The sequence below is a fragment of the Cupriavidus sp. SIMBA_020 genome (assembly GCF_046535395.1).
Taxonomy (GTDB): domain Bacteria; phylum Pseudomonadota; class Gammaproteobacteria; order Burkholderiales; family Burkholderiaceae; genus Cupriavidus; species Cupriavidus campinensis.
On sequence record NZ_JAWRWU010000017.1, the window covers coordinates 56,437 to 114,107 of the forward strand.

General features: G+C 66.3%; 43 protein-coding genes and 3 pseudogenes (1 of these 46 running past the window's edge). 40 read left to right on the forward strand and 6 right to left on the reverse strand.

Annotated elements, in window-relative coordinates; translation table 11 throughout:
* The first annotated feature begins 454 nt into the window (after positions 1-454).
* From SB751_RS25060 to rfbA, 10 genes and pseudogenes are all read left to right on the forward strand, one after another.
* Entirely contained in the window at positions 455-1,963 is a 1,509-nt protein-coding gene (locus tag SB751_RS25060) for a mannose-1-phosphate guanylyltransferase/mannose-6-phosphate isomerase (RefSeq protein WP_409558920.1), read from the forward strand.
* Between the two features lie 301 nt (positions 1,964-2,264).
* Positions 2,265-2,861 (forward strand): annotated as a pseudogene (locus tag SB751_RS25065) (sugar transferase); the annotation flags it as partial.
* A 54-nt stretch (positions 2,862-2,915) separates the two neighbouring features.
* Complete coding sequence (locus tag SB751_RS25070) at positions 2,916-5,171, forward strand: GNVR domain-containing protein (RefSeq protein WP_410748662.1); 2,256 nt, start codon at positions 2,916-2,918, stop codon at positions 5,169-5,171.
* Positions 5,168-6,178 (forward strand): glycosyltransferase, encoded by a 1,011-nt coding sequence (locus tag SB751_RS25075; RefSeq protein ID WP_144197586.1) that lies wholly within the window; start codon positions 5,168-5,170, stop codon positions 6,176-6,178. Before SB751_RS25070 ends, SB751_RS25075 begins: the two co-directional genes overlap by 4 nt.
* 34 nt (positions 6,179-6,212) lie before the next feature.
* A pseudogene (locus SB751_RS25080) lies at positions 6,213-7,220 on the forward strand (glycosyltransferase family A protein); the annotation flags it as partial.
* A gap of 615 nt (positions 7,221-7,835) precedes the next feature.
* Positions 7,836-8,357 (forward strand): annotated as a pseudogene (locus tag SB751_RS25085) (glycosyltransferase family 4 protein); the annotation flags it as partial.
* The gene (locus SB751_RS25090; RefSeq protein ID WP_144197587.1) at positions 8,339-9,622 is read left to right on the forward strand and encodes a glycosyltransferase family 4 protein; all 1,284 of its coding nucleotides are present in this window, start codon (positions 8,339-8,341) and stop codon (positions 9,620-9,622) included. The pseudogene SB751_RS25085 and the gene SB751_RS25090, both read left to right, overlap by 19 nt.
* A 6-nt stretch (positions 9,623-9,628) precedes the next feature.
* Complete coding sequence (locus SB751_RS25095; RefSeq protein WP_410748663.1) at positions 9,629-10,903, forward strand: oligosaccharide repeat unit polymerase; 1,275 nt, start codon at positions 9,629-9,631, stop codon at positions 10,901-10,903.
* A gap of 10 nt (positions 10,904-10,913) precedes the next feature.
* Entirely contained in the window at positions 10,914-12,209 is a 1,296-nt protein-coding gene (locus SB751_RS25100) for an oligosaccharide flippase family protein (protein WP_410748664.1), read from the forward strand.
* Positions 12,210-12,260: 51 nt separating this feature from the next.
* Positions 12,261-13,148, forward strand: a complete 888-nt coding sequence (rfbA, locus tag SB751_RS25105; protein ID WP_211942720.1) for a glucose-1-phosphate thymidylyltransferase RfbA — start codon at positions 12,261-12,263, stop codon at positions 13,146-13,148.
* A 13-nt stretch (positions 13,149-13,161) separates the two neighbouring features.
* Here rfbA and SB751_RS25110 read toward each other — a convergent pair whose 3' ends face one another.
* The 3 genes from SB751_RS25110 to SB751_RS25120 all read right to left on the reverse strand — a co-directional run bounded on the left by SB751_RS25110 (position 13,162) and on the right by SB751_RS25120 (position 18,452).
* The gene (locus SB751_RS25110; RefSeq protein WP_410748665.1) at positions 13,162-14,412 is read right to left on the reverse strand and encodes a right-handed parallel beta-helix repeat-containing protein; all 1,251 of its coding nucleotides are present in this window, start codon (positions 14,410-14,412) and stop codon (positions 13,162-13,164) included.
* 203 nt (positions 14,413-14,615) lie between these two features.
* The gene (locus SB751_RS25115; RefSeq protein ID WP_410748666.1) at positions 14,616-17,660 is read right to left on the reverse strand and encodes an FAD-binding and (Fe-S)-binding domain-containing protein; all 3,045 of its coding nucleotides are present in this window, start codon (positions 17,658-17,660) and stop codon (positions 14,616-14,618) included.
* A 99-nt stretch (positions 17,661-17,759) separates the two neighbouring features.
* A complete protein-coding gene (locus tag SB751_RS25120; RefSeq protein ID WP_149138446.1) occupies positions 17,760-18,452 on the reverse strand; it encodes a GntR family transcriptional regulator in 693 nt (230 codons plus the stop codon).
* Between the two features lie 250 nt (positions 18,453-18,702).
* Here SB751_RS25120 and SB751_RS25125 point away from each other — a divergent pair, with 250 nt between their 5' ends.
* The 4 genes from SB751_RS25125 to SB751_RS25140 all read left to right on the forward strand — a co-directional run bounded on the left by SB751_RS25125 (position 18,703) and on the right by SB751_RS25140 (position 23,112).
* Positions 18,703-19,908: a pyridoxal-phosphate-dependent aminotransferase family protein gene (locus SB751_RS25125; protein WP_410748667.1), complete on the forward strand. Its 1,206-nt coding sequence runs from the start codon at positions 18,703-18,705 to the stop codon at positions 19,906-19,908.
* A 127-nt stretch (positions 19,909-20,035) separates the two neighbouring features.
* Positions 20,036-21,049, forward strand: coding sequence for a Bug family tripartite tricarboxylate transporter substrate binding protein (locus SB751_RS25130; protein ID WP_144197595.1), 1,014 nt, complete (start codon positions 20,036-20,038; stop codon positions 21,047-21,049).
* 37 nt (positions 21,050-21,086) lie between these two features.
* The gene (locus SB751_RS25135) at positions 21,087-21,593 is read left to right on the forward strand and encodes a tripartite tricarboxylate transporter TctB family protein (RefSeq protein WP_144197596.1); all 507 of its coding nucleotides are present in this window, start codon (positions 21,087-21,089) and stop codon (positions 21,591-21,593) included.
* Positions 21,594-21,603: 10 nt separating this feature from the next.
* Complete coding sequence (locus SB751_RS25140) at positions 21,604-23,112, forward strand: tripartite tricarboxylate transporter permease (RefSeq protein WP_144197597.1); 1,509 nt, start codon at positions 21,604-21,606, stop codon at positions 23,110-23,112.
* A 13-nt stretch (positions 23,113-23,125) separates the two neighbouring features.
* Here SB751_RS25140 and trhA read toward each other — a convergent pair whose 3' ends face one another.
* Positions 23,126-23,743, reverse strand: coding sequence for a PAQR family membrane homeostasis protein TrhA (trhA, locus tag SB751_RS25145; protein WP_144197598.1), 618 nt, complete (start codon positions 23,741-23,743; stop codon positions 23,126-23,128).
* A 148-nt stretch (positions 23,744-23,891) separates the two neighbouring features.
* Positions 23,892-24,590, reverse strand: a complete 699-nt coding sequence (locus SB751_RS25150; RefSeq protein ID WP_410748668.1) for a dienelactone hydrolase family protein — start codon at positions 24,588-24,590, stop codon at positions 23,892-23,894.
* Between the two features lie 188 nt (positions 24,591-24,778).
* Here SB751_RS25150 and SB751_RS25155 point away from each other — a divergent pair, with 188 nt between their 5' ends.
* The 3 genes from SB751_RS25155 to SB751_RS25165 all read left to right on the forward strand — a co-directional run bounded on the left by SB751_RS25155 (position 24,779) and on the right by SB751_RS25165 (position 28,656).
* On the forward strand, positions 24,779-25,606 hold the full coding sequence (locus SB751_RS25155) for an alpha/beta fold hydrolase (protein WP_410748669.1): 828 nt from the start codon (positions 24,779-24,781) through the stop codon (positions 25,604-25,606).
* Positions 25,607-25,790: 184 nt separating this feature from the next.
* The gene (locus SB751_RS25160; protein WP_144197601.1) at positions 25,791-26,789 is read left to right on the forward strand and encodes a Bug family tripartite tricarboxylate transporter substrate binding protein; all 999 of its coding nucleotides are present in this window, start codon (positions 25,791-25,793) and stop codon (positions 26,787-26,789) included.
* Between the two features lie 55 nt (positions 26,790-26,844).
* Complete coding sequence (locus SB751_RS25165; RefSeq protein WP_244844474.1) at positions 26,845-28,656, forward strand: IlvD/Edd family dehydratase; 1,812 nt, start codon at positions 26,845-26,847, stop codon at positions 28,654-28,656.
* A gap of 29 nt (positions 28,657-28,685) precedes the next feature.
* Here the strand turns inward: SB751_RS25165 and SB751_RS25170 are convergent, their stop codons facing one another.
* Positions 28,686-29,567 carry a LysR family transcriptional regulator gene (locus tag SB751_RS25170; RefSeq protein WP_144197602.1) on the reverse strand — a complete coding sequence of 294 codons (882 nt, stop codon included), beginning with the start codon at positions 29,565-29,567 and terminating at the stop codon, positions 28,686-28,688.
* 94 nt (positions 29,568-29,661) lie between these two features.
* On the opposite strand from SB751_RS25170, the gene SB751_RS25175 reads away from it, so the two are divergent.
* The 23 genes from SB751_RS25175 to SB751_RS25285 form a co-directional block, all read left to right on the forward strand.
* Positions 29,662-30,618, forward strand: coding sequence for a dihydrodipicolinate synthase family protein (locus SB751_RS25175; RefSeq protein ID WP_144197603.1), 957 nt, complete (start codon positions 29,662-29,664; stop codon positions 30,616-30,618).
* Positions 30,619-30,793: 175 nt separating this feature from the next.
* Positions 30,794-30,988, forward strand: coding sequence for a hypothetical protein (locus SB751_RS25180; protein ID WP_144197604.1), 195 nt, complete (start codon positions 30,794-30,796; stop codon positions 30,986-30,988).
* Positions 30,985-31,662 (forward strand): LuxR C-terminal-related transcriptional regulator, encoded by a 678-nt coding sequence (locus tag SB751_RS25185; RefSeq protein WP_144197605.1) that lies wholly within the window; start codon positions 30,985-30,987, stop codon positions 31,660-31,662. Before SB751_RS25180 ends, SB751_RS25185 begins: the two co-directional genes overlap by 4 nt.
* Before the next feature lie 135 nt (positions 31,663-31,797).
* Positions 31,798-32,397: a TagK domain-containing protein gene (locus SB751_RS25190; RefSeq protein WP_144197606.1), complete on the forward strand. Its 600-nt coding sequence runs from the start codon at positions 31,798-31,800 to the stop codon at positions 32,395-32,397.
* Complete coding sequence (gene tssE, locus SB751_RS25195) at positions 32,384-32,908, forward strand: type VI secretion system baseplate subunit TssE (protein ID WP_144197607.1); 525 nt, start codon at positions 32,384-32,386, stop codon at positions 32,906-32,908. The genes SB751_RS25190 and tssE overlap by 14 nt, the downstream gene beginning before the upstream one ends.
* Before the next feature lies 1 nt (position 32,909).
* Entirely contained in the window at positions 32,910-34,790 is a 1,881-nt protein-coding gene (tssF, locus tag SB751_RS25200; RefSeq protein ID WP_144197608.1) for a type VI secretion system baseplate subunit TssF, read from the forward strand.
* 43 nt (positions 34,791-34,833) lie between these two features.
* The gene (gene tssG / locus SB751_RS25205; RefSeq protein ID WP_211942744.1) at positions 34,834-35,820 is read left to right on the forward strand and encodes a type VI secretion system baseplate subunit TssG; all 987 of its coding nucleotides are present in this window, start codon (positions 34,834-34,836) and stop codon (positions 35,818-35,820) included.
* A 20-nt stretch (positions 35,821-35,840) separates the two neighbouring features.
* Positions 35,841-36,917 (forward strand): ImpA family type VI secretion system protein, encoded by a 1,077-nt coding sequence (locus SB751_RS25210; RefSeq protein ID WP_211942745.1) that lies wholly within the window; start codon positions 35,841-35,843, stop codon positions 36,915-36,917.
* Between the two features lie 86 nt (positions 36,918-37,003).
* Complete coding sequence (locus SB751_RS25215) at positions 37,004-38,041, forward strand: fimbrial protein (RefSeq protein WP_144197609.1); 1,038 nt, start codon at positions 37,004-37,006, stop codon at positions 38,039-38,041.
* 23 nt (positions 38,042-38,064) lie between these two features.
* Positions 38,065-39,441, forward strand: coding sequence for a GlcNAc-transferase family protein (locus SB751_RS25220; protein WP_410748670.1), 1,377 nt, complete (start codon positions 38,065-38,067; stop codon positions 39,439-39,441).
* Positions 39,442-39,490: 49 nt separating this feature from the next.
* Complete coding sequence (tssH, locus tag SB751_RS25225; protein ID WP_410748671.1) at positions 39,491-42,199, forward strand: type VI secretion system ATPase TssH; 2,709 nt, start codon at positions 39,491-39,493, stop codon at positions 42,197-42,199.
* Positions 42,200-42,350: 151 nt separating this feature from the next.
* Positions 42,351-42,902, forward strand: a complete 552-nt coding sequence (locus SB751_RS25230; RefSeq protein ID WP_144197612.1) for a fimbrial protein — start codon at positions 42,351-42,353, stop codon at positions 42,900-42,902.
* A gap of 63 nt (positions 42,903-42,965) precedes the next feature.
* Positions 42,966-43,706 carry a fimbria/pilus periplasmic chaperone gene (locus SB751_RS25235; protein ID WP_144197613.1) on the forward strand — a complete coding sequence of 247 codons (741 nt, stop codon included), beginning with the start codon at positions 42,966-42,968 and terminating at the stop codon, positions 43,704-43,706.
* Positions 43,707-43,945: 239 nt separating this feature from the next.
* Positions 43,946-46,483, forward strand: a complete 2,538-nt coding sequence (locus tag SB751_RS25240) for a fimbria/pilus outer membrane usher protein (RefSeq protein WP_410748672.1) — start codon at positions 43,946-43,948, stop codon at positions 46,481-46,483.
* Positions 46,484-46,515: 32 nt separating this feature from the next.
* Complete coding sequence (locus SB751_RS25245) at positions 46,516-47,076, forward strand: fimbrial protein (RefSeq protein WP_186296823.1); 561 nt, start codon at positions 46,516-46,518, stop codon at positions 47,074-47,076.
* 164 nt (positions 47,077-47,240) lie between these two features.
* Positions 47,241-47,777 carry a type VI secretion system contractile sheath small subunit gene (gene tssB, locus SB751_RS25250; protein ID WP_144197616.1) on the forward strand — a complete coding sequence of 179 codons (537 nt, stop codon included), beginning with the start codon at positions 47,241-47,243 and terminating at the stop codon, positions 47,775-47,777.
* A 37-nt stretch (positions 47,778-47,814) separates the two neighbouring features.
* Positions 47,815-49,317 carry a type VI secretion system contractile sheath large subunit gene (gene tssC / locus SB751_RS25255; protein WP_410748673.1) on the forward strand — a complete coding sequence of 501 codons (1,503 nt, stop codon included), beginning with the start codon at positions 47,815-47,817 and terminating at the stop codon, positions 49,315-49,317.
* A gap of 115 nt (positions 49,318-49,432) precedes the next feature.
* Positions 49,433-49,915, forward strand: a complete 483-nt coding sequence (locus SB751_RS25260) for an Hcp family type VI secretion system effector (protein WP_144197618.1) — start codon at positions 49,433-49,435, stop codon at positions 49,913-49,915.
* A gap of 81 nt (positions 49,916-49,996) precedes the next feature.
* Positions 49,997-50,548: a type VI secretion system lipoprotein TssJ gene (gene tssJ / locus SB751_RS25265; protein ID WP_244844476.1), complete on the forward strand. Its 552-nt coding sequence runs from the start codon at positions 49,997-49,999 to the stop codon at positions 50,546-50,548.
* Between the two features lie 5 nt (positions 50,549-50,553).
* Entirely contained in the window at positions 50,554-51,903 is a 1,350-nt protein-coding gene (gene tssK / locus SB751_RS25270; protein ID WP_144197619.1) for a type VI secretion system baseplate subunit TssK, read from the forward strand.
* On the forward strand, positions 51,900-53,213 hold the full coding sequence (gene tssL, locus SB751_RS25275) for a type VI secretion system protein TssL, long form (RefSeq protein WP_144197620.1): 1,314 nt from the start codon (positions 51,900-51,902) through the stop codon (positions 53,211-53,213). The genes tssK and tssL overlap by 4 nt, the downstream gene beginning before the upstream one ends.
* A 12-nt stretch (positions 53,214-53,225) precedes the next feature.
* Positions 53,226-57,155 (forward strand): type VI secretion system membrane subunit TssM, encoded by a 3,930-nt coding sequence (tssM, locus tag SB751_RS25280; protein ID WP_410748674.1) that lies wholly within the window; start codon positions 53,226-53,228, stop codon positions 57,153-57,155.
* Positions 57,156-57,207: 52 nt separating this feature from the next.
* Positions 57,208-57,671: part of a type VI secretion system Vgr family protein coding region (locus tag SB751_RS25285; protein WP_410748675.1), annotated on the forward strand (this coding region is incomplete at its 3' end). Its footprint extends 1,788 nt past the window's final position; the window shows 464 of its 2,252 annotated nt.

Sequence of the window (57,671 nt, forward strand, 5' to 3'; positions counted from 1 at the left end):
ATCCGGCTGGCCGATAAAGACGCGATATTGGCGGAACATGACTTGTACGCCGTCGCATAAAGGAGAATAAGCGACGCCACCGCCATCCGATGTTTCCGAAGTGAATCATTATTTTCATTCAAATGCGCGGAAACGCACAGAGACTTGTCGCTGATCCGCCGCAATCCCTTGTGCGCACAGGCTTTGGGCATTGCGATGAACTAAATACATGCGCCGCCGCATATTGGTGCGGGATTTTGTAAATATGCCGTGCTGATTCATCCTTTCGATATTCAGCCGGCGTTTCGCCTGATCAAAGTGGAGGCTTAATTACTTTCAAAAGCGTTACACCTTGATTATTCGGACAAAGATTCTGCATTTTCCGCCGTGCGGTCAGATCTGCTTTTTCGGGCATCTATGCTTCGCTGCAACAAAAGGCATTTCGCCCGTTGCAGCGACCCGGACAGGAGCAGACATGCGTACCACGGACACGATGGAATCCACGACGGACCTCGCGGTAGCAGCGCCCGCCGTGCGCTTGCGGCTGGCCGCAGTGGTGCTCGCCGGCGGCTCGGGCACGCGGCTCTGGCCCCTCTCGCGCAAGCACTTCCCCAAGCAACTGATCGACGTGATTGGCGGTGACACGCTGCTCCAGACCACCGCGCGCCGGCTGGCCGGGCTGGTGGAAGGGGGCGGTGCGATGGGTGAGGTGGCCCCGATCATCGTCTGTGGCGAGGCGCACCGCTTCATGACCGCCCAGCAGCTGGCCGAAGCCGGCGTGGCAGCGCGCATCGTGGTGGAGCCGGCCGGGCGCAACACCGCCCCGGCCCTGACCCTGGCCGCGCTGCTTGCCTGCGCCGAGGGCGAGGACTGCATCCTCGTGGCCATGCCGGCCGACCATGTAATTGCCGACAACGGCGCCTTCCAGCAGGCCGTGCTGCGCGCGGCCGGGTTTGCCGAGCAGGGCGCGATGGTCACGCTTGGCGTGCCGCCGACGCGCGCCGATACCGGGTTTGGCTACATCCGGCTGGGCGCCTCGCTCGACGATGCCGCGCGCCGGATCGACGCCTTCGTGGAAAAGCCTGCCGCCGAACTGGCGGCCAAGTACGTGGCCTCGGGCGAGTACTGGTGGAACAGCGGCATCTTCGTGGTGCGCGCCAGCACCTGGCTGCGCACGCTGCAACAGCTGCAGCCGGCCATGCACGCGGCCTGCGCGGATGCCTTTGCCACCGGCCGCAGCGACGGCGCGGTGTTCCATCCGCACGCGGAGGCGTTCGCGGCAGTGCCCTCGGACTCGATCGACTACGCGGTGATGGAGCAACTCGCGCGCGCCGATGGCGTGCCGGGCGTGGTGGTGCCGCTGGATGCCGGCTGGTCCGACCTCGGCTCCTGGGACGCCGTGTGGGACGCCATCGACAAGGATGGCGAAGGCAACGCCGCGCGGGGCCGCGTGCTGTTCGAGGGCGCCACCTCCTGCTACGCCCATTCCGAGGGCCGGCTGGTGGCCTGCGTGGGCACCACCAACGTGATCGTGGTGGAGACCGCCGACGCCGTGCTCGTGGTGGATCGCTCCCATGTGCAGGGCGTGAAGGGGCTGGTCGAGCGGATCGCGCGCCAGCAGGGCACCGAGGCGGACTCCCACCGCAAGGTGCAGCGTCCCTGGGGCTGCTACGACTCGCTCGACACCGGCGAGCGCTTCCAGGTGAAGCACATCGTGGTCCGGCCGGGCGCCAAGCTCTCGCTGCAACGGCACCACCATCGCGCCGAACACTGGACCGTGGTGCGCGGCACCGCGCTCGTCACCCGTGGCGAAGAGCAGTTCCTGCTCAGCGAAAACGAATCCACCTACATCCCGATTGGCACCACGCACCGGCTCGAGAACCCCGGAAAGCTGCCGCTCGAGATCATCGAAGTGCAGTCCGGCGCCTATCTCGGCGAAGACGACATCGTGCGGATCGAGGACACCTACGGGCGCTGCGCCTAGACCCCCTGACCACCTGAAAACAGTCGCCGCGCGGCCGCCCAGCCGGCCGACGCGCGCCTCCTGGAGACATCGATCGCAAGTTAACCCTGGCCACGGGAGAGTCGCCATGTTCCAAGCTTTCAAATCGCTGTTCACCGAGTCCGGCATCGCCACCCGCCGCCTGACGCCCCCCGTGCCCGGCGGCGCGGGCAGTGCCGGGAGGACGGGCGAGTTGCCCGGCGCCATGGCGACCTTTGTGCCGCCTGCGCTCGATGGCCCGGCGGACATGTCGATGCGGCTGCCGCCCGCGCTGGGGCTGGGCGTCAAGCGCGCCTTCGACGCGGCGGCCGCGCTCACCCTGTTGCTGCTGCTCTCGCCACTGATGCTCACCGTGGCGCTGCTGGTGATGAGGGATGGCGGCCCGTGCGTGTTCGGCCATACCCGCATCGGCGCCAACGGCCGCAAGTTCAAGTGCCTGAAGTTCCGTTCGATGGTGATGAACGCCGACGCGGTGCTGCAGGAGCTGCTGGCCACGGACCCCGTGGCGCGGGCCGAGTGGGAGCGCGATTTCAAGCTGCGAGACGACGTGCGTATCACCCGGCTGGGCCGCTTTATCCGCCGCACCAGCATCGACGAACTGCCGCAGCTGTGGAACGTGGTGCGCGGGGACATGAGCCTGGTCGGCCCGCGCCCCGTGGTGGAGAAGGAGCTGGAGCGCTACGGCGACGCGGCGGCCTACTACCTGCGCGTGCTGCCCGGCATCACCGGCCCGTGGCAGGTCAGCGGCCGCAACGAGACCGACTACGGCACGCGCATTTCGCTCGACGTGGCCTACGTGCGTAACTGGTCGTTCGTGGGGGACATCGTGATCCTGTTCAAGACCGTAGGCGTCGTCCTGCATGGCCGTGGCGCGTATTGACACACACAACAACGACCCTCGCCCGCGCGGGCGGGGGCGATACGGGAGAACGGCATGAATTCGCCTCAGATCATCCACGCAGGCCATGACATGCCGGGGCGGCCCTTCGCCCGCTCGATGAACATCCGCACGACGATCCTGGCTTCGCGCTGGCTGATCGCCGGCACCACCGCGCTGTGCCTGCTCGGGGGCGTGGCCTACGCGCTGTTTACCCGGCCGGTTTACCGCTCGGACCTGTTGATCCAGGTGGAGCCGAGTGCCTCCGAGTCTCGGTCCCCCGCCGGCGACGTGCGGCCGATGCAGGAGCTGAAGCCGGACACCACCTCGGAAATCCAGGTGCTGAACTCGCGCATGGTCGTGTCGCGGGCGGTGGAGACGCTCAAGCTGTATATCGATGCCGCGCCGCGCTACGTGCCGGTGATCGGCTGGTGGCTGGCCGCGCGCACGGACGGGCTGTCCCAGCCGCTGCCGGGCGGCTACGTGCATGGTGCGGAGCGCATCGACGTGGCCCGCTTCGACGTGCCGGCCGGCTGGCAGGGCAAGACCTTCGTGATGACGCTGGGGAGGAACGGGTCCTACGTGCTCACGCTGTCCCGGATGTGGGGCGAGCCGCTGCTGACGCTGCGCGGCAAGGTCGGCGTGCCGCTGCACGCGGACACCGCGCGCGGGCCGGTGGACCTGCTGGTGAAGACCGCCGACGGGGAGCCCGGCGCCACCTTCACGATCAAGCGCTATTCGGAAATCGCCACCACGGAGTGGCTGCAACGGTCGCTGTCGATCTCGGAGCGCGGCAAGCAGTCGAGCATCATCGGCGTGGCGCTCGACAGCGTGGACCCGGTGCGCGCCAGCCAGATCCTGAACGTGGTGGGCACCGAGTATGTCGAGCAGAACGTGCGGCGGCGCTCCGAGGAGGCGGACAAGTCGATCCGCTTCCTGGACGAGCAGCTGCCGCAGCTCAAGCAGCAGGTGGAGGAATCGGAGAGCGCCTACAACGCCTATCGGGCCAAGGAAGGCGCCGTCGATACCAGCGAGGAGGCGCGCACGCTGCTGGAGCAGGCCGTGACCATGGAGACCCGCCAGCTCGACCTGAAGGAGAAGCGCCGGGAGCTGATCACGCGCTACACGGACGAGCACCGCTACGTGCGAGCGCTGGACGCCCAGCTACAGGAGGGCGCCGCCGCGCTGGCGCTCAACCAGGCGCGCACGCGCAACCTGCCGCTGATCGAGCAGACGCTGTTGCAGCGCCAGCGCAAGATGAAGGTGGACACCGAGCTGTACACCAACCGCCTGAACGCGCGCCAGCAACTGGCGCTGGTGCGCGCCGGCAAGGTGGCGAACGTACGGCTGATCGACCCCGCCACGCCGCCCGAGACACCGTTCATGCCGCGCCGGGGCGTGGCCGTGGGCGGCTCGCTGCTGGCCGGCCTGTTCGCCGGGCTGGTGCTGGCCACGTTCCGGCGCCGCATGGCCGGCGCCGTGCAGGACCGCGAGGAAATCGAGATTGCCACGGGCCTGCCCGTGTACGCCACGGTGCCGCGCAGCCGGCTGACCAGCGAGGCCAAGCCCGGCCGGCCAAACTGGCCGCTCCGGCTGGCCAGTCCGGCGGAGCGCGCCGTGCTGCCCGATGCCGCCATCGAAAGCCTGCGCACCATCCGCACCACGCTGCACTTCGCCCTGAGCGAGGCGCCCAACCGCGTGGTGCTGATCACCGGGCCCACCGCCGGCATCGGCAAGTCGTTCGTCGCCGCGAACCTGGCGACGCTGGCGGGGGCATCCAAGCGCCGCGTGCTGCTGATCGACGCGGACCTGCGCAACGGCGCGCTGCACCGGCGCTTTCACGTCGACCGGGGGCCCGGCTTGTCCGAGGTGGTTGCCGGCACGCACCGGCTGGAGGATGTGGTCCGCCGCGATGTCTCGTACGGGCTGGACCTGCTGTCCACCGGCCTGCACATGGCGGGGCCGAGCGAACTGCTGCTCCAGCCGGAGCTGGCCGCGCTGATCCAGCGCGTGTCGGCCCAGTACGACATGGTGGTGCTGGACGGCCCGCCGCTGCTGCCCGTGGCGGACGCGCTGGTGCTGGGCCGCATGGCCGGCACCGTGCTGATGGTGGCGCGCCACCGCGTGACCACGGTCGACCAGATCGACGAGAGCACGCGCCGGCTGGCCCAGGCCAACGTCGCCGTGCAGGGCGTGATCTTCAACGACTTCACCGGCACCCTGCATCGCTACAGCTATGCCTACGGCGTCAATGCAGAGCCCCAGGCGCCCCGCCCGGCCACGCCGGGCTCCTCCCCAAGCGAGCCGTCATGACGTTCTCCCACAACAAGCGCATCACGCTGGTCACCGTTACCTACGGAGACCGGCTCCACTACTGCGCGGAACTGCTGCGGCGCGCGTTCGACGACGAAGGCGTGCGGCACGCCGTGGTGGTCAGCAACAACTCGGCATCGGACCTGAGCTTGCTCGAAGCCCGCTGGGGGCGCCGCATCACCGTGGTGCACCTGCCGACCAACACTGGCTCGGCCAACGGCTACGCGGTCGGCATCGAGACCGCGCTGCGTGGCGATACCGACTACCTCTGGCTGATGGATGACGACAACGCCCCGTGCCCGGGCGCGCTGGGCGTGCTCTGCCATCAGCTCGATGTGCTGACCCGCGAGACCGGCCGGGCGCGCGCGGCGGTGCTCGGCTTCCGGCCCGACCATCAGGGCGACATCGCCATGGGCGTGCCGGGTGCGCTGGCCTCGCCGCCGCGTTCGAGCTACTTCGGCTTCCACGTCGCCCGCATCCCCTACAAGATCTGGCGCCGCACGCCGTGGGGCCGGCCGCGCCCGCACGCGCTGCCCGCCGTGGTGTCGATGCCGTTCGCGCCGTACGGCGGCTTTCTGGCCCACCGGGACGTCTATGCCGACCTCGGCCTGCCGGACCCGAATCTGGTGCTCTACGCGGACGACACCGAATACACCTGGCGCCTGACCGCCCGGGGCGGCCGCATCGCGCTGGTGACCGGCGCGCAGCTCGAGGATCTGGAGGGCTCCTGGAACGTCAAGCGCAACTGGAAGAACCATTTCGAATGCCTGCTGCTGAGCGGCTCGGACTTCCGCGCCTACTACAGCAGCCGCAACCAGGCGTGGTTCGACAAGCACTACTGGTCCACGTCCGGGTTCACCTATCGGCTGAACCGGCTGGTGTTCCTGATCCTGCTGCGCTTCTACGGCAAGCGCCGCAGCGCGGCGGCGCGCCTGAGCCTGCTGGAGCGTGCCATTGCCGATGGCGAGGCGAACCGCCTTGGCTTTCATGCCGATTACTCCCTGTAGCAGCGCCCCCCGTTCCCCCACCACCGAGACCCCCATGCCGTCGCACCCGGAACCCGCGAGCCTGACCATCGTCATCTGCAACTACAACTACGCGCGGTTTCTGGGCGGGGCGATTGACTCGGCGCTGGCCCAGACCGCGCCGGCGGTGAAGGTCATGGTGATCGACGATGGCTCGACGGACGGCTCGCGCGAGATCCTGGACGGCTACGGCGACCGCATCGAGGCGATCTGCCAGGCCAACGGCGGGCAGGTCTCGGCCTACAACCACGCGCTGCGCCGCGTGACCACGCCCTACGTGATCTTCCTCGACGCCGACGACCTGCTGGAGCCGGACGCCGCCGCGGCGGTGCTGGCCGCCTTTGCCGCCGGCGACTACGGCAAGGTGCAGTTCCGGCTGGAAGTGATGACCGGCGACGGCACGCTGACCGGCGTGCAGGTGCCGCAATCGAACGCCGTGGCCGACTGCGGCGCGCTGCTGCGGCAGGGCTGGCTCTATCCGTCGCCGCCGGGCTCTGGCAATGCCTATCGCGTGGACGCGCTGCGCCGCATCTTCCCCGTGCCGGTGACCGCCGACAACATCCACGGCGCCGATTTCTATGCGATCTATGGCACCGCGCTGGTCGGCGACGTGTTCGCCATCGACCGGCCGCTTGGCCGCTACCGGGTGCATCGGCAGGACAACGGCGGGCTGTCGCTGGCCAACGCGGAAGACGCGCTGGCGGGCGCGCGGCAGTCCACCCGGCGCTGGGTGCTGCTGCGCGAGATTGCGCGCCAGCGGCTCGGCATCACGCTGCCGGCGGCGCCGCTCGACTTCGCGCTGGAGAAGGCGCTGTTCGCCACCGCGCTGTATGGCGCGCCGCTTGGCCAGCGCTGGCGCTGGTTCCTGCGCGAGTCCGGCCGCTACTTCCACACCGTCACCGCGAACCCGTACTGGAGCCTGCGCAAGAAGGTGGCGGTGTCCGGCCTGACGGCGCTCGCGCTGGTGCCGGTGAGGGCGGTTGGCGACCGCGCGATCCGCTATATCGCCAACCCGCTCGCGCGCAGCGGGGCGCCGGTGCGGCCGGTGGCGCCAGCGGGCGGTGACCCGACCATCGTGTCGATCAATGGCCGCTATCTGGGCCGGCGCCCGACCGGCGTGGACCGCTTTGCGAACGAGGTGATCCGCAGCATCGACGAACTGGTCGCCACGCAGGCGCCCGCCGTGGCGGGGCTGTCGTTCGAGCTGCTGATCCCGCCGTCGGTGCAGGTCGAGCCGGAACGCTTTCCGAATCTGCGCATCCGCACCGTGCCGGGCGGGAACGGCCAGTACTGGGAGCAGGTCTGCCTGCCGCTGGCGGCGCGCGGCACCCTGCTGCTGAACCTGTGCAACGCCGGGCCGCTGCTCTACCGGAATCAGGTGACGGTGATGCACGACGCCGCCCCGATGCGCGTGCCGCAGGCATACACGCGCGCCTTCCGGGCCTGGTATCGGATGATGGCGCCGTGGATTGGCCGCATCGCCCGGCGCGTGCTGACGGTGTCCGAGTTCTCGCGCGGCGAGCTGATCCAGGCGTATCACATCCCGGGCCGCAAGATCGGCGTGCTGCCGATGAGCGGCGACCATATGCTGCGGCTGCCGGAGGAGGTGGACGTCCGCGAGAAGTTCCACTTGTCTGGACGGCCATACATCCTCGCCGTCAGCAGTGCCAGCCATCACAAGAACTTCCGGCTCGTGGTGGAGGCCATCGAGCTGCTCAAGGCCACGGACTACGACGTGGTCATCGTCGGCGGCGGCATGCCGATGCTCAAGGCGGTGCAGCAGGCGTCGCCCGATTTCGTGAAGCGGGTGGGCTATGTCGAGGATGGCGACCTCAAGGCGCTGTTCCGCCAGGCCGCCTGCTTCGTGTTTCCGTCGCTGTACGAGGGCTTCGGGCTGCCGCCGGTGGAGGCGATGACGCTGGGCTGCCCGGTCATCGCGTCCAACCTGCCCTCGGTGCGCGAGGCCTGCGGCGACGCGGCAATCTACTTCCGCCCCACCAGCGCGGCGGAGTGCGGCGAAGCCATGATGCATGTGATGCACGACAGCGCCCTGCGTGACCGCCTGCGCACCCAGGGCTTCGCCAACGTCCAGCGGCGTTCCTGGCGCCTGACCGCCGACCGGCTTCTTACCGAGATCTCCCCATGGCTGCCCCAGCGCTGACCCCCTCCCCGACGCTCACCCCGACGCTCACCCCGAGTCCCCTGCCCGGCGAGTTCGGCCGGGTGGCCGTGGTGCACGACTGGCTGACCACCTACGCCGGCTCCGAGCGCGTACTGGAGCAGATCCTCAAGATCTGGCCCGATGCCGACCTGTTCAGCGTGGTCGATTTCTTCCCGGACGCCCAGCGCCACGTGCTGCAAGGCAAGCACGCCAGGACATCGTTCATCCAGCGCCTGCCGCGCGCCCGCCAGTCGTTCCGCAACTACCTGCCGCTGATGCCGCTGGCGGTGGAACAGTTCGACCTCTCCGACTACGACCTCGTGATCTCGTCCAGCCATGCCGTGGCGAAGGGCGTCATCACCGGGCCGGAGCAGCTGCACGTCAGCTATATCCATTCGCCGATCCGCTACGCCTGGGACCTCCAGCACCAGTATCTCGACGAATCGCGCCTGACGCGCGGGCTCAAGAGCTGGGTGGCGCGGGCCATCCTCCATTACATGCGGATCTGGGACCAGCGCACCGCCCATGGCGTGGACCTGCTGGTGGCCAACTCGGCCTACGTGGCGCGGCGCATCCGCAAGGTCTACGGCTGCCCGGCCACGGTGGTATTCCCGCCGGTGGATGTGGAGCGCTTCGGCCCGGGCCAGTGCCGCGAGGACTTCTACCTGACCGCCTCCCGGCTGGTGCCGTACAAGAAGGTTGCGCTGATCGTGGAAGCCTTCGCGGCCATGCCGGACAAGCGGCTGGTGGTGATTGGCGATGGGCCGGACTTCGCGCGCATCCAGGCCATGTTGCCGCCCAACGTGCGGATGCTGGGCTACCAGTCGACCGAGATACTCATCGACCATATGCAGCGCGCCCGGGCCTTTGTGTTCGCCGCCGAGGAGGATTTCGGCATCGTGGCCGTGGAGGCGCAGGCGTGCGGCACGCCGGTAATCGCGCTGGGGCGGGGCGGCGCCAGCGAGACGGTGATCGACGCCGGCAATGCCGGCACCCGTACCGGCGTGTTCTTCCGGCGCCAGACCGTGGAGGACATCGTGCGTGCGGTTTGCCGCTTCGAGGACAGCGGCTGGTTCGACCCGGCAGTCTGCCGCGAGAACGCGCTGCGCTTCACGCCGGAGCGCTTCCGGCGCGAGTTCCTGGCCGTAGTGCGGCAGGCCATGGCCGGGCAGGCCGGCAGGCTGCGCCCCGCGCCGCCCGAGCCGGACCCCCCGGCGCCGGCGGAATCGCTTCACACCGACGACCTCGCGGTCGTCCCCCGATAGATGCCGATGCCCCATCCGATCCCGCCCCGCGACCTCCATGACGGCTACTGGTGGGAAGACCCCACCCGGCTGCTGCTGTACTTCATCCTGCCGCTCTATGTGCTGATCTCGGTGTCGCTGCTGGGCGACCAGAAGGCCATCGAGCGGGTCTACTTCACCAGCTTCTACGCGCTGGCCGGCGGGCTGTTCCTGGTGGTGTTGACAGTGGCGTCCTACGCGGGCGATTCGCTGGCCCCGCTGGCGCCCCGGCCGCGCGCCGAGATGCCCGTGCACATCCTCGACGCGCTGTTCTGGCTCGCCCTGATCGGCTATCTGGTGATGATGGGCGGCGTGATTGCCCGGCCCGCCGTGCTGATCTCGTTCCTGACCGGCTCCGCCAGCACCTACGACGTCCTCGAACTGAAGGGCCGCATCGCCGGCATCAGCACGCTCACCCAGGCCGGCGTGGCCTACGTGCCGCTCTACTTCTACATTTTCCGCCAGCCGCTGCGTGGCCTGAACCGCTTCAAGGTCTACCTGGCCGTGCTGCTGGTGCTGACGGTGCTGCGCAGCTTCATCTTCGCCGAGCGGCTGGCGCTGGTGGAGCTGGTGCTGCCGTGGGTGCTGATGGTGATGCGGTTCCGCAACGTGCCCCGGCGCAACTGGCTGCTGCGGCTGGGGCCGTTCGCGGCCATCGGCCCGCTGATCGGCTTCTTTATCGCCAACGAGTACAACCGGTCGTGGGAGACGCACTACGTCAATCTCTACGACAACATCTTCGAGTTCGCGCTGGAGCGGCTCGGCATGTACTACTCCACCTCGCTGAACAACGGCGCCGGGCTGCTGGCCATCATGGGCTGGGGCGCCGGCGACGCGGTGTTCACGTTCGACTGGCTGGTCAAGTTCCCGGTGGTGGGCGAGTTCATGCGCCCGCTGGTCGGCAATGGCGACAGCTACACGATGTTCCTGAGCGACTTCGGCGACCCGGAGTTCAACAATCCGTCCGGCATCTACGTGCACTTTCACGAGTGGGGATGGTTCGCGCTGCTGCTGGCGGCGGGCATGGGCTGGCTGCTGTCCCGCAGCTATGCGGGCTGGCGCGCGGGGGATGGCTTCTGGTGCTGCGCGCACGCGGTGCTGCTGGTGTCCCTGCTGGAGATCCTGCGCGTGCCCAACCTGTTCAGCGGCCGCAACTTCGTGCCGCTGGCGCTGCTGTGGCTGATCTTCCAGATGGTCGGCCAGCCGGTGCGACGACGGCTGCCGCCCGTGCCGCGTGGTGTGATCCGTCCCGGTCCCCGCTGACGCCGCCGCCATGCCGACCTCCATCCGCGCCACCGCCACCTATCTCCTGCTGATTCAGGCCGGCAACTACCTGTTCCCGCTGCTCCTGCTGCCGCTGCTCGGCCGGGTGCTCGGGGTGAAGGAGTTCGGCGTGCTGGCCTACTGCCAGGCGCTGGCGCAGTACCTGATCCTGCTGACTGACTACGGCCACAATCTCACCGCCACGCGGCTGGTGTCCCTGGGGCGGGACGATCCCAACGTCGTCGCCCGGGTGTTCTCGGCCACGATGGCCGCCAAGCTGACCCTGACGCTGGCCGCCGCGCTGCTGATGGCCGGCACGCTCGGGCTTGTGCCGAGCCTGCGCGAGCACTGGACCATCCTCGCGGCGGCCTTCGTCGGCGTGGTGGCCAATGCGTTCACGCCGATCTGGCTGTACCAGGGCCTGGAGCGCATGAAGGTGCTGGTGGTGCCGAATTTCATCGCCAAGGCAGTCAGCCTGGGGTGCGTGCTGGCATGGGTGCGCGGGCCGGGGGACGCCGCGCTGGCCGCGCTGGGCATCAGCGTGGGCACGGTGCTGCTGGCGGTGGCGGCGCTGTGGGGCATTTATCGGCAGCGGCTGGCGTTGCTGGTGGCGGTGTCGGTGCGCGAGGTGGCCACCTCGTTCCGCGAAGGTTTCCCGGTGTTCCTCTCGCTGGTGCTGGTGAGCTTCTACGTCACCTTCAACGCCATCCTGCTCAACTACTTCCACGGCCCGGTGGCGGTGGGGCAGTTCTCGATGGCGGACAAGATCCGCGTGGCGGCCCAGACCATCTTCACCGTGGTGGGCACCGCCTTCTTCCCGCGCATCAGCCAGTACAACGTCTCGGACCCGGACGCGGCGCGCGCGCTGATGCGCAAGGCGATGCTGGCGGTGTTTGCCTGCGCCGGCGCGCTGGCCATCGGCATCGAGCTGTTTGCCGATGTGGGCATCCGCATGTGGCTGGGCGAGCCGTTCCACGACGCCATCCTGCTGCTGCGGCTGGAAGGCGTGCTGCTGCCGGTGACCAGCGTGGCCTTTGTCTTCGGCAACCTCGGCCTGCTGGCGCTGGGGCGCCACCGGCTGGTGCAGAACATCTACGCCGCCGTGACCGTGCTCCACCTGCTCTACGTGGTGCCGCTGGTGATGCTGATGGGCGCCCGGGGCACGGTGATCTCGATCATCCTGACCGAGGTGTTCGGCGCGCTGGCCTTCTTCATCTGCTACCGGCGCGAGGCGGCTGCCCGCGCCACGGCCCGGAGCGTGGGCCCCGTGGCGCCCATCCCCGCCCCGTTTGAACGAGCGACCTGAACAAACTTGACCGACCGACTTGACCCGACCATCGACCTGGGAGATTCAACCATGAACCGCAAAGGCATCATCCTGGCCGGTGGGTCCGGCACCCGGCTGTACCCGATCACGCAGTGCGTCTCCAAGCAGCTGCTGCCGGTCTACGACAAGCCGATGATCTACTACCCGCTCTCCACGCTGATGACGGCGGGCATCCGCGAGATCCTGGTCATCTCCACGCCGCAGGACCTGCCGCGCTTCGCCACCATGCTGGGCGACGGCAGCCAGTGGGGGCTGGACATCCAGTACGCGGAGCAGCCCTCGCCGGACGGGCTGGCGCAGGCGTTCATCATCGGCCGGGACTTCGTGGGCAAGCACCCTTCGGCGCTGATCCTCGGGGACAACATCTTCCACGGCAACGACCTGGCCCGGCTGCTGGCCCGCACCAACCGGCGCGAGGAAGGCGCCACCGTGTTCGCCTATCACGTGGATGACCCGGAGCGCTACGGCGTGGTGGAGTTCGACGAGGACTTTCGCGCGCTGTCGATCGAGGAGAAGCCGGCCGCCCCGCGTTCCAGCTACGCGGTGACGGGGCTGTACTTCTATGACAACGCGGTGTGCGACATCGCGGCGGACATCCGGCCCTCGGCGCGCGGCGAGCTGGAGATCACCGATGTCAACTCGCGCTACCTGGAAGCCGGCAAGCTCAGCGTGGACATCATGGGGCGCGGCTACGCGTGGCTGGACACCGGCACGCACGACTCGCTGGTGGAGGCGGCGCTGCTGGTCTCGACGCTGCAGAAGCGGCAGGGCCTGATGGTGGCCTGCCCGGAGGAGATTGCCTACCGGCGCCGCTGGATCGATGCCGAGCAGCTGGGCCGGCTGGCCGGGCCGCTGGGCAAGAGCCACTACGGCAAGTACCTCCAGCGGCTGATCACCGAGACCCCGCGCGTGCGCTAGGTGCGATAAGGGGTCATTGCTGCCGCAGCGCCGTACGCACCTGCGGCATCCGGGTCCGGTCCGCGCCGGACACCTGTGGCGAGCCGGTCCCGTTGCAGCCGGTCAGGGCGATGCCAGTGCCGTCCAGCGTGTTGCCGTCGCAGGTCCAGGCGTCCGTCGGGCAGTTGCGCACCTGGAGCGACAGCGCCGCGCCGCCAATCGTCACGAACCGGTTGCGCGAGACCCGCACGTTGCACACATTGCCTACGGCCCGGAAGCCATCGTAGGTGGCCCGCGTCACCTGGTTGCCCGCCACCAGCACCCGCGCCACGCTGCCGGTGCCCGTATTGATGTCGATGGCCGCATGGCCCGCCGCCAGCCGGTTGTTGCCCGGCTGGGTGGCGTTCTCGATGTCCGCGATCATGTTGTCCGTCACCTGCACATTGGTCACGCCCGCCGTGCGGTAGCCGTCCTCCTGGGCGATGAGCACCGCCGCCGCCTTCTGCACCCCTTCGATCCAGTTGTTGGCCAGGGTCACATCGGTGCCGCCGACGATGGACGCACCGCGCCCCCAGGCGTTGCCGGCCAGGTAGTTGGCGCTGACGAGGATGTTCTGGTTGATCGTGCCGTCGCGCTGGTAGCTGACGATGCCGATCATGTCGTCGCCGGTGGCGGTGACGGAGTTGTCCTGCACGAGCACGTCGCGCGAGCCGCCGGTGATGTGGATGCCATCGGCCAGCGTGCCGTGGACCTTGTTGCCGACCAGCGCGATGCTGCTGCCGCGCGAGACGAAGATGCCGGCGCTGGCCCCGCCACGGATGGTGACGTCGAGCACCTGGATGCCGTAGCCGTCCACAGACACCTTGGCGGAGGTGGACGATTCGAGCCGCTGCGTGCCGGTGCCGACCAGCGTGACGCCGACCAGCGTGGCGTTGCGGCCGGTGATCTCCACCGCCTGCGCGTCCGGGCTGGTGGCGGTGAGCGTGGCGCCGTAGCCGGACACCACCACCTGCTCGCCACGGATGGCCAGCACGTTGCCCACCCGGTAGTTGCCCGGCGCCAGCACCAGCCGCTGGCCCGGCTGCAGGCTATCCAGCGCCGCCTGCAGGGCAGCGGCCTGGTCGGCCCCGCCGGCTATCGGCTGGACCGCCACATCGGCTGTGGCGCCGACCGCGTCGATCGAGCCGCCCACCTCCTTGCGGCCGCCCAGCCACAGCACGAGCGCCGCCAGCGCCAGGGCCGTCAGTACGCCGGCCGCAGCGCCCTTGCGTTGGCGCCCCGTCATGTCGCCCGGCCTGCCGCGGCATCAGGCGAGACCTTCAACTCGTTTGCGATGGTGCCCATGGCTTTGGTTCTCCGTCCATTTCTCCGTCCAGACCGCTGGTTCGCCGTTGCATCATAGGCGCTGCGCTGGCCCGGTCCGGCCGCTTTGTCCGGCAGGAGCGGGAACTTGGCGGATTTGGACGGAGAATCTGTGGCGTAGGTGCGCTATCCGGCTGGCGTTTGTGCCGTCGCCATGGCCCGCTCCAGCACCCGCGCCACGTGCAGCGCCTCCCGGCCCGCACCATCGTGGATCTGATGTCGGCAACTGGTCCCATCCGCCACCACGAGGGTGTCGCCATCGGCCTTGCGCACGGCCGGCAGCAGCGACAGCTCGGCCATCTTCATCGAGGCTTCGTGGTGCTCGGCCTCGTAGCCGAAGCTGCCGGCCATACCGCAGCACGACGACTCCAGCAGCTCGGTCTTCAGGCCCGGAATCCAGCCAAGTACCTGCTCCACGGGGCGAACGGCGTCAAACGCCTTCTGGTGGCAGTGGCCATGCAGCAGCGCGCGTGCCGTGCCGATGGGCTGGAGCGATGGGGCGAAGCGGCCGGCGGCGTGCTCGCGGACCAGGAATTCCTCGAACAGGAAGGCGTTGTCCGCGAGCTGGCGCGCGGCGTCGCCGTAGCCGTACTGGAGGAATTCGTCGCGCATCGACAGCAAACAGGATGGCTCCAGCCCCACCACGGCCACGCCGCGCGAGACGAAGGGCAGCAGCGCATCCAGCGCACGGCGGGCCTCGGCCTTGGCTTCATCGACCAGACCCGCCGCCAGGAAGGTGCGGCCGCAGCACAGCGGCCGCTCGCCCGGCACCGCCGACAGGTGCACGGTGTAGCCGGCGCCCTCCAGCACGCGCTGGGCCGCGCGCGCGTTCTCGGGCTCCATATGGTTGTTGAAGGTATCGACGAACAGCACCACCTCCTTGCCGCCCGCCGCCTTCGGCGTGTAGTCGCCCCCAAGGAAAGCCGCCTGCCAGCGCGGCAGCGAGCGCCGGGCGGACAGGCCGAACAGGCGCTCGCTCAGCGCCGGCAGCCCCGGCACGCGGTCACGCAGGTTGAACAGCCACGGCAGGCGGCTGGCCAGCCCCGCGTAGCGCGGCAGGAAGGCGACCATGCGGTCGCGCGCGCGCAGCTTGCCGGCTTTGGCGTGGGCGGCGCGGACCTCGATCTTCATCTTGGCCATGTCGATGCCGGTAGGGCAGTCGCGCTTACAGCCCTTGCAGGAGACGCAGAGGTCGAGCGTCTCCTTGACCGCCGGCTCCAGCAGCCCTGCCGGGCCGAGCTGGCCGGACAGCGCCAGCCGCAGCGTGTTGGCGCGGCCACGGGTCAGGTGCTGCTCGTCCCGCGTGACGCGGTAGCTCGGGCACATGGTGCCGGCGTCGAACTTGCGGCAGTGACCGTTGTTGTTGCACATCTCCACGGCCGCCGCCAGCCCGCGCGCGGGGTCCAGGCCGGTGCCGGGCGCGCTCTCGGCCTCGGTCACCGGATCGCGCGTGACGTTCCAGGCCGACCAGTCGAGCGCCGGGGTGATCGGCTTCACTGTGTAGCCGGGCGGGAAGCGGAACAGCGCGGTGTCGTCCATCTTCGGCGTGCCCACGATCTTGCCGGGGTTGCAGCGGTTCTCGGGGTCGAACAGCGCCTTGACCTCGGCGAAGGCCTGGTTCAGCGCCGGGCCGAACTGCCACGCCACCCATTCGCCCCGGCAGATGCCGTCGCCGTGCTCGCCCGAGTAGGCGCCCTTGTACTCGCGGACCATCGCGGCGGCTTCCTCGGCAATCGCCCGCATCTTGGCGGCGCCGTCGCGGCGCATGTCGAGGATGGGGCGCACATGCAGCGTGCCGACGCTGGCGTGGGCGTACCACGTGCCGCGCGTGCCGTGCTTGTGGAAGACCTCGGTCAGCCGGGAGGTGTACGCGGCCAGATGCTCCAGCGGCACCGCGCAGTCTTCGATGAAGGACACTGGCTTGCCGTCGCCCTTCATGCTCATCATGATGTTCAGGCCGGCCTTGCGCACTTCCCACAGCGCTTTCTGGGGGCCGGCGTCGGGCATCTCCACCACCGAGCCCGGCAGGCCGAGATCGGCCATCAGCTCCACCAGCCGCGCCAGCCCACGCACCGTGGTCTCGCGGTCTTCGCTGGCGAACTCCACCAGCAGGATGGCCTCGGGCTCGCCCACCAGCGCGCGCTCGATCACCGGGCGGAAGGCCGGGTTATGGCGCGCGAGGTCGATCATGGTCCGGTCGACCAGCTCCACCGCCGCCGGCTGCAGGGCGACGATATGGCGCGTGAGGTCCATCGACTGGTAGAAGGTCGGGAAATTCACCACGCCGAGGGTCTTGTGCGTGGGCAGCGGCGCCAGTTGCAGCGTCAGGTGCCGGAAGTAGGCCAGCGTGCCCTCCGAGCCAACCAGCAGGTGGGCGAGGTTGACGCTGCCGTCGGCGGTGTAGGGGCGTTCGTTCTGGGGATGGAACAGGTCGAGGTTGTAGCCGCCCACGCGCCGCAGTACGTGCGGGTACATCTCGGCGATGGCGTCGCGCTCCCGCTCGGCGATGCGCCGCACGCCATCGGCGATGGCGCGGTGCGGGGCGCCGTCCGCCGGCCAGCCGGCGTCGAAGCGCACGTCCTCGCCGCCGGCCAGGATCGCCTGGATGCCCAGCACGTTGTGCACCATGTTGCCGTACTGGATCGAGCGCGACCCGCACGAGTTGTTGCCGGCCATGCCGCCGATCGTGCACTGCGCCGCCGTGGAGACATCCACCGGGAACCAGAGCCCGTGCGGCTTGAGCCAGGCGTTGAGGTGGTCGAGCACGATGCCGGGCTGCACGGTCACCGTGCGCGCCACCGGGTCGAAGTCGATCACCTGGTTCAGGAACTTGCTGTTGTCGATGACCAGCGCCTCGCCCACGGTCTGCCCGCACTGGCTGGTGCCGCCGCCGCGCGGCAGCAGCGGCGCCTTGAAGTCGCGGGCGATGTCCAGCGCCAGCCGGGCGTCGGCTTCGTCGCGCGGCACGACCACGCCAATCGGCATGACCTGATAGATCGAGGCGTCTGTGGCGTAGCGGCCACGGCTGGCGGTGTCGAACAGCACGTCGCCGCGCAGCTCGGCGGCGAGCCGCCGGTACAGCGGCGACTGGGTAGCGGGCGACGAAGCGGCGCCGGGCATGAAGCGCAGCGGCTGCACGCCGGGCGGCGTCGGGGTGGTAGGCAGGGCCATGAGCGGGGGATGTCTCCGTGTGCATGCACTGGAGACGCCGTCGCCATGGCCCGTGGCGCGCCTGCCCGCCGTCCGGAGACGGCGCGGCGCGCGCGGGGGTCAGGCGGCGGCGTCCTGTGCGCGTTCTAGTTCGGCGATCAGCGCGTCGTGCTTGTGTTGCAGGTGCGCGCGCAGGATGTCTCGCAGGGCGGCGCCGTCGCGCTTCGCCAGGGCATCGAGCATGGCGCCGTGCTCGCGCACGGCCAGATCCCATTTGTCCTGGTCGAAGTTGGAGCGGAAGCGCAGCGCCTGGATACGCAGGTTGATGCGTCGATAGGTCTCCTCGAGGATCGGATTGCGCGCCGCCGCGTTGATGGCGTCGTGGATGCGCCGGTTCAGCGCGTAGTAATTAGGGAGGTCCCGGCGCGCGTGGCACGCCAGCATCTCGTAGTGCATGGCACGGATCTCGACCAGCTCGGCGTCTGTGATGCGCTGGCAGGCCAGCTCGCCGCTGGTGGCTTCCAGCGCGCCCATCATCTCGAACAGGTGGTCGATCGATTCCTTGGACAGCACCACCACCTCGGCGCCCCGGTTTGGCAGCAGTGTGACCAGGCCATCACTCGCGAGCACCTTGAATGCCTCCCGCAGCGGGGTGCGCGAGACCTGGAGCAGGTCGCACAGCACGCGCTCATTGAGCCGGGTACCGGGCGCCAGATCGCCTTCCATGATCATGGTGCGCAGGCGCTGGGCCACCGCCACATGCAGGATCTGGCGGTCTACGGCTTGCGAGGGAGTGGTCGGATTGGCGGTCATCAGGGATCGTGTGGCTTGACAGTATTGTATTCAAAACCTACTCTGGGGCAAGCACGAACTGCATTCCGGTGTCGTTGGCCACGGCCGGAACAGCGCGAGGGACGGTCTGAAATCCTGATAAATACTGATTTATAAGGACTTTTTGCGGAATGCAGGGCGCTTGCGCCGGGCAACATTATCCCGCATGCCGGACCCGCAGTGCATCCCCGATTTTTGAATACAAAATTCAAACCGAAGAACACGAGGCGACATGATCCGACTGAACTCCCATCCCAGCGGCCGGCATTTCCTGCAGATCCCGGGTCCGACCAACGTGCCCGACCGCGTGCTGCGCGCGATGGACTACCCCACCATCGACCACCGCGGCCCCGAGTTCCAGCAACTCGGCAAGAAGGTGTTGGCGGACATCCGCAAGGTCTTCCAGACCGCCCAGCCGGTTGTGATCTATCCGGCATCCGGAACGGGCGCGTGGGAAGCGGCGCTGGTGAATACGCTCTCCCCGGGCGACCGCGTGCTGATGTTCGAGACCGGCCACTTCGCCTCGCTGTGGAAGAAGATGGCCGACAAGCTCGGCCTGAATCCCGAATTCCTGGTGGGCGACTGGCGCCACGGCGTGGATGCCGCCGCCATCGGCGCCCGGCTGGCCGAGGACCGCAGCCACGAGATCAAGGCGGTCTGCGTGGTCCATAACGAGACCTCGACCGGCGTGACCTCCGACATCGCCGCCGTGCGCCGGGCGATCGATGCAGCCGGCCACCCCGCGCTGCTGCTGGTGGACACCATCTCCTCGCTCGGCTCGATCGACTATCGCCACGACGAATGGGGCGTGGACGTGACCGTCTCCGGCTCGCAGAAGGGGCTGATGCTGCCGCCGGGCCTGTCGTTCAACGCGGTCAGCGCCAAGGCCGTGGCGGCGTCGGCCAGGTCGAAGCTGCCCAAGGCGTTCTGGGGCTGGGAAGAGATCATCGAAGCCAACAAGAATGGCTTCTGGCCGTACACCCCGGCCACCAACCTGCTCTACGGGCTGTCCGAGGCGTGCGACATGCTTCAGGAAGAGGGCCTGCCGAACGTGTTCGCGCGCCATCGCCGCCATGCCGAGGCCACGCGCGCCTGCGTGAACGCCTGGGGGCTGGAGATCCTGTGCCAGAACCCGGCCGAGTACAGCCCGGCGCTGACCGCCGTGGTCATGCCGGACGGCCATAACGCCGACGCGCTGCGCAAGGTGGTGCTGGAGAACTTCAATATGTCGCTGGGCCAGGGGCTGTCCAAGCTGTCCGGCAAGGTGTTCCGCATCGGCCATCTGGGCGATTTCAACGACCTGACGCTGATGGGCACCCTGGCCGGCGTGGAGATGGGCCTGGCGCTGGCCGGCGTGCCGCACCATGCGGGCGGCGTGCTGGCGGCGATGGAAAGTCTGCGCGCGGCCGCGCTGAAGCCGGCGCTGCGCGCGGCCTGAGGACGCAGCCGACGAAGGTCACCAACGATGTAGAAGAAAAAGACGGGCCGCCCGGTCTTCCGGGACGGCCCGGCCGTACCGCCGATGCGCCATCAGAGCGCACGGTTCACACCAAAGGAGACAGACCATGACGTTGCGTTCCCCCGCACGCGCCGCCGCGCGTGCTTCGCTGCTCGGTATTGCCCTCAGTGTTTCATTTGCCGCTCCCGCGTTTGCCTGGGAGCCCACCAAGCCCGTCGAGATCGTGGTGCCGTTCAGTGCCGGCGGCGCCTCCGACCAGATGGCGCGTTCCATCCAGGGCATCATCGCCAAGCACAAGCTGATGGGCCAGCCGGTCATCGTGGTGAACAAGGCCGGCGCCAGCGGCGCCGAGGGCCTGATGGACACCAAGGCGTCCAAGGGCGACCCGCACAAGCTGCTGGTCACCTCGTCCGCGCTCTATACCGTGCCGATGGTCAGCCAGCTGCCGTTCAACTGGCGCGACCTGACCCCGGTGGCCATGGTGGCGATGGACGAATTCGTGCTGTGGACCAACGCCGAAGCGCCCTACAAGACCCCGGCAGACTACGTTGCCGAGGCGAAGAAGCAGCCCGGCAAGCTCAAGATGGGCGGCACCAGCTCCAAGCGCGAGGACCAGATCATCACCGCGCAGATGGAGCGCAAGGCCGGCGTGCGCTTTATCTACATCCCGTACAAGGGCGGCGGCGAGGCCGCCACGCAGCTCTCGGGCAAGCACATCGACTCCAATGTGAACAACCCGTCCGAATCGATCGGCCAGTGGCGGGCCGGCGAGCATCGCGCGCTGTGCGTGTTCGCGCCGTCGCGCATGCAGTACACGGGCAAGGTCACGGCCACGCAGAGCTGGGGTGACATTCCCACCTGCAAGGAGGCCGGGCTGGACGTGCAATACCAGATGCTGCGCGTGTTCATGCTGCCGGGCGGCGTCACGCCGGACCAGCAGAAGTACTACGTCGATCTGATGCAGAAGGTGGCCGCCACGCCCGAGTGGAAGGAGTACCTCGAAAAGAACGCGCTCAAGAACGAGTTCCTGACCGGCACCAAGCTGACCGAGTTCCTCCAGGCGGACGAGACCCGCCACAAGGACATCATCAAGGAAGCGGGCTTCGTGGCGGCACGGTGAGCGCCGGCGGCGGCGTTCTTTCAACCGGGAGACTCACATGAGCGAACACACCCAGGAGCCGGCCGCGCCGGCGGCCATCACGGTGCGCACGGCGGAGATCGCCGTGGCGCTGCTGATCGCCGCCGGCGCGGTCGTGGTCATGGTCAGCAATTACCAGATCGGCGCGGGCTGGGCGCCGGACGGCCCGCAGGCCGGCTACTTCCCGCTGCGTATCGGGGCCATCATCTTCGTGGCCTGCCTGGCCGTGCTGTGGCAGGCGTGGCGCACGGCGTCCGACGCCACCTTCGTTACCTGGCCGCAGCTGCGCCAGGTGGCGGTGATCCTGGTGCCGCTGACGATCTACATCGCGCTGATCAAGTTCCTCGGCATCTATGTGGCCAGCGCCATCTTCATCGCCGGCTTCATGCGGGTCATCGGCAAGTTTGCCTGGTGGCGTGCCGTGCTGACCGGCGTTGCCATCAACGCCGCGCTGTTCTGGATCTTCGAGATGCAGTTCCGCGTGCCACTGCCGAAGGGCCCGCTCGAAGCGGCGTTCGGTTTCTGAGGGGACGGGCGTGGAAGAACTGAACTCACTGATGGGCGGCTTCGCGGTCGCCATGTCGTGGCACAACGTCGGGCTGATGCTGGTCGGCATCCTGCTCGGCATCGTGGTGGGCGTGCTGCCCGGGCTGGGCGGCCCCAACGGCGTGGCGATCCTGCTGCCGCTGACGTTTTCGATGGAGCCAACCTCGGCCATCATCATGCTGTCCTGCATCTACTGGGGCGCGCTGTTCGGCGGGGCGATCACCTCGATCCTGTTCAACATCCCCGGCGAGGCCTGGTCCGTGGCGACCACCTTCGACGGCTACCCGATGGCCCAGCAGGGCGAGGCCGGGCGGGCGCTGACCTCGGCCTTCACGGGCTCGTTCCTCGGCGCCCTCGCGGGTGTGCTGTTGATCACATTCCTGGCGCCGCTGGTGGCCAAGTTCGCGCTGCGCTTCGGGCCGCCGGAATTCTTCGCGGTGTACTTCCTCACGTTCTGCAGCTTCGTCGGCATGGGCAAGGAAGCCAAGGCCAAGATCGTGATTGCGATGTGCATGGGCTTTGCGCTGGCGGCGGTGGGCATGGATACCGTCTCGGGCACGCTGCGCATGACCTTCGGCTCCACCGAGCTGCTGCGCGGGTTTGATTTCCTGGTCGCCGTGATTGGCCTGTTCGGCATCAGCGAGATCCTGATCACGATGGAGGAGGGCGTGGCCTTCCGCGGCAAGCGCGCCAGCATCGACCTCAAGGTAGTGCTCAAGACCTGGGCCGAGCTGCCGCGCTACTGGATGACGCTGATCCGCTCGTCGGTGATTGGCTGCTGGCTGGGCGTGACGCCGGGCGGCGCCACGGCGGCGTCGTTCATGGGCTACGGCGTGGCCAAGCGCTTCTCGCGCAACCGCGAGAGCTTCGGGCGCGGCAATGTGGAAGGGGTGATCGCGCCGGAGTGCGCCGCGCACGCGGCCGGCACCAGCGCGCTGCTGCCGATGCTGGCGCTGGGCATTCCCGGCTCCGCCACGGCCGCCGTGCTGCTGGGCGGGCTGATGATCTGGGGCCTGCAGCCGGGGCCGCTGCTGTTCACCGAGCAGAAGACCTTCGTCTGGGGGCTGATCGCCAGCATGTACCTGGGCAATATCGCCGGGCTGATCGTGGTGCTCTCCACGGTGCCGCTGTTCGCGGCCATCCTGCGCATTCCGTTCGCGATCATCGCGCCGCTGATCCTCGTGGTGTGCGCCATCGGCGCGTTCACGGTGCACAACGCCATGTTCGACGTCTGGCTGATGTTGATCTTCGGCGTGATTGGCTACGTGCTGAAGAAGCTGGACTACCCGCTGGCGCCGCTGGTGCTGGCGCTGGTGCTGGGTGACCGCGCCGAGGATGCGTTCCGGCAGACCATGCTGATGTCCCAGGGCCAGCTGGACGTGTTCTGGTCCAACGGCCTGGTCGGCACGATCATGGCGCTGGCCGTGGCGGTGCTGGTGTGGCCGGTGATCGGCGGGCTGGTGGAAAAGGGCCGGCGCCGGAAGGTTCAGCCGACTTGATCGGCCAACATCGTCAGCCCACGTAGTAGAGGATGCTGACGAACTGGCAGAAGCTGCCCGCCAGGACGAAAAGGTGCCAGATGCCGTGGAAGTGGCGCACGCGTTCGTCGAACAGGAAGAAGCCGATGCCGGCGGTATAGGTGGCGCCGCCGGCCACCAGCCAGTACAGGCCGGCACGCGGCAGGGCGGCGGTGAGCGGATCGAACGCGAACAGCACCAGCCAGCCCATGATCACGTAGATCGACAGGGACAGGATGCGCGTGCGGTGGCCGATCCACAGTTCCTGGATGATGCCGATGACCGCCAGGCCCCAGTTGACGCCGAACAGCGTCCAGCCCCAGGGGCCGCGCAGCGTGACCAGCGCGAAGGGTGTGTAGCTGCCGGCGATGAGCAGGTAGATGGCGCAGTAGTCGAGCCGGCGGAAGATGTCCTTCGCCGGGCCGCGGATGCTGTGGTAGACCGTGGAGATGGTGTAGAGCAGGACCAGCGTGGTGCCGTAGACCACCGAGCTGACCACCTTCCAGGCATCGTGATGCAAGGCCGAGGAAGTGACGAGCACTGCCATGCCGGCGGCCGCCAGGACCGCCCCCGCGAGGTGGCTGTAGCCGTTGAACCGTTCGCCGCGATACATCCCCGAAGCTCCGTTTCCGCGTTGGACCAGCCGGCATTTTGGCATGGATCAACAGAAACGATGTTGCGTCGCCGCAAATCTGACTAGTTCGAAACGTGCATGTTTCTCCCCGCTCCGGCTTGCGCCAGGGGGGAGAAGCGCGTCCCTGTTACTTCATCGCCTGGAAGAACTTCAGCGTCCGGGCGTTGGCCTCTTGTGCCGCATCCGCCACGTAATGCACGCCGTCATTGCGGGCGAAGGCGTGCTGGCAGCCCGGGTAGGTGTGGATCTCCACGTGGGGGCTGTCTTCCAGCGCCTCGATGATTTTGGCGCGGGCTTCGGCCGGCACGAATTCGTCTTCCTCGGCGATATGCATCAGCAGCGGCTTGGCGATGCGGGAGGCCTCGTCCAGATGCTTGTCCATGCCGACGCCGTAGTACGACACCGCCGCATCGGCCCCGGTGCGCGTGGCGGTCAGGTAGGCCAGCAGCCCGCCCAGGCAGTAGCCCACCGTGCCCACGCCGCCGGTCACGCCCGGCTGCTGGCGCACGGCCTGGATGGTGGCGTCGATGTCCGCCACGCCCTTGTCCACGTTGAAGCCGTTGTACAACTCCAGGGCGCGCTTCCACTCCGCCTCGGTCTTGTCGGTCAGTTCCACATTGGGTTCCTGGCGCCAGTACAGGTCCGGGCAGATCGCCACGAAGCCTTCGCGCGCGAAGTTGTCGCAGGTCTCGCGCATGTCGGCGTTGATGCCGAAGATTTCCTGGATGACCACGATGGCCGTGCCGCGCGCGTTGGCGGCGTCCGGCGTGGCGAGGTAGGCGGCGAAGCTGCCGTCCGGTACGGAAAGGGTGATGCGCTGGCCCATGGTTGTCTCCGGTGTCGGGGGAATGGTCCGGAGAAGCTTAGCAAACGACTATCGTTCATGTGGCGTGAAATGTTGTGAAGCGCGCGTCCCACGGCTTGCCTTTGCCGCCGCCATCGCCTTTGATGAAACGTTTCCCCTCGGCAGTTCCCCCTCACCCCTGTCCCACCCCCTTCCAAGGAGCACGCATCATGGCTTTCGCAATCGCGCAGGACGGCACGGAGATCTATTACAAGGACTGGGGGCGCGGCCGCCCCATCGTGTTCTCGCACGGCTGGCCGCTCTGCGGCGACGCCTGGGACGCCCAGATGCTGTTCTTCGTGCAGCAGGGCTTCCGCGTGATTGCCCATGACCGCCGGGGCCATGGTCGCTCCGGGCAGCCGTCCGGGGGCAACGACATGGATACCTATGCCGATGACCTGGCCGCCGTGCTCGAGAAGGCCGACGTCGAAAAGGCCACGCTGGTCGGCCATTCCACGGGCGGCGGCGAAGTGGCGCACTACATCGGCCGCCACGGCACACGGCGCGTGGCGCAGGCGGTGCTGATCGGGGCGGTGCCGCCGATCATGCTGAAGACCGCCGCCAACCCGGGCGGGCTGCCCATCGATGTGTTCGACGGTATCCGCAAGGGCGTGGCTGACAATCGCTCCCAGTTCTACAAGGACCTGGCGGTGCCGTTCCACGGGTACAACCGGGAGGGCGCCAAGCCGTCCCAGGGCACCATCGACAGTTTCTGGGCCCAGGGCATGGCCGGCGGCATCAAGGGCCAGTACGAGTGCATCAAGCAGTTCTCGGAGGTGGACTACACCGAGGACCTGAAGAAGTTCGACATCCCCACGCTGATCCTGCACGGCGAGGACGACCAGATCGTGCCGATCGATGCCGCCGGGCGGCTGTCGGCCAAGATCGTCAAGGGTGCGGTGCTGAAGACGTATCCCGGCTTCTCGCACGGCATGTGCGTGGTCAATGCCGATGTGATCAACGCCGACCTGCTGGCCTTCGTCAAACAGTCGTCCTGATAGCAGACCCGGGGGGCAGACCGCTGAAACCATAAGAATTTTTGCGTTCATCGGTCTGAAAAGCGCTTTTTTCTGCTTCCGACAGCCACCAGACTGTCGGCAGCAGCGCGTCCCCCACCGGTTTGCCCGAGGCTCGCCCCTCCGCGCTGTCCCCTATCTATATAAGAAAGACACCGGAGACAACATGACCCCCACCTACCGCGCCGTCCGGCGCCGCCTGCTGCTGGCCGGGCTTGCCGCGCCGCTGGCCGTCTCGATGCGTAGCGCGCTGGCCGCGTGGCCGGACAAGCCGATCCGCCTGGTGGTGCCCTATCCGCCGGGCGGGGCCACCGATGTGATCGGCCGCATCATCGCCAGCAAGCTCTCCGAGGCGCTGGGCCAGCAGGTGGTGGTGGACAACCGGGGCGGCGCGGGCGGCAATATCGGCGCCGAGGCCGTCGCCAAGGCGGCGCCCGATGGCTACACGCTGCTGATGGGCGCGCTGACCTCGCACTCGACCATGGCCACGCTCGAAAAGGGCCGGCTGCGCTACGATCTGGTGAAGGATTTCGCGCCGGTGATGGTGGTGGGCTCGGTGCCGCTGGTGGTGGTGGTCAACCCCAAACTGCCGGTGCACACGCTGCAGGAGCTGATCCAGTACGGCAAGGCGCATCCGGGCAAGCTGAACTACGCGTCGTCCGGCGCCGGCGCGCCGCAGCGCATGGCCGCCGAGATCTTCCGCAAGGAGGCCGGGCTGGACATGGTGCACGTGCCCTACAAAGGCAGCGGCCCCGCGATGACCGACCTCGTGGCGGGGCAGGTGAACATGATGGTGGAAACCGCGCCGGCCTCGCTGCCGTTCATCAAGTCCGGACAATTGCGCGCGCTGGCCGTGGCCGCGCCGGCCCGGATCTCGATGCTGCCGGACGTGCCCTCCGCCACCGAGGCCGGCATGCCCGCGCTCGACGTCAGCTCCACGTTCGGCGTGCTGGCGCCCACCGGGACCCCGGCGGCCGTGGTCGAACGGCTGAACGCCGCGCTGGCCAGGATGCTCGAGGCGCCCGACGTCAAGGAGCAGTTCCTGAAGCAGGGCGTCTACGCGCTGGCGCCGACTTCGCCGGACAAGGCCGCCGAGCGCCTGCGCACCGAGGTATCGCGCTGGGAAAAGGTGATTACCGACGCCCAGATCAAATCGGATGGCTGACCGCCATCGCCGATTTCCGAATTTTTCTTGATTGTTGTTCGCACACGCCGCATCCATGACTCAGAAACCCAAGGACTCCTCCTCCCCCGCATCGACCGGATCGACGGAATCGGCCGGATCGACCGGATCGACCGGATCGACCCAGGGCCAGCCCGGCGCCACCGGCCTGCGCAAGGGCCTGACCAACTATGGCGACCAGGGCTTCTCGCTGTTCCTGCGCAAGGCGTTCATCAAGGGCTCGGGCTACACGGACAGCGCGCTCGATCGCCCGGTCATCGGCATCGCCGACACCGGGAGTGCGTACAACCCGTGCCACGGCAACATGCCGCAACTGCTGGAGGCCGTGAAGCGCGGCATCATGCTCGCCGGCGGGCTGCCGATGGCCTTCCCGACCATCTCCGTGCACGAGAGCTTTGCCGCGCCGACCAGCATGTACCTGCGCAACCTGATGTCGATGGACACCGAGGAGATGATCCGCGCCCAGCCGATGGACGCGGTGGTGCTGATTGGCGGCTGCGACAAGACCGTGCCGGCGCAGCTGATGGGCGCCGCCTCGGCCGGCGTGCCGGCGATCCAGCTGGTGACCGGGGCGATGCTGACCGGCTCGCACCGCAGCGAGCGCGTGGGCGCGTGCACGGACTGCCGCCGCTACTGGGGCAAGTTCCGCGCGGGCGAGATCGATGCCGACGAGACCGCCGACGTCAACAACCAGCTGGTGGCCAGCGTGGGCACCTGCTCGGTGATGGGCACGGCCAGCACCATGGCCTGCCTGACCGAGGCGATGGGCATGAGCCTGCCCGGCGCGGCCACGCCGCCCGCCGTCACGGCGGACCGCATCCGCATTGCCGAGCTGACCGGCGCGCGCGCGGTGCAGATGGCGCGCGAGCGGCTGACCATCGACCGCATCCTGACCCCGGCCGCGTTCGAGAACGCGATGCGGGTGCTGCTGGCCATTGGCGGGTCCACCAACGGCATCGTCCACCTGGCGGCCATCGCCGGGCGCGTGGGGCTGGACATCGACATGCAGGCGCTGGACCGCATGGGCCGCGAGACCCCGGTGCTGCTCGACCTGAAGCCGAGCGGCCAGCACTATATGGAGGACTTCCACAAGGCCGGCGGCATGGCCACGCTGCTGCGCGAGCTGAAGCCGCTGCTGCGGCTGGACGCGCTGACGGTGACCGGCCGCACGCTGGGCGAGGAGATCGAGGCCGCTGGGCCGGGCTTCGCGCAGGACGTGGTGCGCACGATGGCCGCGCCGATCTATCCGCAGGGCGGCATCGCCGTGCTGGCCGGCAACCTGGCGCCAGGCGGGGCCATCATCAAGCAGTCGGCCGCGGATGCCCGGCTGATGGAGCACGAAGGCCGTGTGGTGGTGTTCCAGGACTCGCAGGACCTGGTCGAGCGGATCGATTCGGATGACCTCGACGTGACGGCAGACGACATCCTCGTGCTGCGCAATATCGGCCCGAAGGGGGCGCCGGGCATGCCCGAGGCTGGCTATATCCCGATTCCGCGCAAGCTGGCCCGCGCCGGCGTGAAGGACATGGTGCGGATTTCGGACGGCCGCATGAGCGGCACCGCGTTCGGCACGGTGGTGCTCCATGTAACGCCCGAGGCCGCCGTGGGCGGCCCGCTGGCGCTGGTGCGCACCGGCGACCGCATCCGCCTGAGCGTGAGCCGGCGCGAGCTGAGCCTGCTGGTATCGGACGAGGAACTGGCGCAGCGGCGCGCGGCATCGGACTGGATCGAACCGAGCGCGCCGCGCGGCTACCTGAAGCTGTTCCTGCAGACGGTGACGCAGGCCGACCAGGGGGTGGATTTCGACTTCCTGCGCGCGGCGGAGACCCGTGGCAAGACGCCGGAGTAGGGCGATGTCAGGGGCGTGTCAGGGGCGTGTCAGGCCCGGGTGGTCCGGAACAGCGCGAGGGCCTCGTCGAGCAGGGCTTCGGCCAGCGAGGCGCGCGGCCCGTGCGTGGCCCAGATCAGGCCCACGCGGCGTACCGGCGCGCGGTCCGGCAGCGGCAGGCGGGCGATCTTGAGCGGGCCGTCCCACATCGGCGCCCAGTCCGGCACCAGCGCCACGCCGAGACCCTCGCTCACCAGCGCGGCGATGACCATCAGGCCATCGACCTCGAGCCGCTGGTGCGGCCGGATATCGTGGTCGCGCAGGTAGCGGTCCGCCAGCTGCCCGCCCAGTACCGAGCGGTCGTAGCGGATGAACGGCTGGGTGGCCAGCAGCGCGTGCGGGTCCTGCCCGGCCAGCGCGGCGGGTGCCACCACCACCAGCGGCTCGGCGATGAATTCGGCCCACTGGTAGCCCTTGGCCACCGCGAACTGCGGTTCCACCACGATGGCGGCATCGAGTTCGCCGCGCACGAGGCTTTCGCACAGTTCGATCGACCGGCCCGGCTTGACGAACAGGTTCACGTCCGGATGCCGCCGGTAGAGCCGGCCCAGCAGCGGCGGCACGATGCTGCCCATCGCCGTCACGAAGGAGCCGAGCCGGAATTCGCCGAGCGAGGCGTCGCCGCTGGCTACGGTGCTCATGTCGCGCACATCGCGAATCACCTGCCGCGCACGCTCGAGAATGCGGATGCCGGCCTCGGTCGGCACCACCGAGCGGCCGGCGCGCCGCACCAGCGGCACGCCAATCTCCTCCTCGAGCGCGTGCAGCCGGGCCGCGATGGCGGCCGGCGTCAGGTCGAGCCGGCGCGCCGCTTCCGCGAGCGAGCCGACATCCACCACCGTCACGAAGCTTTGGAGAAATCTGACATCCATGCCGTGATGCTAACAAATCCCATGACCTTGAAGGGGGCGCCGCTTGGGGCTACCCTGACGCTCGCTTTCCCTGACTATCCATCCAGGAGCCACCATGCCTTCCCCCGCTTTCACCGCGCTGACCGCTGACGCACGCGGCGTCTTCCCCATCGCCCCGACGCCGTTCTTCGACGATGGCACGATCGACATCGCCTCGATCGACCGCCTGACCGACTTTTACCTGGCCTGTGGCGCCACCGGCATTACCGTGCTGGGCCAGCTGGGCGAGGCGCCCAAGCTGGAACATGCCGAATCCGTGGAGGTGGCCGCGCAGATGATCCGCCGGGCGGGGCGACTGCCGGTGGTGGTGGGGGTGTCGGCGCCAGGGTTTGCCGCCATGCGCGCGCTGACCCGCGAAGTGATGGAGCGCGGCGCGGCGGGCGTGATGATCGCCCCGCCCAACACGCTGCGCACGGATGACCAGATCGTCGGCTATTACCGCCAGGCCGTGGAGGCCATCGGCGCGGACGTGCCGTTCGTGATCCAGGACTATCCGCTGACCTTCTCGGTGCAGATGACGCCCGGCGTGATCCGCCGCATCGTGCAGGAACTGCCCTCCTGCGTGATGCTCAAGCACGAGGACTGGCCCGGGCTGGAAAAGATCTCGACGCTGCGCGGCTTCGAAAAGGATGGCTCGATGCGCCATATCTCGATCCTCTGCGGCAACAACGGCCTGTTCCTCGACTACGAGATGGAACGCGGCGCCGACGGCGCCAACACGGGCTACTGCTTCCCGGACATGCTCTGCGACGTGGTGCGCCTCTCTGCCGCCGGCCAGCGCGAGGCAGCCCACGACCTGTTCGATGCCCACCTGCCGCTGCTGCGCTACGAGCAGCAGCCCGGCGCGGGGCTGGCGGTGCGCAAGTACGTGATGATGCGGCGCGGCCTGCTGACCTCTGCCGCCCAGCGCAAGCCGGCGGCGGCGATGACGCCCACGGCCAGGTCGGAGGTCGACCACCTGCTGGTGCGCTTGGCGCGGCGCGACCCGCGCGCGGCCGCCGCGCTTGGCTGACGCCGTTTTTCTTGGGGATTCTCGGACTTGTCCTATATCGCTAAGCCGCGTTGGTTGGTAAGGTGACGAGATACTTGCCTAGCCAGGCACGCCATTCGCATTTGCATGTCGCAATCAATATGAAGCAGGATGGATTTACTTTGGGGATTCAACAATGGGAGACAGGGAAAACCTGATGCGCACGCTCGTATCGTTCGCTCTCCTGCGTGAGGGGGAACGCAAGATCTTCATCTCGCAAATGAACGAATTCCTGCTGGCCTCCCCGAAGATCCGGCAGCGCATCGTGGCGGAATGGCGCGAGCATGCCGAAGGCCACAGGAAGGCCCCCGCTGGCCGAGCAGGGGATTGCAATACATCAGGCCTCTTATGAGTCGCTATGGTATCCGGGTCATCTTTGCCGATGACCACCCTGTGCTCACGCTGGCAAACCGCCATGTCGTCGCCGCCGTTCCCACCATCACCTGCGTGGGCGACGCGCGCAATTCGACCGAACTCGTCGATCTGCTACAACGCACGCCCTGCGATGTGCTGGTCACCGACTACGCCATGCCCGGTGGCGAGTATGGCGACGGGCGTACGCTGATCTCGTTCCTCTCGCGCCGCTATCCGGCACTCAAGCTCGTGGTCATGACCATGATGGACAATCCGATGGTGTTGCGCTCGCTGTTCAGCCAGCGCATCCATTGCGTGGTCAGCAAGTCCGACGACCCGGGCCACGTGGTGCCCGCCATCCATGCCGCCCACCGCGGCGACCGCTATGTCTCGCCGCGCGTGGAGTCGTTGCTGGAGGCCTGGCCGGTCACGGAAGGCAATGGCGCGGAGACGCGCCTGAGCGGGCTCAGCCAGCGGGAACTCGAGGTGGTGCGGCTCTTCGTCTCCGGCATGACCGTCTCCGAGATCGCGGGCATCCTGCGGCGGACCAAGCAGACCATCAGCACGCAAAAGCTCAACGCGATGCGCAAGCTCGGCATCGAGCGTGACGGCGACCTGTACCGGTACGCGAACGAGGTCGGGCTCGTGGCCAGCGCGTCGGGCGCGGCCTGACGGCGGACGTCGTCAAGCCGCCAGCGCGAATCGTGTGAATGGATTGGAAAAATCGGACTAGTTCAATAGATTGCTGGGCGCGGGCTTGCTAGGCTTCGATCTCTGGGAAACGTCTTTCCAGCCTCGAACGGCGCCATGAACGAAACAGATGCAGCACGCGAGGAGGGCACGGTGTCCGCGTCCTCCGATTACAGCGACCTGGTCGCGTTGGCCATGGGTGGCGCGCAGGATGTGCGTTCGCTGCCGGATACATCGCTGGTACGGCACTCTTCCGACGCCAGCCAGCCGATCGCCGACTTGGACGCCTCCGATGTGCTTGGGCAGCTTGCTGTCGAGTACCGCGAGGCGCTGATGTCCGGCGGGCAGGAGCCGAAGCGGCTCAAGCGCCTGGGGGCCGGATGCGCATCGGGTCCGCTACCTCCCGATCCGCTGCGTCTGAATACCAGAACGACATCCGCCGTCTGCCTGTTCGACGACCTGCTGGGGCCACGCCGCATCGACCGTGTGCTGGACGGCCTCGACAGCTTTGGCGCGCAGCAACTGTTTGCGCCGCCGCCCCGGCACGAGATCCTGAGACTGTTCGCCGCCCGCAATCTGCAGACTCGTCGCACTGGCCAGTTCGCGCTGCTGGCACGCCAGGAGCACCATGCATCGAGCATGGATAGCTGGCTCACCATGCCGGAGATCGCCACGGACACGTCCGACGATACAGGAGATCGCCATGCCACCACGTGATGGCGGGTTCCGCAACGCGTACCTCCCCTCCCTGCTGGATCGCCTCCAGGACGATGCCCCGCAGCAGCGCAGCGAGCCGTCCGAGGCCTACGCCCCGGACGAACGCGGCATGCGTCGCATCATCCAGCGCGATCTGGGCCTGTTGCTGAATACCACCAACCTGAACGAGGAACTCGATGCCGAGGCGTATCCCGAGGTGGTGAATTCGGTCGTCAACTACGGCATTCCACCGCTCTCCGGCGGATTCGCCACGGAAATGACCTGGGAGCGGCTTGAGGAGCGGGTGCGTACCGCGATCGCCCGCTTCGAGCCCCGGCTGATTCCGGACACGGTGCGGCTGCGTCCGTTGCGCGACACGTCCGCACGGCGCTACAACAAGATGATGTTCGAGATCGAGGCGCTGATGCAGTGGACGCCTTATCCGCTCGAATTTCGCATCCAGAGCGTCTTCGATCTGGAGCTGAGCAAGGTCTCGCTCCAGTCAGGCCATACCCCGGGATCGGCAGGCTGACATGGATCCGAAGTTCCTCGAGTATTACAACCGCGAGCTGACCTACCTGCGCGAATCGGCAGGCGAGTTCGCCGCACAGCATCCGAAGATTGCGCGCCGGCTGGGTATGGAGGGCATCGAAGTTGCCGATCCTTATGTCGAGCGGATGATCGAGGCGTTCTGCTTCATGTCCGCACGCACGCACCTGAAGCTGGATGCGGAGTTCCCGCGCTTCACCCAGCGGCTGCTTGAAGTCGTCTATCCGAACTACGTGGCGCCCACGCCGTCGATGGCGGTGGCGCGGCTGCATCCGAGCCTGCGCGAGGGTGAGTTCAGCCAGGGCTTCAAGGTGGCGCGCCATAGCGTCATGCGCTCCGCCGTACCGCCCGGCGAACAGACCGCGTGCGAGTTCCGCACCGGCCAGGACGTGACGCTCTGGCCAATCGAGATCGCCGATGCGCGGCTGACCGCCGTACCGCCGGACCTTCCGGAAACCGGCCATCTGCTCCGCCACCGTCAGTTGCGCGGTGCGCTGCGGCTGCGCTTGCGTACGGTGGGCGATATCCGCTTCAACGAGATCAAGGGGCTGGACCAGCTACCACTCTATATCGACGGTGACGAGCGTATCGCCTCGCATCTGTTCGAGCTGATCCATGCGGGCGCCGTGGCGTCCGTGGTGCGGCCGGACGGAGTTACCGATCACCAGCGGAGCCACGTCGTGTCCAGGGCGCCGGTAGCGCTCGAAGGTTTTGAGCCGGAGCAGAGCCTGCTGCCGCTGCGCTGGAACAAGTTCAGCGGGCACAACCTGCTCCAGGAGTATTTCTCGTGCCGGCAACGCTTCTACTTCTTCGTGCTGACGGATCTGGCGAAGGGGCTATCCCGTGTGGACGGCAAGGAGGCCGAGATCGTGCTGCTGCTGGACCGCATGCCCGACGAACTCGGCGTGCATGTCGATGGCAGCCGCTTCCTGCTGTTCTGTACGCCGATCGTCAACCTGTTTCCCAGGCGCACGGACCGCGTGGAGGTGGACCGCAGCCTGACGGATTTCCATCTGGTGGTCGATCGCGCACGTCCGCGTGACTACGAGGTCTACTCGGTTTCGCGCGTCTTTGGGCAGATGGCGCAGACGTCGACGGAGATCCAGTTCAATCCCCTGTACCAGACCCTGCACAGTGACCTTGGCAACTATGGCCGGTACTTCTCGGTGCGGCGGGAACAGCGAATGCTGTCCGGCGACGCCCGCAAGTACGGCACGCGCACGGCCTATATCGGCACGGAGGTCTTCCTGTCGCTGGTGGACCAGGCCGAGGCGCCATATGCCGACGACATCCGCTACCTGTCCGTGGAGGCGTGGGTCACCAACCGCGACCTGCCGCGCCTGATGCCGCGCGGCGTAGGGGCCCATCTGACCATGCCCGATGCGGTACCGCTCGAGGCCGTCAGCCTGGTCCATGCGCCGAGCGCCCCGCGGGCGCCCTACGCGAGCGACGAAGCGGCATGGCGGCTGATCCGCCAGCTCAGTTTCAACTACATGCCGTTGTCGGAACTCGATCACGGCGAAGGTGCGCAGGCGCTTCGCAACATGCTGCGACTGTTCGTGACCCACAGCGAGCGGGAGCAGATCGCGCAGGTCGAGAGTCTGGTCGGCGCAAAGACGCAGCCCGTGGTGAGTCGCCTGCCAGGCCATGGCCTACTGGTGTACGGGCGCGGCGTGCGTTGCGAGTTGACGGTGGACGAGAGCGGATTTTCCGGGGCCAGCCCCTACCTGTTCGGCCTGATCCTGGAGCACTATCTCGCGCGCCACGTGGCGATCAACGTCTTTTCAGAAACCGAACTGCATTCGATGCAACGGGGCCTGATCACGCGCTGGGCACCCCGGATGGGAGGTCGCGGTGCCGTATAGGCCTGTGAAAGTGCCTCCGAACGCCGCGTTGCAGCCGGATGCGATGCGCGCATGGTTCGATCAGGACCGTCCATGGAGGTCAGGCTTCTTGAGCCTGATGCGCGCAATCGCCGCGCGTGACCCCAGCCGTCCCGCGCCGGGCGAAGCCGACCTGCCGTCACAGGAAACGTACCGCATTGGGCAGCGTCCAGTGCTTGCCTTTCCGCCGCGGGAGGTTGCTTCGCTCGACACGCGGCACGGCCGGCTCGACATCCGGCTGTTCGGGCTGGGTATCTGGGGCCCGCAGGGGCCGCTACCGTTGCATGCCACGGAGTTGGCCTATCACCGGTCCGTCGCGCTCCAGGACCGGACGCTCGAGCACTTCGCCGACCTGTTCCACCATCGCGCGTTGGCGCTGTTCTATCGCGCCTGGGCTGCGGGGCAGTCCACCGCCGCGCTCGATCGGCCCGACGAGGAGCGGTTCTCGTTCTACATCGCCAGCCTGATGGGCACGGACCAGGCCGAGGCACGCCAGAGCTGCCTGCCGACTCACGCGCGTTACGGCGCCTCGGCGCACATTGTGCGCGAGTCGCGCAACCCTGAGGGCCTCGCGGCCACGCTGTCGCAATACTTCGATGTGCCGATTGCCGTCGAGGAGTACGTGCCGCACTGGATCCGAGTCGATGAGACCGGCCATTGCCGACTCGGCATGCCCGGCGCCTCGTCTTTCATGGGCGAATCGGCCATGCTCGGCGAGCAGGTTGCAGACCGGCAGCACAAGTTCCGTCTTGTGATCGGCCCGCTGGATTTCTCCCGCTACCTGCGGCTCACGCCGCGTGGCGAAGATCTATGCACGCTGGTGGAATGGGTCCGTGCGTTCATCGGCTACGAGTACGACTGGGAGATCCAGTTGCTGATCAAGCCGGAGGAAGTGCCGGCACCGCGCGTGGACGGGCGTCAACGGCTTGGGCACTCGACCTGGCTGGGCGAGTGCGACCCGGCGCAACCCGTGTCCGGCATGGTCTTCGAGCCGGAGATCTACGCGGCATGACCGAGAACTTCCCCATGACAATGCATAACCTGGCACCTGCCGAAACGTCGCGCTACGACGACCTGCTTGAACCGGCTTCGGATGCATCAGCCTGTGGTGATGACCTGGAATACGATCCGGCCTTCATCATGCTCCAGGCCGCCGTCGCCCCGTCCGCGCCCGTGCAATACGGTGACTTCGTCGAGACGCCGGCCTCTGTCAACTGGGCCGAGGCCGAGCGCGAGTGCGAGGCGCTGCTGGCGCGCACCAAGGACCTCCGGGTGGCCATCATCCTGTTGCGTGCCGCGGTGCGCCAGCGCGGCGCGGCGGGTCTGCGCGATGGGATGGTCTTCCTCCAGTCTTTGCTGGAACGATATGGCAGCGGGCTGCATCCGTTGCCGTACTTCGACGGCCAATGGGATCCCATCACGTTCGCCAATGCGCTCGCCGCGCTCGCGGATGCGGAAGGCGCGCTGGCCGATGTCCGCGAGATTCCGCTACCCAAGGCGGCCGGCGCGCAGTTGCAGTTGCGCGATATCGAAAAAGCACTTGCGCTGCCGCGTCAGAAGGATGCGCTGTCGCCCGAAAGTGTGACGCGCATGCTCAAGGAACTGGCTGCGCGCGGCGAAGCGGTCGTGCTCGCGCTCGGCGAAGCCCATGCCCGGTTGGCACAGATCGCCGCATGGGCAGAGAGCGGGCTCAAGGCCGACGCGCCCAACCTCGACCCCCTTTCCCGGTTGCTGCAGCCATTCAGCGAGATTGAGCGCCTGGTGGAGGCTGTGCCACCAGCACAGTCGACGGCACCCGTCGCCGAGACGCGGGCTGGGCGATCCAGCGCTATCGCGCCCTCAACCGCGACGGACATTCCCAAGCCCATCGAGTATGCGACGACGACGGCTGCGCCGCACACACCGCCCCCCCCCGCCCTGACGATGGACCGCTGGACCGCCCTCGCCACGATGCGGCAAGTGCGGGAGTGGTTTGAAGACAACGAGCCCAGCAGCCCGGTGACCGTGATGCTGCGCGAGGCGGAGCGCATGGTTGGCAAGCGATTCTCCGAACTCGCACAGAGCATCCCACTTGAACTGCTGTCCAAGTGGGATGCCGTGGACAACTGAATGGCTCCAATTGGCACGCCCATTAACGCATCGGACGACACGCCGGCCAGCCGGCGGTGTCGCCCGCAATCTCGATAGGTACTGTGATGAAAGGCTATACCAAGGGTTTCGCCGTGCTGCTGGGGCTTGGACTGCTGTTGCCGGCGGCGGGCGCGATGGCGGCCTGCAGCCAGGTGACGCAGGCGGACATCGACGAGTGGACCGTGAAGGGGCTTCCGAATATCGACGTCATTCAGAAGGAGATCAGCTTCCATGTGACCTTCCCGTCGACCATCGATGTCCAGCCTGACCTTCCGGTTGGCGAGACGTTTGGCAGCGGGGCGTCCCCGAGCTTGGGAAGCAGCACCGCCCTGTTGAACTGTGACTGGCGCACCGGCGGGCAGGTTCGCTATGCGTTCGTGAGTCCGAAACAGGGCACCGCATTTCCGGGGGTGGTGGAATCCGGCATGAAGGGTATCGGCATGCGCCTCAGCTACGTCCGAGGCTCCGGGACGGTCAGCACATTTCCCTTCATCGTGAACTTCGGGCCGGCGGAGCCCAATCAACCGTACTTTCCCGGCTTCCGCTCGGGGCTGCGGATGGTGATCGATTTTGTGAAGACCGGAGAGATGGACGTTTCGTCGACGTTCGGCGCCGGGGATATCGCCACGGCCATGGGCGATGGCGCGGGCGGACCGGTCATCCGGATCACCACCGGCAGTACGCGGATCAACGTGTTGCCCAGTTGTAGCCCAAGCACACCGACCCGGAACATCGACTTCGGTACGTTTGGCGCCAACAGTGTCTCGCAGACCGTGGGGCCTACGCGACCCATCAACTTTGAAGTGACCTGTATCGGCCCTGCGTCCCCGAGCTCGATCACGGCCAAGCTTACTGGCACGCCGGACACGGAAAATCCCTCGCTGCTCAGGAATACAGGCGCGCAGCACCTTGGCATCAGGGTCAAGGATCGAGATAGCGATACCGTACTCAGGCCCAACGACAACGCCAGCGTCATTACCAAGCCCGGCAACAGCAAGCTGTTCACATACAACCTTGATGCCACCGTGCTACGCACCGGGACGCAGACCCCGACCGCCGGTCTGATCAATGCCACAGCCGTATTCACCATGGCGGTCAACTGAAGGCGACGGTGGCTGGCAACGTGATGGCCGAGAGAATCTTCGTGCAGATGGCAAGCTATCGGGATCCCCAACTGATCCCGACCTTGCACAGCCTGGTCAGGCAGGCCTCCCGGCCGGATCGGCTGCGCGTGGTGGTGTGCTGGCAGCACGGCCTCGACGAGATGATCGGCATGTTCTTCGCACATGGCTTCTCGCATTGGCAAGTGGTGATGCGCGCCGGGCGCACCGTGCATCGGCTGGTGCTGGCGGAAGCGACGGTCGAACTGATCGATGTGCCCGCGATGGAAAGCCAGGGCGCCTGCTGGGCGCGGAACCTGATCCAGCAGCAGTACGCTGGCGAAGACTATACCTTGCAGATCGACTCCCACCATCGCTTCGTCCACGGCTGGGACGGGATGGCCATCGAGATGCTCGAGTCGCTGCGCGACGAAAGCGCGAGGCCTGTGCTGACGGCCTACCTGCCGGCCTTCGAGCCACGGGGCGAAGACCCGTCGTGCCGAGGCGAGCATCCGACCTTCCTCATCTTCGACCGGTTCATTGCAGCCGGGGCGCTGCTTGTGGCGTCGCGCCGGATTCCGGGTTGGGAGGCGCTGGAAAAGCCGCTCAGAGCCCGCTTCTATAGCGGGCACTTTGCCTTCGCCGATGGCCATTTCGCGACGAATGTCCAGCACGATCCCGAGTATTTCTTTCACGGCGAGGAAATCTCGATTGCCGTGCGGGCCTTTACCCATGGATATGACCTGTACCACCCGCATCGTGTGCTGGCCTGGCATGAGTACACGCGCGACTATCGCGCCAAGGTGTGGGATGACCACACCCCCGAAAATCGGGCCCGCGGCCTGGTGAAGATGGTCTGGTTCGAGCGCGACCGGCTGTCGCAGGAGCGTAATCGCGCCCTGCTTGGTGTGGATGATGTGAGTGCTGCGGGCGTCGATTTCGGTCCGTATGGACTCGGTCAGGTACGCACGCTGGCCGAGTACGAAACCTATGCGGGTGTCAGCTTCGCGCGGCGCGCGGCCACGCCGGAAGCGCTGCGCGGGGATCTCCCCACGGCCGGCACAGACCATCCCGAGACCGCGCTCGCACGCCTGCGACGCTCCCAAGACGTGGCTGTTGAGCTTTATCTCGGCGACCTCGATAGCCTGTCTGGCGTTAGTCACATCGCGTTCACGGTTCTTGCGGCGGATGGTGGCACGCTTCATGAAGAGCTTCAGCCCGCCAATGGGATGACGCGGATCCTCGCTGAGCACAACGGCTGGCTGTGCCGGCGACTCATCTTCCAATGCGGCGCGGATGACATTCCGATCCGCTTCATCGCCAGATTCGTCAATGTGGACGACGTCACCGTGCACGAACTGGCGCGCGATGTGCCCCCCTACGGCACCCCTATCTCGCCTTGAACGCCGCCCACCGGCGGACCCATTCCCCTCCCGGCATCTCTGTTACACCATGACCACATCCAGAAAGACCTTGTTCGGCAAACTCGGCGAGACGCTGTTTCGCAGCATCGAATCGGCCACGACGTTCTGCAAGCTCCGCGGCAACCCTTACGTCGAGTTGGCGCACTGGCTGCACCAGATCCTCGCGCTGCCCGACAGTGACATGCATCGCATCTGCCGCCACGGTGGCGTGGACCGCGAGAAGCTCGATGCGGATCTGGTTCGAGCACTCGCTGCGTTGCCTGCCGGCGCCAGCTCGATCAGCGACTTCTCGAACCACATCGACATCGCCATCGAGCGCGCCTGGGTGGTTGCGACACTAGAGTTCCGCGACCCGCGCGTGCGCGGCGCCTGGCTCATGGCGGCCCTGCTGAAATCGCCCGAGCTGCGGCGCGTACTCCTGTCGATTTCCCCCGAGTTCGCGAAGATCGGCGTGACGGATCTGAATGCCATGCTGCCGGCCTGGATCATCGATTCGCCTGAGGAGGGGGATCAAGCCTACGAGAGCTCCGATTTCCCGGCCGCGATGCCCGGCGTGGCGTCCGGCGCCATGGGAGACGCCGCGGTGGCCGGTTCCCCGCTTGAGCAGTACTGCGTAGACCTGACTGCCCGCGCGCGTGCCGGTGGGGTCGATCCTGTGGTCGGCCGGGAACTGGAGATCCGCACGATGATCGACGTTCTGGTTCGCCGCCGGCAGAACAATCCCCTGCTGACGGGGGAGGCGGGCGTCGGCAAGACTGCCGTCGTGGAAGGGCTGGCGTTGGCCATCGCCCGGGGCGATGTGCCGTCGAAGCTGGCCGACGCAAAGCTCCTGAGCCTGGACGTTGGCGCGCTGTTGGCGGGCGCGAGCATGAAGGGCGAATTCGAGGCGCGCCTCAAAGGCGTGCTGGCCGCGGCGGAAGCGAGTGCGGGAACCGCAATCCTGTTTGTGGACGAGATCCACACGCTGATCGGCGCGGGCGGGCAGGCCGGCACCGGCGATGCCGCGAACCTGCTCAAGCCGGCCCTTGCGCGCGGTACGATCCGCACGATAGGCGCAACGACATGGGCCGAGTACAAGCGCCATATCGAGAAAGACCCGGCGCTGACGCGCCGCTTCCAGGTGCTGCAGGTCCATGAGCCGCAGGAGCAGGCGGCCATCGATATGGTGCGCGGGCTGGTGAAGACGTTCTCGCGTCACCACGGCGTGGTGGTCCTCGATGCGGCGATCCGCGCCGCGGTGGCGTTGTCACATCGTTACATTCCGTCCCGCCAACTGCCCGACAAGGCCATCAGCCTGCTCGACACGGCCTGCGCCCGGGTCGGCCTGTCCCAACAAACGCGACCACGGGAGTTGCAGGACGTGCAGCAGCAGTTGCTGGCGGCGCGCGCCGAGCTGGATCTGCTGGAAAGTGAAGCGCGCATCGGGCTCGAAGTCGACAGGAATCTGGAAGACGTGCGGGCCCGCATCGACGGATTGGAGGGTGAGGAAGCGGCCGTCACCGCAAGGTGGGAGGCCCAGCGCGAGGCGGCGCAGGCATTGCTGTCCGCGCGCGAACGCATGGAACGCCGTGCAGGCGTGGACGCCGAGCCTGATGGCGACTCCGAGCCGCCACCCTCCATGGAGGCGCTCCGCGAGCTCGAAGCGAGTATGACGGCACTTCAGGGTGAGGCGCCGCTTGTGTTTGCCGAAGTCAACGAGGCAATTGTGGCCGAGGTCGTCTCCGACTGGACGGGCATCCCCGCCGGCCGCATGCTGACCAATCAGGTCGCCGCTGTGCAGGCCCTCCCGTCCACACTCGCCAATCGGGTAATGGGGCAGGAAAATGCCCTGCATCGAATCAGCGAGCGGGTGCAGACCGCGCGCGCCGGGCTGACAGATCCGGGGAAGCCGCTCGGCGTATTCCTGCTGGTTGGCCCGTCCGGGGTGGGCAAGACCGAGACGGCGCTGGCGCTGGCGGAGGCCCTCTATGGCGGCGAGCAGAACCTGATCACGATCAACATGAGCGAGTATCAGGAGGCGCACACCGTCTCCGGGCTCAAGGGCGCGCCGCCCGGATATGTTGGCTATGGCGAAGGTGGCGTGCTGACCGAAGCGGTGCGGCGCCGTCCCTACTCGGTAGTTCTGCTCGATGAAGTGGAGAAGGCGCATCGCGACGTCCACGAGATGTTCTTCCAGGTATTCGACAAGGGATACATGGAGGATGGCGATGGCCGCTACATCGACTTCAAGAATACGGCGATTCTCCTGACCAGCAACGTCGGCGCCGAGCTGATCTCCCATTTTCATACCGATACCTCGGATGCACCGGAACCCGATGCGCTGCGCGATGCGCTGATGCCGGCGCTGCTGAGTGCCTTTCCGGCGGCCTTCCTGGGCCGCGTGACCGTAGTGCCGTACCGCCCACTGGCGCATGCCTCGCTGTCGAACATCGTACGCCTGCACCTCGACCGCGTTGTGCAGCGCATGCAGGACCATCACGACATCGCGGTGGGCTACAGCCAGGCGGTGGTCGACTACGTGATCGACCGTTGCCTTGTACAGGAGACGGGTGCGCGCGCGCTGATCGGCTTTATTGACCAGCACATCCTGCCGAGATTGTCGGCGCTCTGGCTGGAATCCGTTGCCTCGCGATCTGTCCTGACGCATATCGACGTCGATATCGACGACGCCAGGTTGACCCCTGCGACGGCACTTTGCCTGCACGTGCGCCAGGCAGAAATTCTGTCGCAGAACTAACGGGAACTTTCGAACGCGTCATATATGCGTCGGGAATGCCGGCTTGTACGATGGTCTCGTCGTGAAGTGAGGCGGGATCCGAGTTAGGCCAACGCCGTTTTGCAGCAACAGCGGAAGGACTGAATCCGCATTCTTAATGGAAGGACGTTTCATGAACAAGCAAGTACTCCAGGGTGCCGTCGCCGCTTTGGTCGCTATGGGCGCGGCATCGAACGCCATGGCACAGGCCGTCGTCTCGCAGGGCCAGGTCAATTTCAATGGCCGGTTGACGGGGCAAACCTGCTCGGTCACCGCCGGTGATCGCAACCAGACCGTGACATTGCCGACCGTCGCGATTTCCAGCCTGACGGCGAAGGGCCATACCGCCGGTTCGAAGCCGTTCAGCATCGGTATCGAGAACTGCCCGGTCGGGGTCAACAGCGTGTCGGCGCACTGGGAGATCACGAACCTTAATCCAGAAACCGGGAACGCCCGCAACCTCGCAACGACGACTCCCGCAGGCAGCGTCGAAGTGCAATTGCTGGACCACGACGGCTCGGTGCTGCGTCTGGGCGACAGCGGCAAGCCCATTCAGGTGACGCGGACGGCCGCGGACGCTGTCGGTACCGCAACGCTGCACTACGGCGGCCGCTACTACGCCACCGGTGCAACTTCCGCTGGCATGGTGTCGACCACCGCGAACTTTACCCTGGCTTACAACTAAGGCACGCGGAAGATTGGCTGGGCCCGTTCGCGGGCTAGCCAATCAGGCGCCTGGAGATCAACGATGCATGCCTGGAGATGGCTCTCCTTCCTGTTTGCGGCGACAGTGGGGCTGGCATCAATGTCGGCCCAGGCCGCGATCGTCATTACCGGTACCCGGGTCATCTATCCCGAGAAGAGTCGGCAAGTTTCCGTGCGGCTCAACAATGTCGAGGACACACCAGTCTTGGTGCAGGCATGGATTGACGATGGTGACACTTCGGTTCCGGTCGAGAAGATCAATGTGCCGTTCGTCATCACGCCGCCGGTCTTCCGCGCAGAAGGTGGAAAAGGCCAGACGCTGCGGGTGAAGTTCACCGGCAAGACAATGCCTGCGGACCGCGAGACGGTCTACTGGCTCAACATCCTCGAGATTCCGCCAAAGCCGGTGGATGCGGATAGCCGGAACATGCTCCAGCTGGCGTTTGGCACGCGTATCAAGCTGTTCTATCGCCCCGCCGCGTTGCGCGACGACCCGTCCGCCGGGCGTGCCGGATTGACCTGGACGGCTGCACGGAACGCAGAAGGCAAGCAGGTGCTGCGTGTTGGCAATCCAACTGGCTATTACGTGTCACTCGACAGCGTGTCAGTCAAAGCTGGCACCACCGACATTGGCTACCAGCCCAAGATGGTCCCTCCATTTGGCAGCGCGGAGCTACCACAAGTCGGCGATCGCAATGTCTCCCCGCCAAGCGGTACGGCAATCGCCTACACCCTGCTCAACGACTTCGGCGCGACCGTCGAAGACGCCGCCATAGTCCAGTAACGCCAGCAGCCAACGCTAGCGCTTCCCGTAGTCGCCGTCAGCCGGTGATCCTGCCGCTGAGAAGGCGTGATCACATCAAAGCAAGGCGAAATGTTTCTATGAGTACGAGGCATCGTTTGGCTGTGCGCCCGTTGGCACGGACGGTGATGGTCCTTAGCGCATTCGGGTGCTACGGACTGAATGCAGAGGCGGTCCAATCGAAGCCAGGTGACGTACCGATCGAGGAGATCGAAACGCTCATGACGGCACCGCGGGAGCGAAGCACGCGGCGTCACCGCCCCAAGCTTGCCGCGGTCCAATTCAATCCGGCGTTCCTGAACGGCCAAGTGGTCAGCATTTCGCGCTTCACGAACGGCAACCCCGTGCCAGCGGGCGTCTACGACGTGGATCTGTCGCTCAATGGCAAAGCGCAGGGGCAGCGCGAAGTCCAGTTTGTCGCCATGGCAGACAGCGATGTGGCGGAGCCATGCTTCACCATCGCGGCGCTGCGTGGTCTGGGCGTCGATGTTGACAAGGCACTCCGATCCCGCGTGGAGTCCGCCGGCGCCGTAACCGGTGATGCAACGGGAGCCGCAGCCTTCTACGACGACGGCCAATGTGTCCGACTCGCAGACCTCGTTCCCGATGCACGGGCCGAATTCGACCTCGCGGAATTGCAACTCGACATCACCGTCCCCCAGGCAAGCATAGTGCAAACGCCGTACGGCTATGTGAGCCCTGCTTTGTGGGACGCCGGCATCAAAGCGGGTCTGCTCCAGTACAACTTCACGACATACAGCGCCAATCAATCTGGCGCCGACGTGAGCAGTGCATATCTCGGCCTGCAACTCGGCTTGAATCTGGGCCAATGGCGCTTTCGCCAGCGCTCCACGCTTGACTGGAACAGCAACGTGGGCGGCATGCGATGGAACAATCTGGCAACGTATGTCGAGCGAGATCTCACGTCCTGGCGAAGCCGCCTGACGTTCGGTGACAGCTTCACGACTGGTGAGGTCTTCGATTCGTTCAGTGTAAGAGGCGTTCAGATATCCAGTGAAGACCGGATGCTGCCCGACTCGATGCGCGCCTACGCACCTATCGTACGTGGCGTGGCGGAAAGCAACGCGCGCGTGATCGTCCGCCAGAACAACGACATCCTCTACGAGACCAGCGTTCCACCCGGTCCGTTCGAACTGGGCGATCTGCCGGCGATCGGCTACGGCGGCGATCTGCGCGTGACGGTGGAAGAAGCGGACGGACGCCGGCAAACCTTTCTGGTGCCGTTTGCCGCCGTGCCGAATCTGCTCCGCCCCGGCTTCACGAGGTTCAACGTGTCCGCAGGTCAGTACCGCGATCAGCTCGTTCAGCATGAGCCGTGGGTGGTGCAGGCGACGATCCAGCGTGGTCTGAGCAACATGCTGACTGGTTACACGGGTGTCCTGACATCCGAGGGGTATAGCTCGGGCCTGCTTGGCCTTGCCGTCAATACGCCGGTCGGGGCAGTCTCCGCCGATGTAACGATGGCGCGCACGGACCTGGCGAGCAGTTCGCATACCGGCAGCAGTTGGCGCGTGAGCTACAGCAAGCGCATTCCCGCAATCGAAACGAACCTGCTGCTGGGTGCCTATCGATACTCGACAGATGGCTTCTACAGCCTGCGCGACGCGATCTATGCGCGGAATGTGGGGAATCCGGGCGGCAACCTGATGAGCTACCGCACGCGCAATCGCTTGCAACTCAGCATCAACCAGCCACTCGGCACGATGGGTTCCATGTATCTCTCGGGCAGCACGCAGGACTACTGGGATGGCGGTCGCGGAAGGGATACCCAGTATCAGGCTGGCTTCACCGGGGGAGTCGGGAGAGTGGCGTACACGATCTACGCCCAGCAGTCATTCGACCAGAATCGCTCAAAACATACCCAGTTCGGTGTGAACCTGACCATTTCCCTCGGCCGTAACTCTGCGGTGGAGCGCGGTCCCTTCGACTCTCTGTCGACGAACGTCACGGTGGACACCCACGGCGACAGCGCGTTCCAGGCCAGCCTCAACGGCGCCACCGCGGGCGAAGCGCCCATTTCCTACGGCATGAATGTCCAACGCACGTCGAACTCGGGTGACCACACGAACCAGCTCGGTGGCAACGCCACCTATCGTGCGCGTTATGGCACATACGCCGCGAACGCCTCCCTCGGAAACCGGGGTCGCCAGATCGGCTTGAACGCGGACGGCAGCATCGTCGCGCACGCAGGCGGCATCACCTTGGGGCCGCCACTCGGCCAGGCCGCCGCCCTTGTCGAAGCCAAGGGCGCAGAGGGCGGGCGCATCGTCAATGGACAAGGCGCGCGCATCGACGGAAATGGCTACGCTTTGCTGCCTTCGTTGACGCCCTACCGCGTGAACCGGGTGGCGATTGATCCGACCGACCTGCCAGACGACGTTGAACTGGAGACTTCCAGCGACCAAGTCGTGCCGCGCCTCAACGCCCTTGTGCTCGTGAAGATGCCAACCGTCACCGGAAAAGCCGCGCTGGTGGCCATGCATGACCACGCAGGCGAGCCCCTGCCGCTAGGCACGGCCTTGTTCTCCGCCGATGGCAAGTCGATGGGTATCGTCGGGCAGGGCGGCCTGGCGTTCCTGCGCGGCCTGGAGGGCAGCGGCGCACTGCGTGCGCAGTGGGGCGAGTCGACGGCCGAGTCATGCGAACTGCCGTACGCAATGCCCGCTGGAGCGAGCGTGGATGGCGGAACAGACCCGGGAGCGCGCCTGACACTACGTTGCGAAGCGGCGGCCAGTTGAAGTGGAATCGATGTGAGCGGAGACCCCAAAGAATGAAGATGCACGCTAAGTTGCCCGTCATACAGCAAGCGAGGCCGTTACCACGGACGCTTCAGGCGCTCTTGGCCGTCGGCCTGACCATGCTGTGTGCCTCCGCCTTTGCAGACGGCAGCAAACCATCCGTCGCGTTGAACTTCACGGGGAAGTACGTCACGCAAACCTGCCGCCACTCAGGGTCGCCCCAACTAGAGGTCAGCCTGCCAACGATCCCAACAGGCGCTTTGAAGAAAGCCGGAGACACAGCGGGCGACACCATGTTCACGATCAATCTGGTGTGCGAGGGTGGTCAAGAGCCCGTGGCAGTCTTGTTCCTCACCAATAGAAGGGTCGACGGGCGGTTGAGATCCGTTGGCACCGCGCAGAACGTCCAGGTCCAATTGCTCAAGGCGGACGGGACACCAATCGTGGTGGGCGATCACTCCACGACGCCGATGTTTCCGATGTCGCCGACAGGATTAATGTCGCTCTCATTCGTTGGGCGGTACTACGCGACGGGACCCACCACCCCGGGGTCGGTCATGGCCGACACCTGGTTCTTCATTGAGGTGCGCTGACGCTAGCTCAGAAACTTCCGACAAGACCCGGAACTTTCGAACGTTTCCTATATCGCGGCCCCGCTTCGAGACCTACCATGCTTCTCGCAGGCCCATGCGGCGGAGCTCGGGTCCGCGGATCTCACGGCAAGTCCCACATCACCACGCATTCGACGGAGTATCCCATGTCAGCATCCAACAGTTCACAGAAGTTCATCGCGAGGAACCGCGCGCCACGTGTGCAGATCGAGTACGACGTCGAGATCTACGGCTCGGAAAAAAAGATCGAACTGCCATTCGTGATGGGTGTGCTTGCCGATCTTTCCGGTACGCAGGTGGATCCGCTGCCGCCGGTGGCGGATCGAAAATTCTTCAACATCGATGTCGACAACTTCGACGAGCGCATGAAGGCGATGAAGCCGCGTGTGGCGTTCCCGGTGGCCAACACGCTGTCGGACGAGGGCCAGTTGATGGTGGACATGACCTTCGAGAGCATCGACGACTTCTCGCCTGCCGCCATCGCCCGCAAGGTCGATGTCCTCGCCAAGCTGCTCGAGGCCCGTACGCAGCTCGCCAATCTTCAAACCTACATGGACGGCAAGTCCGGCGCCGAAAGCCTGGTTGCACAGGTGCTCAAGGACCCGGCGCTGCTGAATGCACTGGCCAAGGCACCTCGCCCCGAGGCGGCGAAGGACGCGGACGACCAGGCCCAGGCGCAGTAAGGACAGCAACCGAAACCGAGTACAAGACATGGCAGACATGGCAACACGTGACACGCAATACAAGGCCGCGACAGCGCAGACGCTCGACCGGAAATCCGACTTCAATGCGCTGCTGACCAAGGAATTCAAGCCGAAGACCGAGCAGGCGCGAGAGGCTGTCGAGAACGCGGTCAAGACACTCGCGGAGCAGGCGCTGGCTAATGCGGTGACGATGTCCGACGATGCTTACAAGAGCATTGAGGCCATCATCGGCGAGATCGACCGCAAGCTATCGGAGCAGATCAACCTCATCCTGCATCACGAGGACTTCCAGAAGCTGGAAAGCGCGTGGCGCGGGCTGCACCACCTGGTCACCAACACAGAGACCGACGAGAAGCTCCGTATCCGCTTCATGGATATCTCGAAGGACGAACTGCGCCGCACCATGAAGCGCTTCAAGGGCGTGGCGTGGGATCAGAGCTCTCTGTTCAAGCAGATCTACGAGGAGGAGTACGGTCAACTTGGCGGCGAGCCTTATGGCTGCCTGGTGGCCGACTATTACTTTGATCACACGCCGGCAGACGTGGACCTGCTCGGCTCGATGGCAAAGGTGGCTGCCGCCGCGCACGCGCCGTTCATTAGCGGCGCGTCCCCATCCGTGCTGCAGATGGATTCCTGGCAGGAGCTCGCCAATCCGCGGGATCTGACCAAGATCTTCACGCAGAACCTCGAGTATGCGCCGTGGAACTCACTGCGGTCGTCGGAGGATTCGCGCTACATCGGCCTGGCCATGCCGCGTTTCTTGTCCCGTCTGCCGTATGGCGTGCGCACCAACCCGGTGGATGAGTTCGATTTCGAGGAAGAGACCGACGGTTCCGATCACCAGAAGTACGCGTGGTCGAACGCCGCCTACGCGATGGCGGTGAACATCAACCGCTCGTTCAAGCGCTACGGTTGGTGCACTTTGATTCGCGGCGTCGAAAGTGGCGGCGTAGTCGAGAACCTGCCCTGCCATACCTTCCCGACCGACGATGGCGGTGTGGACATGAAGTGCCCGACCGAGATCGCCATTTCGGACCGCCGCGAGGCCGAGCTGTCGAAGAACGGATTCATGCCGCTGATCCACCGCAAGAACACCGACTACGCGGCGTTCATCGGTGCACAGTCGCTGCAGAAGCCCGCCGAGTACTACGATCCGGACGCCACGGCCAACGCCAACCTGTCGGCACGTCTGCCCTACCTGTTCGCTTGCTCGCGCTTTGCCCATCACCTCAAGTGCATCGTGCGCGACAAGATCGGCTCCTTCAAGGAGCGCGACGAAATGGAACAGTGGCTCAACGAATGGATCATGAACTACGTCGACGCTGACCCGACGAACTCGAGCCAGGAAACCAAGGCGCGCCGCCCGCTGGCCGCTGCGGAGGTAGTGGTCGAGGACGTCGAGGGTAACCCCGGCTACTACCAGGCCAAGTTCTTCCTGCGTCCGCATTTCCAGCTCGAAGGCCTGACGGTATCGCTGCGACTGGTAGCCAAGCTGCCGCTGGTAAAGGCAGCCGCCTGAGCATCGTGGCGCGGCGGAAGTCGTGCCTGCGATCTCGATTCCGAGTCACGGCGGGGGCTCGTCAAACAAGCCCGCCATCGGCAAGTCATATCTACTGAACAAGGAAATTCTCACTATGGCACAAGACATCTTCCTGAAGATCACCGGCATCGATGGCGAGTCCGAGGATAGCGTTCACAAGAGCGAGATCGAGGTGTTGAGCTGGTCGTGGAACGTCAGCCAGCAATCCAACATGCACGCCGGATCTGGCGGCGGCGCTGGCAAGGCCACTGTCGATGATCTGCAGTTCGAACACTATATCGACCGTGCCAGCCCGAATCTCGTGCAGTACTGCCTGCTGGGCAAGCATATCGACGAGGCTCGCCTGGTGGTCCGCAAGGCCGGCGGCAGCCCGCTCGAGTACATCAAGTTCACGATGCATGACCTGCTGGTCACGCAGGTGAGCCCCTCTGGCCTCAGCTCGGACGAAGCACGTCCGCGTGAAATCGTGCGTCTGTCGTTCTCGCGCCTGAAGCAGGAATACGTGGTGCAGAACGCGCAAGGCGGCAGCGGCGGTGTGATCACCGCGACGTTCGACGTCAAGAAGAACACCGCCTGAGTCTCCTGGTTGTCGTGCAATCCGGTTGCGATTCGGCGGCCGGGTTGCCCTGTGCGCAGCCAAACCGAATCGAACATGTTCATGCGCTTTGATCTGACTCCCACCGGAATGGCAGGCACTCGCGCCACTCGGTGGATGGCGATTGGGTGGTTGCTGCTGACGGCATGCCTGGTCTTGCAAGGATGCAGCACTGCACCGACGCGCAAGGAGGTGTCGAAGTTGAAGCTCCATATCGAGACGAGCGGGCACCTGAACAGCGATGAACAGGGTCGCGCAGCGCCGGTCGTGGTGCGCGTCTACGAGCTCAAGTCTGCTGCGGCGTTTGATAACGCCGACTTCTTCACGCTTCAGAACGAGGACAGGAAGGTGCTAGCTGCTGACCTGCTTGCCGTCGACGAGTTCATCTTGCGACCCGGCACCGGCGAACGTATCGAACGCAAGTCCAACCCGGCCACAACCGCAATCGGCGTGCTGGTTGGCTATCGCGACCTGGGCAAATCCGTGTGGCGCGCGACGTGGCGACTGCCCGAAGCGCCGGACGCGGCCTGGTACCGCGCAGTGGTGCCCGACAGGACTATCGCCCTGAAGATCGAGGCACGCGATCAAGCTGTTTCGATTACTGAGGTCAACTGATTGCCATGAGCTACCACAATAAGATTGTCTGGAGTGAAGGGCTATTCCTGCGCCCTCAGCTGTTTCAGCAACAAGAGCGCTATCTTGAATATGTTGCACAGCGATGTGTGACAACGCTTAGTCCGTTCTCATGGGGATTCAGCCAGTACGAGATCGATCAGAGCGCTTTGTCCTTCGGCAAGGTGGCGATCAAGCGTGGATCGGGCATCTTTCCCGATGGCACACCGTTCGACACGCCAACTGAGGCGCCGCCGCCACCACCGCTGACGATCACGCCCGAGCATCTCGGCCAATTGATTTACCTTGCTGTGCCGCTACGCCTTGCCAACACCGAGGAAACGATCTTCGAGGAGCAGGCCGGGTCGCTGGCGCGGTATCTCGCCTTCGACGAGGCACTGCGGGACGCAAACGCGATCGGACAAGGTCCGAAGCCGGTCCAGATGGCTAACCTGCGGCTGCGGCTGTTGCCTGAAAAGGAACTGAGCCAGTCCTGGATCGGCATCGCCGTGGCACGCGTCCAGAGCCTGCAGCCAGACGGGTCTGTCGTCCTTCATGAGCGGGATCATATTCCTCCGGTGGTGCACTTTGGCGCCAACGCCTTGCTGCGGGAATGGGTGACGCAGTTGCACGGACTGGCGAAGCTGCGTGCCGACGCGTTGGCGAATCGTCTTTCGGGCAGCCATGGGCGCAGCGGAGCCGTTGCCGAAGTTGCCGACTATCTGCTGCTCCAGGTTCTCAACCGGCATGAACCCCTGCTCGAGCACATCGGGCAGATTGGCGAGACCTCGCCCGTCGAACTCTACCGCGCGCTGCTCTTGCTATCCGGCGACCTGGCGACCTTTGTCCGCCCCCAAACGCGGCGACCGGAGCTTGCGCCGGGCTACGACCATGCGCGTCTCTTTGAAAGCCTGTACCCACTCGTTACCGAGGTCCATTACCTGCTGAACCAGGTGCTGATCCGTGGGGCGCAGCCAATTCCGCTGGTGGAGCAGCCGCACGGCATTCGCCTCGCGACAATGCTGCCAACGGAGCTGGCCGGCTTCGAGAGCCTTGTGCTCGCAGTCGGCGCGCAGATGTCGCCCGACGTGCTGCAACAGCAGTTCGCCGCACAGGCCAAGATCAGCCAGCCTCAGCGCTTGCCGGAACTGATTCGCTCACACCTGCCCGGGCTCCAGATGCTGCCGCTGCCCGTGCCGCCGCGCCAGATTCCGTTCAATGCCAATTACGTCTATTTCGAACTGTCCCGGACCGGCGTGTTCTGGGACCAGATCGCTCAGCAGGGCGCACTGGCCATGCATATCGCCGGCAGTTTTCCCGAGCTGAAGATGGAACTGTGGGGGGTGCGTCATAAGTGAGCGCCGGGAACTTTGAATCGTCGGACGATTTCGCGTTTCTCACCGAGACCGGCGTGACGGACGTACAGACGCCATCTGGCGCGAAGGTGGCGGTCTCGCGCGAGACCATGTCGCCAACGGAAGCCGATGTGCTGTTCGCGTTCGATCCACCAGTGGACGTGGAACGACGGCTCGAGGCGGTGCGGGTCGCCAGGAATCCGCTCATGGAAGCGGCTGGCCCGCTGCTGCGTATGCTGGCCGACATGCCGGCGACGATGGCGTCGCAGGAGGAGATCCGCGCGCTGCGGCTCCTGCTGGCGCGCGAAGTGGACCGTTTCCAGACCCTTTGCGAGCGTGCCAACCTCCATTGGACGCACATGGCGGCGGTGCGTTACTGCCTCTGCACAGCGCTTGACGAGGCCGCCAACCGCACGCGATGGGGCGGCGGTGGCGCCTGGGCGCGCAACAGCCTGCTGATTGCCTTCGAAGGCGAGAACGACGGCGGTGAGAAGGTCTTTCTCCTGATCGGCCGGATGGCTGCCGATCCGCAGACCTACATCGACGTGCTCGAGATCCTGTACCGCATCCTGGGCCTGGGTTTCGAAGGCCGGTACAGCGTGATCGAGGATGGCAGGCGTCATCTGGAGCAGGTGCGGCATCGCCTTGCCGCGCTGGTCGCGGGCGCGCGCGATGCAGTGCCGGTCGAACTGTCCCCACGCTGGAAGCCCGCCGAGCCGGGCCGCCTGCGTGCGTTGCGCGGCGTGCCGCCATGGAGCCTGGCCGCCGTGGCAGCGGTGATCGTGTTCGGTTTGTTCGCCTGGTACAAGTATCAATTGCTCACAGCCGGGGGCGCGTTGCACGCGCGCATTCACAGTATTCCGCGCGGATCGGTGCAGGCGCCGGCGCGGCTCCGCCTGTCGATTCTGCTCAAGGACGAGGTGGCGCGCGGCCTCGTGAGCGTGGAGGAGGACGACCGGCACAGCCTGGTCATCTTCAAGGGCGATTCCATGTTTCCGTCCGGTAAGAGCGAAGTGCGTGCGGACATGTATCCGACCCTCGAAAAGGTGGCAAAGGAGGTGGCCCGAGTCGGCGGACAAGTCGTCATCACGGGTCATACCGATAGCCAGCCGATCCGTTCGCGGGAGTTTTCGAGCAACGAAGCGTTGTCCGAGAAGCGAGCGGCATTCGTGGCGAAGATCCTGGAGTCGGGCGGCACGCCCGCGAATCGTATCGCGGTCCATGGCCGTGGCGATGCGCAACCCGTGGCCAGCAATGGCACGGCGGAAGGACGTTCCCGCAACCGGCGCGTGGAAGTCATGGTGACGCAGTAGCGCGGACCCAACATGCATAACTTGAAGACCTTCTTCTCCCCCCTGTTCTCGAAGGCGATGCTGGCGTTCCTCGCCGTCGTGGCGCTGGGACTGGCCGTCTGGTTCCTCGGCCCCTGGCTCGCCTTCGGCGCTCATCATCCTCTTGGCGATCTGTCGCTACGCGTGACCGCCATCGTGATGCTGGTCGTGCTGTACGTTTGCTGGTTGCGGCGCTGGCCGTATAGCCCGCTCGCGGTAGCCGCGGTGTGTATGTTGCTGTGGCATCTCGGCCCGCTCCTTGCGCTCGGCGAAGTTCGTCCACTGGCTTCCTATGGTGCGCGTACCGTCTGCATTCTCCTGATCGTCATTGCCTACGGGGTATACGGTGCCTGGCGTCTGTGGCGCGCGTTGCGCAGCAACGATGCCCTCGTCAAGCGCATCTTCGCGGCGCCCGATGACGCGGCTGCTCGGCCAAGGGAAGAACTGCACGTGCTTGGCGCCATTGTCGGCAAGGCTGTCCAGCATGTCCGACGCATTCATGGGCGCGGGCTGGGCCTGAAGCGATTTTTTGAGAGTGACCGCCAACTTTACGATCTGCCGTGGTTCTTGATGCTGGGCACGCCGGAGGCGGGCAAGACCATTGCCGCTCTGAATTCCGGACTCGAGTTCCCGGAAGCAGACCAGATGAATGCGGTCTCTCTGAAGGCGCCGCAGGGCACGACCTATTGCGACTGGTGGTTCACCAACGAGGCGGTACTGATTGATGCGGCCGGCCGGTACGCCGATCATTGCGCCGGCGAGACGGATGAACCCGAGCGCAACAAGACGGAGTGGATCGGCTTCCTTGGGCTGTTGCGCAAGCACCGCCCGCGCGCGCCTGTCAATGGCGTGGTGCTGGCACTCAGCGCCTCGGAATTGCTGGGCAAGTCGCCCGACGAGCGGATCGCCCTCGCTGCGACCCTGCGCACGCGGCTGACTGAGCTGCGGCACGAGCTTGGCATCCGCTTCCCGGTGTATGTGCTCGTCACCAAGGTCGATGTGCTGCCGGGCTTCGGCGAGTACTTCCAGTCGCTGACTGCCGAAGGCCGTGCGCAGGTTTGGGGGATTGCCGTCTCTGCACCGGATGACGGTACGGTTCGCGGCGTCAATAATCTGCGCGAACAGTGCGTCGAGGAAATCGGCGTGCTCGTTGATCGCCTGGAAGCGGGCGTCAACAATCGGCTGATCGAGGAGTACGAGACCGAACGCCGCAAGCGCCTGTATGCGCTGCCGGCGGAATTCGGGTGCCTGGCTGACGTGGTGCTCGATGTGGTGTCGCTCGTGTTCATGGATTCGCGCTACGACAGCACGCAGATCGACAGCGCCTTGCGCGGCGTGTACTTCTCGAGCGCAATGCAGTCAGACGTGACGATTGCCGCCGACAAGACCACGCTGCTCCAGCGGCTGCGCGGTGGCGCCATCCGCTCCGTACCCAGCGATACCGGAGCAGAGGCCGAGACATCGGGTGCCCCTGGCGCCGAGACGTCCGGCTATCGCAGCTACTTCCTGCACAACCTGTTCCAGCAGGTGATTGTGCCGGAAGCCCACCTGGTTCGGCCGAACCTGCGCTGGGAACTCCGCTTCCGGGCGATGCGCGGGGCGAGCTATCTGGCGTCGATCGTGGTGTGTGGCTGGCTGGTCTATGCACTCATCGCGAGTTTTGAGAACAATCGCGATTACCTTACGGCCATCGACGCGAAGGTGACTGCGCTCGATGAACGGGTCAAGGGATATCGGAAGCTGCACGAGCCGGCGGCCTTGCCCGCCATGCTGAACGCGTCGGCCGAGTTGCCGCACCTCGGGCAGCTCGATCTCGCCAATCCCGGCTTCGATTACCGATACGGGCTCTATGCCGCGCCTCCGGTCATCGACGCCTCGGGGCGAACCTACGCCATCCTGTTGCGCCAGACACTACTGCCGCATGTCGTGCGGCGTCTAGAGGATTCGCTCGATGCGCGGATGGAGGCCGGCGATCCCGACGGCGTCTATAGTGCCCTGACGGCTTACCTGATGCTGTATGACAGGAAACACTTCGACGCCGCGGTGTTCAAGGCGTGGGTGCTCAAGGACTGGGAGCAGTCGGACAGCAGCAGCGCTGTGTTCGGCGAGCCCCACCGGATGCGCCAGCACCTCCAGGCCCTGTTCGATGGCGACGACCTGTCGCCGACCACGCCGCGGAACGCGTTGCTGGTGGACCGCGCACGTCGCTACCTGAGCAGCAACCCGGCACCGCGCCGGCTCTATGAGCGGGCCATGGTGGAGATGGCCAAGGAGGCGCCCGAGCCGGTCACCCTGGCGCGCGCGGCGGGGTTGCAGGCAGGATCGGTCCTGACGCTCGCGGACAGCGACCTGCTGGAGCAGGGCGTGCCCGGCCTCTACACGTATGACGGTTACCACAAGGTGTTTGCGCGGCGGCTGGCGCACTTCCTTGTCAAGGCCCAGCCTGCGGATGCCTGGATCATGGGGCGCACGGAGTTGCAGACAAAGGCCGGCTACGGCCAGGACGTCGCCACGCTGATGGCCAGTTCGCCGCTGGCCGAAGATATCCGCCGTCAATATCTGATCGACTACGCCAACTACTGGCAGCGTTTTCTGGAAAGCGTGCGGCCGGCGATGCCGGACGCAGCGGAGCAGGGCGGTTCCACAGTGCTCGATCTCCAGATCCTGCGCATCCTGTCCTCCGCGGATTCCCCGCTGGCACGGCTGGCCCGCACTGCCATACGCGAGACGTCGCTGTCGGTGGCGGACGACGAGGAGGACGGCATGGATGCCGCGCAAAAGGCTGTCACGGCGACGGGCATGTCGTCGCGGCTCCATACGGTGACGCGCGCGGCCAGTGCTGCATCCGCGCTCGGCGGCACGAATCGGCTGCGCCGCGTGGAGCGCGAACTGGTCGACAACCGCTTCGCGGCGTTGCGCGAGGTGGTTACCGGGCACGCCGATGGGGGCGCCGGCACGGCTCCCGCCAGCGCGCCGGTGGCTGCGCTCGGCTCCGGCGGCAATGCGCTCCACCTGGGCGGCATCTTGGCGCTGCTGGGCGAGCAGTACACCCGGCTCTCTGTGGCGGGTGCCGCGCTAGCGGCGAATAGCATGCCGCCGGCGGTCGACATCGGCACGATGCTGCAACTGGAAGCCGAGAAACTCCCCGCGCCGTTCCGCGCAGTGCTGGCCGGTATATCCGTTCAGGTAACGCAGAAGGTCAACGCGGGCGTTGGCACGCTTTTGGCGGCCCAGCTCGAATCATCCGTCGGTGCGGCGTGCCGCCGCGCTATCGCGGGCAAGTATCCGTTCGTGGCGGATGCGAGCCAGGATGTGGACATCGAGGACTTCCACCACATCTTTGCGGCCGATGGCCTGCTGGATGCCTTCTTCACCCGAACGCTTGCGCCGAACGTCGATACCAGTTCCCGGCCATGGCGGTACAAGGCGCTCAGTCCCGGCATGCCGCCCATCCACGGCCCAAGCCTGGAACCGTTTGAACGGGCCGCAGCTATCCGCGAGACGTTCTTCCGCGAATCGGGCGGGAAGCGGATGGCGTGGAAGGTGGATGCTCGGGTGGCCAATCTTGACCCCGAGATCCTGGAACTTTCGCTCGACATCGACGGCCAGCAGATCCGCTATGCGCATGGCCCGGTCGTGACGTTCCAACTGGGATGGCCGGGGCCACGCGGCGGGGCGGTAGCCGGGATGTCGGCCAGCCCGAAGATCCGGCCCGATACGTCGACGATCGTGACGTCCGGCCCGTGGGCCCTGTTCCGGCTGGTTGATCAAGGTCGGCCAGTTGGCACGGCCTCGGCCAGCCGCATGGTCGTGGATTTCACATTCGACGACCGCCATGCGGCACTGGAATTCGTGACGGGCGGGCACGCGAATGCGCTGTCCGGTCAGCTTCTCAGGGGCTTTTCCTGCCCGAAGGGCACGTAGCGCCGGCCATGCCGACGACGTTGGAAACAGACTGTGATTGCATAGGGAAGAGATGGCTACTGAATTCTTGAACGGCGTTGCTTCGCAGAATCGTACCGTGGCGATCCGCAGCGCGGCTATGCCCACGGTGGCCGGCTTGCCGGCCCTGGAGTTCCTGCAGGTTCATGGAACGGAGCGGCTTGGCCGACTGTTTGAGTACGAGGTCCAGCTACGCACGCCGGACGACTACCAACTGCCGCTGGCGGCGAGCGCGAACCTCGACCTGAAAGCGTTGGTTGGCAAGGAGATGACGCTCTCGATCCAGATTGATGGGAGCGGCAAGGGGCCAGGCACCCAGGTAGGGCGAGGCACTCGGGAGATCAGTGGGCTCGTTGTCTCGGCCGGTTACCTGCACCAGGAGGGACGCTATAACGTCTATCGCGTGGTGTTGCGGCCGTGGTTGTGGCTGGCCACGCTGACCAACGACTTCAAGATCTACCAGGACAAAACCGTACTCGAGATCATCGACGACGTCCT

Bases quoted from the DNA above. Each gene is read 5' to 3' on its own strand.
- SB751_RS25060 (WP_409558920.1), top strand. From the start codon at position 455: ATGCGTACCACGGACACGATGGAATCCACGACGGACCTCGCGGTAGCA.
- SB751_RS25070 (WP_410748662.1), top strand. From the start codon at position 2,916: ATGAATTCGCCTCAGATCATCCACGCAGGCCATGACATGCCGGGGCGG.
- SB751_RS25075 (WP_144197586.1), top strand. From the start codon at position 5,168: ATGACGTTCTCCCACAACAAGCGCATCACGCTGGTCACCGTTACCTAC.
- SB751_RS25090 (WP_144197587.1), top strand. From the start codon at position 8,339: ATGGCTGCCCCAGCGCTGACCCCCTCCCCGACGCTCACCCCGACGCTC.
- SB751_RS25095 (WP_410748663.1), top strand. From the start codon at position 9,629: ATGCCCCATCCGATCCCGCCCCGCGACCTCCATGACGGCTACTGGTGG.
- SB751_RS25100 (WP_410748664.1), top strand. From the start codon at position 10,914: ATGCCGACCTCCATCCGCGCCACCGCCACCTATCTCCTGCTGATTCAG.
- rfbA (WP_211942720.1), top strand. From the start codon at position 12,261: ATGAACCGCAAAGGCATCATCCTGGCCGGTGGGTCCGGCACCCGGCTG.
- SB751_RS25110 (WP_410748665.1), bottom strand. From the start codon at position 14,412: ATGACGGGGCGCCAACGCAAGGGCGCTGCGGCCGGCGTACTGACGGCC.
- SB751_RS25115 (WP_410748666.1), bottom strand. From the start codon at position 17,660: ATGGCCCTGCCTACCACCCCGACGCCGCCCGGCGTGCAGCCGCTGCGC.
- SB751_RS25120 (WP_149138446.1), bottom strand. From the start codon at position 18,452: ATGACCGCCAATCCGACCACTCCCTCGCAAGCCGTAGACCGCCAGATC.
- SB751_RS25125 (WP_410748667.1), top strand. From the start codon at position 18,703: ATGATCCGACTGAACTCCCATCCCAGCGGCCGGCATTTCCTGCAGATC.
- SB751_RS25130 (WP_144197595.1), top strand. From the start codon at position 20,036: ATGACGTTGCGTTCCCCCGCACGCGCCGCCGCGCGTGCTTCGCTGCTC.
- SB751_RS25135 (WP_144197596.1), top strand. From the start codon at position 21,087: ATGAGCGAACACACCCAGGAGCCGGCCGCGCCGGCGGCCATCACGGTG.
- trhA (WP_144197598.1), bottom strand. From the start codon at position 23,743: ATGTATCGCGGCGAACGGTTCAACGGCTACAGCCACCTCGCGGGGGCG.
- SB751_RS25150 (WP_410748668.1), bottom strand. From the start codon at position 24,590: ATGGGCCAGCGCATCACCCTTTCCGTACCGGACGGCAGCTTCGCCGCC.
- SB751_RS25155 (WP_410748669.1), top strand. From the start codon at position 24,779: ATGGCTTTCGCAATCGCGCAGGACGGCACGGAGATCTATTACAAGGAC.
- SB751_RS25160 (WP_144197601.1), top strand. From the start codon at position 25,791: ATGACCCCCACCTACCGCGCCGTCCGGCGCCGCCTGCTGCTGGCCGGG.
- SB751_RS25165 (WP_244844474.1), top strand. From the start codon at position 26,845: ATGACTCAGAAACCCAAGGACTCCTCCTCCCCCGCATCGACCGGATCG.
- SB751_RS25170 (WP_144197602.1), bottom strand. From the start codon at position 29,567: ATGGATGTCAGATTTCTCCAAAGCTTCGTGACGGTGGTGGATGTCGGC.
- SB751_RS25175 (WP_144197603.1), top strand. From the start codon at position 29,662: ATGCCTTCCCCCGCTTTCACCGCGCTGACCGCTGACGCACGCGGCGTC.
- SB751_RS25180 (WP_144197604.1), top strand. From the start codon at position 30,794: ATGCGCACGCTCGTATCGTTCGCTCTCCTGCGTGAGGGGGAACGCAAG.
- SB751_RS25185 (WP_144197605.1), top strand. From the start codon at position 30,985: ATGAGTCGCTATGGTATCCGGGTCATCTTTGCCGATGACCACCCTGTG.
- SB751_RS25190 (WP_144197606.1), top strand. From the start codon at position 31,798: ATGAACGAAACAGATGCAGCACGCGAGGAGGGCACGGTGTCCGCGTCC.
- tssE (WP_144197607.1), top strand. From the start codon at position 32,384: ATGCCACCACGTGATGGCGGGTTCCGCAACGCGTACCTCCCCTCCCTG.
- tssF (WP_144197608.1), top strand. From the start codon at position 32,910: ATGGATCCGAAGTTCCTCGAGTATTACAACCGCGAGCTGACCTACCTG.
- tssG (WP_211942744.1), top strand. From the start codon at position 34,834: ATGCGCGCATGGTTCGATCAGGACCGTCCATGGAGGTCAGGCTTCTTG.
- SB751_RS25210 (WP_211942745.1), top strand. From the start codon at position 35,841: ATGCATAACCTGGCACCTGCCGAAACGTCGCGCTACGACGACCTGCTT.
- SB751_RS25215 (WP_144197609.1), top strand. From the start codon at position 37,004: ATGAAAGGCTATACCAAGGGTTTCGCCGTGCTGCTGGGGCTTGGACTG.
- SB751_RS25220 (WP_410748670.1), top strand. From the start codon at position 38,065: ATGGCCGAGAGAATCTTCGTGCAGATGGCAAGCTATCGGGATCCCCAA.
- tssH (WP_410748671.1), top strand. From the start codon at position 39,491: ATGACCACATCCAGAAAGACCTTGTTCGGCAAACTCGGCGAGACGCTG.
- SB751_RS25230 (WP_144197612.1), top strand. From the start codon at position 42,351: ATGAACAAGCAAGTACTCCAGGGTGCCGTCGCCGCTTTGGTCGCTATG.
- SB751_RS25235 (WP_144197613.1), top strand. From the start codon at position 42,966: ATGCATGCCTGGAGATGGCTCTCCTTCCTGTTTGCGGCGACAGTGGGG.
- SB751_RS25240 (WP_410748672.1), top strand. From the start codon at position 43,946: ATGACGGCACCGCGGGAGCGAAGCACGCGGCGTCACCGCCCCAAGCTT.
- SB751_RS25245 (WP_186296823.1), top strand. From the start codon at position 46,516: ATGAAGATGCACGCTAAGTTGCCCGTCATACAGCAAGCGAGGCCGTTA.
- tssB (WP_144197616.1), top strand. From the start codon at position 47,241: ATGTCAGCATCCAACAGTTCACAGAAGTTCATCGCGAGGAACCGCGCG.
- tssC (WP_410748673.1), top strand. From the start codon at position 47,815: ATGGCAACACGTGACACGCAATACAAGGCCGCGACAGCGCAGACGCTC.
- SB751_RS25260 (WP_144197618.1), top strand. From the start codon at position 49,433: ATGGCACAAGACATCTTCCTGAAGATCACCGGCATCGATGGCGAGTCC.
- tssJ (WP_244844476.1), top strand. From the start codon at position 49,997: ATGCGCTTTGATCTGACTCCCACCGGAATGGCAGGCACTCGCGCCACT.
- tssK (WP_144197619.1), top strand. From the start codon at position 50,554: ATGAGCTACCACAATAAGATTGTCTGGAGTGAAGGGCTATTCCTGCGC.
- tssM (WP_410748674.1), top strand. From the start codon at position 53,226: ATGCATAACTTGAAGACCTTCTTCTCCCCCCTGTTCTCGAAGGCGATG.